The sequence below is a fragment of the Paraeggerthella sp. LCP19S3_G8 genome (assembly GCF_052119225.1).
GTDB classification, from domain to species: Bacteria; Actinomycetota; Coriobacteriia; order Coriobacteriales; family Eggerthellaceae; genus Paraeggerthella; species Paraeggerthella hominis.
The window spans coordinates 113,382-156,715 of sequence record NZ_JBQKFQ010000007.1 but is presented as its reverse complement, the minus strand read 5'-3'; the positions used below and the strand labels follow the sequence as shown (position 1 = coordinate 156,715).

The window sequence follows — 43,334 nt, the reverse complement described above, 5'->3', positions numbered from 1 at the left end:
TCCGGCCGGCCGAGACGGAGGTCCGCACGGACGACGGCGTGTGGGCGTTCAAGGGCTACGACGCCGACTCGAAGGTGGCCGCCGGCGCGGTGGGCTTCACGGGCACGTGGGTCTTTAATCCCAACGCCAGCGTCCTGAACCGCGTCCCGGCCATATCCGCCTCCGACAGGGTGATCGCCGTGGGCGACGCCTTCGACCCGCTGGAGGGCGTGAGCGCCAGCGACGAGGAGGACGGCGACCTCACGGACAAGGTCGAGGTGCTGAGCAGCACCGTGGACGCCTCCAAGCCCGGCGTGTACGAGGTGGTCTACAAGGCGGCGGACGGCGACGGCGCCTCGGCGGTTAAAACAATCAAGGTTACTGTGCAGGCTCGCATGCAGGAGCTGCCCGGGAATTCGGATGGCGACTCGAACGCGGGTTCGCAGACGCCTGGGAATAAGTTGGTCAAGACCGGTGACGCATGGGCTTTAGGAGCCAGCGCCCTTGTCGGTGCAGTTGTTCTTGCCGGCGCCGTCCTTTTGAGCGCACGCCGTCTCATGAAAAACGAATCGGGACGCATTAAATAGCAAGTAGTGCGGAAAGGAAGGAAAAGAAAAGAAACGAGTCGCGGCGAGGAAACCCTGCTCCGTTATGCTCGAGCGTAAGGCGTGTGCTCTTGCATACCCGGAAAACGCTACGAGCGTCTAGACAGGGTCTCCCTGCCTCTCGTATCGAGGTTTGGGAAAGAGCTTAGGTTTGAGCTGCGATCGGGTGCGACGTGCGCGCATGCTGCTGCAGGAGGAGGGGCTATCGGGATGGGCCCCGGTTCTTGCGAAGTGGCATCCAGGTTGAGAATGAGCATCGGGCAATTCCGCTGAGACGGCAGGAGGTTCTTGCGCCACGCTCCCGGTGGCTTTCCGACGACCTCGTCCGGTATCCCATGCATCGTGTTTTGGCGGCGGGGAGGCGATGCCTTCTCGCCGCCGCTTTGATATGGAGGCGTGTCGCGTTCGACGTAGCCATAGTGAGCATCCTCTACGAAACGCTGGCGGGCAAGCACGCCGGCGATCGTTGGTCGTGATGCGGACGGTGGCGTCGTTTCGATGGAAAGCCGCCCTGGGTGCGCGCTGCCATGCCGCGCAGTGCGTCTTGGAGCGCAAAGACGATTGGGGGAGCTTTGATCATCGTGTCTTCTGTAGCGCGCTATTTTTCATAAATTTAGTATATATTTTGTACAAAATTATTCATCAATAGTAAAATGGCATCATCGAAAACACGACGGAGGGAGTTTGCCATGACTACCATGACCGTGTCCTCGTCCGAGTTCCGGCGCAATATGCCGAGCATTGTAGGCAAAGCTGAAGAATCCGGTGCGACGATTGTCGTCATCAAGAATTCGCGCCCTTGGTTCGAGATAAGGCCGTTGGCTCGTTCTCACGACGAAGTGCCAACGGAGGAAACCCTGGAGGCGCTTCGCGACCTCGAGGTCATGCGAAAAGACCCAAACGCCCCGGTATATCGCGACGTTAGCCAGTTCTTCGCTGATCTGGGAATCTAACGATGTACGGCATGCGTAAAGCTCCGGCCTTCGATCGGGATGTGAAACGATGCGTCAAGAAGCATCGGGATATGGGCGCCTTCAAAGAGGCAGTGGCTGCTGTGCTCATGAGCGATGAGGCGGTCATCCCTTTGAAGTACAAGGATCACGCTCTAGGCGGTGATCTGCAGGGAATGCGAGAGCTGCATGTCGGAGGGCGCAGCAGCGACTGGCTTATCCTGTACTCCATTGACGGCGATGTCGTGGAGTTCGTTCGTACAGGCACGCATGACGACCTGTTTAGATGATAGAAAAGGCCAGACAATCGTCTGGCCTTTAAAATTCATGGTGGGCGATGAGGGATTTGAACCCCCGGCCTTGTCCTTGTAAGGGACCTGCGCTCCCGCTGCGCCAATCGCCCGAAAAACGTTCCGCCTTTCGGCGGGTTCCCATTCTCCCATAGAAGTTGCCATTGCGCAAATCGTTTCGTGCATGTTTTGCCCGATCGGCACCTCTCTGCACAAGAATTCGATGTGAAGCCGTTCCTGCTCTGGTTCGGGCCGTCGTCCTGCGCGAGCAAGGCAGGTGGAAACAGCGCGGCGCGCGACGTCGGTTCGCGTCCCGCTGATTTCAACCTGTCGAAGCGGCGCGCGGATTCGTCTTGCATGGATCGACCGTGCCTGTTTCGGCGTCGCGTTGACCTGCGACGTTGGTTTTGCGCTAGATCCGTGCTAGATCTGCGCTTGATTCGAGGGGCAACCCTGCTGGAATGCCGTGGCAATCCCGCTTGAAACAGTTGTCCATAGTGCTGGAAGCGCTGTAGATCTGGACGGTTTTTCAAGGAGAACTGCGTCATGTATCTGCTAGATGAGCTGGTCATACTGGTAGCAAGGAACCGGATGGCAAGGGGGTCTCATGAAGCGGGGCAAGACGATGGCGGTAGGCGTGGCGTGCGGTTTGGCATGCGCGGCGTGCGTGCTTGCCTATACGCAAGGCGTGCGCGGCGAGGCGGACGCCGCCCGCTCCGAAGCGTTGGCGCGCTACGGAGGGGAGCAGCTGGAAGTATGCGTGGCGAAGCGCGATATCGCGGCGGGCGAGGTTGTTGACGCCGGACTGATCGAAACTCGCTTATGGGTTGCGGACCTTCTTCCCAGCGAATCCATTCAAGACGCCGAAAAGGCGGTTGGTCGCAAGGCGTCTTCGACCATTCTTGCCGGCGAGGTTCTTTCGGAGCGTCGTTTTCGCGATTCGGGCGCGCAGTTGGAAGTCCCCGAAGGCTTGACCGCGGTCAGCGTGCCGGCGAAGGACGTGCAGGCTGTCGGTGGCGCTGTCGCGTCCGGGTCGCGCGTCGACATGTACGCAACGGGAGGGGCTTCGACCGAAGCGATCGCCAAAGACGTGCTTGTGCTGGCTACGAGCGCAAGCGCTGCAAACGGTTCGTCGGAGGCCAAGATGTCGTGGATAACGGTGGCTGTCGAGCCGGAGTCGGTGCAGGAGCTGGTTGCCGCTTCGCAGAAAACGGAACTGTACTTCGCGTTGCCGGCGGAGGGGGTAACGACGTCTGTCGGCGATTCCGGTTCGAACGAAGGAAAAGGGGGCGAAGGGAAATGACGATGCCGTCGGTGGCGCTTTGCGCAGATGCCGCTTGCTTGCAGCATCCGGAAACCATGGGGCTTACGGGGGAGAACCTGCTGTCTCAGGCATGGCTGCGCCTGTTCTCCTCGGCTGAAGAGGCGCGCGCGTTCTTGCGCGAAGATCGCCTGGTCGATGAGGTGTGGGTGGTTTCAAGCGAGGATGTGGCGCCCGTCAACTTGGCGGCTACGCTGAAAAGCGATCGGCCGGACAGGGTTGTGTGCATGCTGGCCTTCCAGGAGTCGGGGTCGCTCAAGAGCCGCGTAAGCGCAACGGGGATCGATGCGTTCTTGACGCGGCAGGCGTTCTTGGGCCGTTACGCACAGCGCAAGCGCCGCGCGGCGGCGGAGGCCGTTTCTGTAGCAGGCTCGCGGGTCGAGGGGCCTGCTCGAGCGGGGGACCAGGCTTTTTCCGCAGCCTCGGCCGCAACTGCGTCCGCAACCTCAGCTGCGGCGTCGGCTCCCGCGTGCGCTCTCCAGGATTTCGCGGCGAGCCGAACCCGGTCGTTTCCCGGCGCCTCGGCCGCGCCTGCCGCTGCTGCGCGTTCCGGTTCGGCGTTTCTCATGCCGGTGGTAAGCGGAAGCGGAGGGGCGGGCAAAAGCAGTATTTCAACGATCGCCGCCTTGCTGTCGCAGGGGCTTGGATTCGATACGCTGCTGCTCGACTTCGATTTGCAGTTCGGCGACGTGCCCGCCTTGCTAGGCGTTCGAAGCCCGTTGCGCATAGAAGATGTTCTGTCCGCTCCCGCCCGTCTTTCCGGTTTGCGCCCGGAGGGCCGCATGCCCGCCTTGCTGGCTGCTCCCGAGCGTCTTGAAGATGCGGAGGCCGTGGTGCAAGCAGCGCCCCAGCTTCTCGACGAGCTTATGAAGCGGTTCGACGTGATCGTCTGCAACACCGGCGCCGCTTGGGCCGAGCAGCATGCCGTACTGCTCGAACGAAGCTCGAAGGCGCTCTTCCTTGTTGATCAGAGGCCATCTTCGCTGCGCGCCTGCCAGCATGCGCTTGATTTGTGCGTACGGTGCGGCATTGCCACCAGCCCGTTTCTCTTCGCGCTGAATCGTTGCGCCAAGAACGCTCCGCTCACGTCCATCGACGTGTCGTGCGCGCTGCAGGGCGCTCATGTTGCGGAGGTGAAAAACGGCGGGCGGGACGTCGAGGAGCTGCTGGGCGCGGGCATGCCGCTTGACCTGCTTGAATCGAAGAATGACCTGTGCACGAGCCTTGAGCGGCTGCTGCTCGAAGTGCTTCCCAATGCAAGCGCCGCTGCGAGCGAGAGCTTGTTCGGCACGCGTGGTTCGGGGCTGCGGCTACTGAAGGGAAGGCGTTCGCGGGGAGGAAAGCGAGGGTCGTCATGTCTTTGAGGGGGCGCGTGCTTGCCGTAGATGGAGGATGCTCTCGAAAGGACCGCGTTCGTCCGTTTGGCCTGGAAGATTTGAGAAGCCAGATCCAGCGGTACGTTTCGATAGACGACATCGCTTCGATGATGGCTGAAAACCCCGGCCGAGCTCGCAACGAGTTGAAGTGCGCTTGCCGTCAATCGTTCGAGGACTCGTCGTGGGCATCGCTTTCCGAGGATCGTCGCCGCACCTTGGTCGAGCAACTGGTTGACGAGGTGTTCGGGTTCGGTCCGCTTCAGCCGCTGCTTGCTGACGACAAGGTCACTGAGATCATGGTGAACGGGCCCGACAGCGTGTATTTCGAGCGCGACGGCAAGCTGCACCGCAGCGATCAGCGCTTTGCGAGCGTCGATCAGCTGCGGGCGTTGATCGATCGCATCTTGGGTCCGCTCGGGCGGCGCGTCGACGAAGCGTCGCCGCTGGTGAACGCGCGCTTGCCCGAGGGGCATCGCGTGCATGTGGTGATACCTCCGCTTGCGCTCGACGGACCCGTTATGACCGTGCGCAAGTTCACCAAGCGCGTCATGAAGCTTGAGGACATGGTTGCGCAAGGGTCTTTCGATCAGGTTATGCGGCAATGCTTGGTGTGGGCCGTTTGCGCGCGCAAGAGCATCGCCGTGTCTGGGGGCACCGGCAGCGGCAAGACCACGTTGCTCAACGCGCTTTCGTGCGCGCTTCCGCAAAGCGAGCGCATCATAACCATCGAGGATTCTGCGGAGCTTCGGTTCCTCGAGCATCCGCACGTGGTTCGCTTGGAAGCTCGTCCCCGTTCTGCGGAGGGCACGGGCGAGGTGCCCATTCGCGAACTGGTCATCAACGCGCTGCGAATGAGGCCCGACCGGATTGTGGTAGGCGAATGCCGCGGGGCGGAAGCGATCGACATGCTGCAGGCCATGAACACGGGTCATTCCGGGTCGCTAACCACCCTGCATGCGAATTCCCCGGCCGACGTCGTGTCGCGGCTGACCACGATGGTTCGCTACGCGGTGGACCTTCCGGTTGACGTGATCGAGTCGAACGTGGCAAGCGCCTTCGACGTCATTGTGCAGACGACGCGCTCCTTGGATGGGCGTCGATTCGTTTCAGAGGTGGCTGAACTTGAGTTCGACCAGGAACGGCGTCGTTGCGAGGTGCATACGTTGTTCAAGCGCGAAGCCTCGTCAGACGCGGGCGTGTGGGCGGCTCCTCCTCGGTGGCTTGAGCAGCTGCCGCGCATGGGCGTTGCCGATTGGAAGGAGGTTGAGCGGTGGAGGTCTATGGCGTGCTTGGCGGCGTAGGGGCGCTTGCGGCATTCGGGTTCGGGCTTTCCACGGTGCTCGCGGCCGGCGCCCGCCCGCTTGCTCCAGCCTTCGGATCCGCTTCGGTTGCGCTTCGGGGGAGAACGGGTCGTTTGGCGTGGCGGTTGAGAAACGGGGTTCGGTGGGCGCGTCCCGCTTCCCGGTGGCTGTTACGGCGTCCCGGCTTGGAGGATTTGGCCAAGGAGGCGGTTTGGGTTGCTCGGGCTCGTGGTTTTTCGGCCTCCGAGGAATCCTTGCTTTCCGTGTTCGTGGTATGGGCGGGCGCGTTTGCGGCGGCTTTGAGCTTGGCGACGTCTTCTTGGGTGTGCGGCGCGGCGGTTTTGGCGTGTTCGTGCGCAGTTATTGCTGCTCGGTTGAGGGCTGTGCGGGACAAAAGGCGCGAGGCTTTGCGGGAATCCGTTCCCGACGCTTTGCGGTCGATGGGCACGTGCTTTCAGTCGGGACTGTCTCTTATGCAGACGTTTCAGCAGGTGGCCAACGAGTCGAAGGGCCCTTTGAAAGAGCTGTTCGAACGTGCGGCCGGTCGTATGGAGGCGGGGCGCGGGGCTCATGAAGCGCTTGAAACGCTGCGAAGCGGCGCGTCGGTGCCCGAGCTGGCGTTCGTCGCGGTTGCGTTGGATGTGCAGCACCAGGCGGGCGGCAGCATGCGGCAGGTGCTCGATGCTGCGCGGGACATGGTGGAAGGCGAGCTGGATTTGAAAAGGTCGTTGCGCGTTCAAACGGCGCAGGCCAAGCTGTCGGCCCGCGTGGTAAGCGTCATGCCTTTTGCCTTGATAGCGGTTTTCTCGCTTGTCAGCGAGGGGTTTCTCGAACCGTTTTTCGAAAGCTCTCTGGGTGTGGCGCTTTTGGCGCTTGCGCTTGGGATGCAGGCGGCGGGCGTGCTCGCCGTGCGGCGCATGCTGGCTGTGGAGGTGGACTGATGCTGCTCGCGGAGCTTTCGTTCGCGTTAGCCGCCGGTGCTGCTTTGACGGCCGGAATCGGCGGGTGGTGCTTTGCCGCGACGTGGGCCGATGCGCGAGCCGCAGCGTGTCGGCGCAGGCGTGCGCGCGCCTCGCTGGAGACGGAGCCAATGCGCGCGGGGCGCGGGGTCGTTGGCTATCTGCAGCGATTGACCCGGCTGCTTGCCTTGGGCGCCACCAGGCCGCTTTCGGGCGGCATGCGTTCGGCCGGTGCGCAAGCCTGGTTGTCCGAGCATGCGAGGAAGGCGGGTTTGAAGGACGGCGTTTCCGCGCAGGGGTTCGTCGAGGCGTCCGCGCGCCTTGCAGGTGCGGGCATGCTGGTTGGCGTGGCGGCAGGATTGCTGTTCTCGGTGGAGCTGGCGGCGATCGGGGCGCTGGCTGGGGCAACGGCGGGGGCGACGTTGCCCGCGCGGGCGGTTCGCAGGGCCGAGCGACAGCGCGTCGAGGCGCTTGGTAGAAGCCTGTCGGAAATGCTCGAAGTGGTGTCTTTGGGATTGAGAAGCGGGCTTTCGTTCGACAGGAGCTTTCAGCTGTACGGAACCCATTTCAACACGCCCTTCGCTCAGGAGTGCGCCGCAGCGCAGAGAGCTTGGACGTCCGGGCTCTCCACCAGGGAGGACGCGCTTCGCAGCTTGGCTGCCTCGTACGATGCGCCCGCGCTTGGGCGGGTGGTGGAGAACGTGGTCAGATCGCTGCGCTTCGGGACGTCCCTTGCGGAGATCCTGGAGGCGGCTTCGGTGGAAGCGCGCGCGGAGCATCGCGCTTACGTGGAGGAACGCGTGGCGAAAGCGCCCGTGAAGATGATGGTGCCTACGGGGACGCTCATCCTGCCAGCTATGCTGCTGCTGGTTTTGGGCCCCGTGCTGCTTGAACTGATGGAGGGGTTTTGAAATGGCCCCCGGAGCAAGGAGGAACGCTCATGGACGAATACCGCAGGTTGTTGGCGAAGGCGACGTGTCAAGCGGGCCGTTTGCGACGTCGGGAGGAGGGGCAGGGAACCACGGAGTATGCGATTTTGGTCGGCGTGCTGGTGGTCATTGCGATTATCGCCATCACGGTGTTCAGGCCCAAGCTCCAAGAGCTTTGGAACGCCATCGCGGAGGGCATCAACGGGCTGTAGCTTGGCTTGATGGGCGGATTCCCTGGAAATGTGCAGGTCAGAGCACGGTGGAGTTCGCCATTGTTGCGGCGGCGTTCATCTCGGTCCTTGTGGCGTTGGGGGCGTTGTGGCGCTCATTGAAGAGCGGCTTGTTCGTGGATCACGCCTTGGCTTCGGCTTCCCATCATGTTCAAGGGGTGCTGGCGGGCGGTATCGCGGACGTGTTCTTGTACTGAAGGCCGGAAGGCGCGAAGGAGGTGGCATCGGGAATGGCAAGAGAGGCGGCTATGGCGCTGCGCGCACGCGAGCCTGTTGGGCAGGCGACGGTGGAGGCGGCTGCTTTGATACCGGTTCTGCTGGTCGGGCTTCTGCTGCTGATACAGCCGGCGATCGTGCTGTACGACCGCATGGTCATGCACGCGGCCGCTTCCGAGGCGTGCCGTCTTCTGGCAACCAAGACCGATGCCGCAGGCCCGATGGACGAAAGCTGCGAAGCGTTCGTGAGGCATCGCTTGGGATCCGTGCCTTCGATCTCGTGCTTTCACGTGCACGAAGGAGGTTGCAGCTGGGGCATTGTCCTCGAGGGCGACGAGCAATCCGACGCGGTGAGCGCGACCATCTCCAACGAGCTGCGGCCGTTACCGCTGCTGGATGCCGGAGCGGCTTTGCTGGGCCTCGTGAACGAACGGGGGAATCTTGAAGTGCAGGTGAGCTGCCGGCAGCCCGTGCAGCCCGATTGGGCGAGCCGCATGGAGGCGGGCCGAAGCCCGAAGGATTGGATAGGGGCGTGGTTGCAATGAGGTGGCGCGATCCGTTTCGCGACGAAACGGGGCTGACTTCGGCGGGGATGGTCCTGGCGCTGCTGCTCACCTTGTCCCTCGTGTTCTCGGCTGGGCAGGTGTGCCGGGTGAACGCTGCGGCTTCGGAGGTGCAGAACGTGGCCGACGCCGCCGCTTTGGCAGCTGAAAACGAAGTGGCCGAGTTCATGGTGGTCGTGCGCGTGTGCGATGCGGTGGTGCTCTCGCTTTCGCTTACGAGCCTTGTGGCGACGGGCTTGGGCGTGGTCGCCCTGTGCGTGCCGACGATGGCGTCGGCGTCCGAAACGCTGCTCAAGGCGGGCCGCGACGTGTCCCATGCGCGCGATTCGTTTGCTGAGAAAGCGGCTTCGGGCTTGAACCGCTTGCAGCGCCTTTTGCCGTTCTTCTCAGGGGCGAGCGCCGCTTCGGTGGCTGCGGCGAACAATGCGGGCGCGTCGAATTACGTGGCGTTGGCGGTTCTGGCTCCTTTCGAAGGGAAGGACATCGCCGTTGGAGCGCATGAGGGTGCGTCGACCGTGCAGGACGAGGTCGACCGCGACGCTTCCGACGTGAAGCGTGCGGCTGAAGAGGCGGAACGTGCTGCTGAGCAGGCGAGCGAGGCGAAGAGGGCCGCTTTCGAGCGCGATTGCGGCGCGAATCCCGAAGCCTGCATGTACGAGCGCGCGTCTGCGCTCGCGGGAATGTCGGGGTTGGAGAACCCGTTGTACAAAAGCGTTGACGCATGGTCGTTCTCGGTTGCCCTCAAGCGAGCCCAGGCCTACTACCCGCGGCGCCTTGCGATGGAGGTTCCCGAGGGGTCGTCCGTCGGGGATCGCGCTCGATCGGCGCTTCGCTCGAGGTTCTACGCGTTCGCTTCGGAAGAGGTTGCGCGCGGGTACGTGCGGGAGACGGAGGATTCTTTCGATGCGCTGTTCCCGCGCTTGCCGAAAAACACCGCGGAGATGAGGGCTACCAGCCTGTATACCGAAGCCGTCTACCCATGCACGACGGATTCCGAGGGGCGGACGACGATGCATGCTTGGCCGGGGTGCCCGGGCGCCAGCGGAGCGGACGGCTTCGGCTCCATTGCGCACATGGAAGCCGGGTCGTACCCGACGTGCGCCCAATGCGAATTCTCGGCTTCCAGCATGGGCAAGGTTGCCGCCGCATCAAGCTCGATCGAGAACGGCTTCGAGTACCACTACGAGGCGGTGGCGGTTGCGGCGGAGCGCTACGAGAAGGCACGCGCGGAGCTCGATCCTTTGTCGAGCGAGGTCAAAAGCCGCGTTTCCGGCCTGCTTGACCGTATTCGCGAAGCGGTGGGCCATGCTGGCGACATGCGCATAAGCGCCGAGCCGCCCGGAAGGTTCGGCGTGGTGGTCCTTGCGGCGAACACGGGAAGGGAGGCGGCGTCGAGCGGGTTCGCGAGCTCGTTTGTGCAGGGGTCGCAGGCGTTGGGGGCTCGCGCGGCCGTTTCGGCAGCCACGCTCGGATCCGATCCGTCGGGCGAGGGGGCGAACGTGATCTCGTCGGTGTTGGACGGATTGCCGGACGCGGGCGTTGCCATGGGCGCTTTGAGCGCGGTGCTCGATTGTTGGTCGGCATTGCTCGAATCGTACGCGCGCGGGCAAGAGGCGCTTGACGACGCCGTTTCGACGGCTCTCGACGGCATGCCTTTGGCGGGGAACAGCGGTTTGGGTCCCTGGGCGGCGCGGGCCCTGCGGGATGCCATCGCGGCCGTGGGGCTTCAACCTGCAAACCTCGATGCCTTGAAGCCCGTGCTTGTGAACTCGGCGCATGTTGCGCGGGCCGACGGGAGCGCTTTCTCCGCGCGCCTGTTGACCTTGAAAGAGCAGGCGATCGCGCATCCTGCGCAATCGAACGACGTGTTCACGTCGATGGTGGGCGCGGTGGAACAAGGGGCGATCGAGGAGATCGCATCGTTCGACGGGAAGGTGCAGATAGCCGTTGTGGAGCTGTTGGGCGAGGGAGGCCCGTCCGTTCCGATCGAGATCACCTTGCCGCCCGTTGTGAAAGATGCGGCGATCGACGTGGTCGAGCGCGCAGCCGACGAGGTGAGGGCCGTGTACGCGCACGTGACGGGGGTGAGGGTATGGGAGTAAGGCGAAAGCTTCGAGAATCGGGCCAGATGACCGTTGAGCTTGCGGTGGCGTTTCCGGTGCTTATCGTTGTGGCCGTGGTGGCGACGAACGCGCTCCTGTTCTTTTCGGAGTGCGCGGCGTTCGACAATGCGTTTCGCGACGCCGTTCGGATACATGCGACCTCCCCTGCTTACGGGCAGGGCGTCGAGCAAAGCCGAGCGCAGGTGGCGTCCGACCTTGCTGCATCGTTCGATCGCCCCTTCGAGGCGACGCAGGTTTCGGTCGAGGGCGCAGCGGCGAGGCATACGCGCTTCACGGCTACGCTTGAGTTTTCGCCCACCTTGTTCGGACTTGGTTTGAAATCGTCGGTGTTCGGGGTTGCGCTTCCTTCCTTGAACCATACGGCGTCGTTCGTGGTGAGCTGCTACAAGCCGGGGGTGATCGTATGAGCACGATGAAGGGCAAGGATCGGGCGCGAGCGTTTGGCGGGGAGGATGGTTCGCTCCGGAAAACGATGGCGCGCCGTGCGAAGCGAGCGGGTCTGGCGGTGGTTGCGATCATATCCGCAGCCTCGTTGCTCGACCTGGCTTTTCAGCTTGCACGGCCGGGCCCTCTCCAAGAGGCCGCGGTCGAGGCTTTGCGGGGAGCGGGAATAATCGGGGAGCCTTTCGATTCGGCTGCTCGCTCGACTGAATCCTTCGGGTTGCAGCGGCTTCCCGAGGGCTTTGAGGACGAGGTCGGCCTGCCCGATGGCGCCGACGACGTGCGGGTGGACGCTCGCGCGGGCGGCGGGGTGGTGGGGTTCGTGGTTTCCGGGGAATCGGGGCGCGCGTTCGATTCGTTTCGGGACCTGCTGCTGCAAAGGGGCTGGACCGCAATGGAGGGAGGGCGGATCGACTGCGGGTCGTTCGTGAAGGGCTCGGGGGCGTATCGCTGGCTGTTCGTCGTCTGCACGCGCGTGGGCGATGCGACGAGCGTGACCGTGCATTACACGATGGAAGGAGGGGCGTCTTGATGTGCGTGCAAGATGAGGAAGAGGGAAGGGCTGCTTCGGGGGGCGTCGGCGGCGAGGGTCGGGGCATCGACGCCGATCGCCGCGCCTCGTTGGATTGCGCCTCAGCGAGCGTCGTGCCGTTGGATGTGGCGACCGGGTTCTTGCGCAGGGCTCGAGGCCTGTTGTTGGCCAAGCCGACGGACAAGGCGTTGCTTTTGCTGCCGTGCAGCGACGTGCACACGGTGGGCATGTGGCATCGCCTGGACATTGCATTCGTTGATGCGGAAGGGGTTGTGATGCGGTCGTGCCGGGACGTCGGTCCTTTTCGCAGGCTGCGCGAGCGGGGCGCCGCCGCCGTGATCGAGCGGTTCTCGTCGTGCGCTGCGCCCTGGTTCGAAGAAGGGGACCGCATAGGGTTGGAACGGGTGAAAGGAGAAAGATCGTGAAGACGTGTCCAGTGTGCGGTTCGGGGGCGTTCGACGACGCCGAGGTTTGCTACGGGTGCTTGCACCGGTACGGAAGCGATTCCGTTCAGGGAGGGCTGTCGTTGCCTCGGCCCGCTGCGCCTGTTGCGCGGCAGTCCGGCGGTGTGCGCGACGATGCGGTTGGCTCGGGGTTTGCCGCTCAGCCGAAAGGCGGGGCGGTCGCGACGCCGGGTGCGGCGGGCGAATCGGCTGAAGAAGGGGCAGGGCCCGCTCGGACGGGCGGATTCACCGGCGAGGCTGCCTGCGATGCTGCAAGGGAGCTTGGGGTTGTCGAGGGTGCAAGCTGGACGCTTCGCTTCGAGTTTCCCGGCTTCGCCCCGGTTTCCTGCTCGGCTGGCCGGCATGAAGGCGCCGCAGCTGGTTGTGCTGGCGGTTCGTCAGGCGGTGGGGCTGCGGCGGTATCGTCCGAGCCGAAGAACGATGCGTGCGGGTTTATCGTTCGGTTCCAGCCCGATGCCCCGCGCGACGAGGGCGCTCGCCGCCGTCCTTCGCACGGCAGCCACGTGCGCGCCTCGATGATCGATTCGCGCATGCTGTCCCCGACGATGGAGAAAGCATGACCGGGCACGCTGCGCTCGGCCTGGTACTTGCCGCTCTTGTCGGCGCAGCGCTGGGGTGGCGTTCGGTTCCCTGGGGGGCGGATGCGCTGTTGAAGCGGGCGTACGACCGTGCGACAACCTGGTGGTGGCAATCCCTCGAAGGATACCGGTCGTTCAAGCGGGCTTTTCCCGATCGGCCGTTGTCGGTGTCGGCGCGGGGCGAGGAGGGGGCCGTGGCTTTGTGGCTCGAAGACGCCCTGAGGGCTGCCCGGTCGGGATGCCTTGCGCAGGAGCGGGTTCAAGCGTTGAAGGAAGCAGGCTTGGAGGTGTCGCCCGCGAGCGCGGCGCGCACGGAGCGCGAGCAGGAAAAGCGGTGCTCCTTTCCGGCAACCCCGCGCAAAAGGGCGGCGCTTGCGCTGGCTGGAGCTGCATCGGGCGTCGCGATCGTTCTTACGGGCTTGCCTGCGGTGCCGTCGGCATGCCTGGCGGTGTGCGCGTTCTTCATGCTGGCGGCCGTTGCGTGCGATCTTCGCGCTCGCATGCTGCCGCTCGAATGCTGCATTGCGCTGGCTGTTGCGGGGGCGGCGTTTCAGGCGTCGTGGGCGGGCGTTGCAAGCATGGGCGCCGGATGCGCGTTCGGGGCGGTCGTGGTTGCGGTGTGCTTCGCCGTGAACCGTTGGTGGGGTGCGCGCGGGGCGGCCCCGATCGGGCACGGCGACGTGCGGTGCATGGCGTCGCTTTCCCTGGCTACCGGGGCGGCGGCGCCGGTGGGGCTGGCAGCGTGCTACGCAAGCGCCGGCGTGGTTGCGGCAGTGGGCTTGGCAACGCGCAAGCTCTCGCTTCGCGACGGTATCCCCATGGCACCGTTTTTAGCATTGTGGCTGATCGGCGGCGTATACGTTGCCGTATGCATGTAAAGGAGCCGGCGCTGTCGGGCGTTGGCGAAGCCGAATCAAGGAGGAGTTATGGAAAAGCAGGAGAACGTATGGTCGAAGCAGAGCAAGGTCAAGGCGCTTTTGGTTCGCGGGGAGGAAGACGGCGGTTCGGAAATCGTTCAAACGGTCATCGTGCTGGGGTTCGCGGTCGGCTTGGGCGCGGCGTTGATTCTGCTGCAGGGCAACATCCAAAGCGCCATCACCAAGGCGGGCACGTCGGTGACCGATATGTTCTCGAAGGTCACTTCGGGCGCGGCGTGAGGTTTTGCGGCCTGTGCGTTCCGCTGCGCAAAGGGCGCGCGCAGATTTGCGCCGAACAGGGAGGAAGCGTCGTCGCGTTCGTGGTGTCGCTTCCGATCCTGTTGGTGTTCCTGTGCGGGATTCTCGATGTCGGGCGCGCGGTGTTCTTGCGGGTTGCAGTGGACGATGCGGCTCATGCGGCATGCGCGGCTGTCTCGACGGCGCCTGCCGGAGGTGCGACGCCGATTGCGTACGATGCGGCGCTCAGGGCCGCGCCCGCCTTGGGCGCCGAAGGGCTTGCCATGCGCGTTGTCGTGGAATACGAAGCCGAAGAGGTCGTCTCTTACGATCATCACGTTTACGTGGATGCGGGCGAGTCGTTCAAGACGCGTCCGGTGCGGCTTCTGCGCCAACCCGTCGAGGTTGCCGTGCGCCTTGAAGGGCGGTATCTCACGCCGATAGGAAATGCGTTGGCTGCGGTAGCGGGCAATGCCGAGGGGCGGTTTTCGTACGAATCCCATTCGGCCGGAGCTGTCGTCGAAGGGCAGGGAAGGGGGTTTTGATGGTTCGCTCGGATAGAGGGAGCGAGACGGTGCAGTTCGCGATTGCGGCGCCGTTGCTGCTGCTGGTGGTGTTCTCGACCATGCAGGTGGGCGGCATGATGCTTGCGACAACCCAGCTGTCGTCCGATATCGTTCGGGCGTGCCGTCAGCTCGACGTGGCCGGGCTGCGGCATGCCGCCGACAAAGAAGCTTTCGTCAAGGCGGGCATCTTGGGCTCGGCTACGCAGTTGAATCCTGAGAACTTGAGCGTCGATCGGGTCCTATCCCGCTCCGAGGAGGTTGAGGCGGCGGGCTTCTCGGCTTCCGGCGAGCCTGTCGATCGCCGCTCGAAGGTGACGTCTCTTTCCTATGAGGTGCGCTACGACGTTCCCTCGATCCTGGATGTGCCCGGCTTGAGCGGTCGCTCGTTCGCTCGCCAAGTCGATTGCCGCTACGTCGAAGGCTGCGCGGTCGAGATCCAACTGGGGAGGGCGTCGTGAGCCGCCGGTTACGCTGCAACGAGGCGGCGAACATGCTGCCCCTTGCGGTGATCGCGCTGTTCTTCCTTTTCTCGGTCTTGTCGTTCGCTATCGACCAGGGGATTGCGTACGCCGCGAAAGCAAGGCAGGAGAACGCGCTGGATGCGGTTCGCTCGGCCTGTATGGATCCGACGTTCGCCTTGTACGCAAAAAACGTCGAGGATCCGGGACGGGAGGTTGCCGAGCTTGTTGTTCGCACGGCCCGGGAGGAAGGGTTCGCCGGTTCTGCAACGGTGTGGTTCTACGAGGCGGCGGAATCCTTGCTGCCGTCGTCCGAACGGCTTTGGGGGATAGGGGTTCAGCTTGAAGAGGATGCTCCTACGGTGTTCGCGCGCGGCTTCGGGGTGCCGAGCCTGCCCGTCGCCTCGCATAAGGTGATGGTGGCCGTGCCCTACGCGAGCGAGCGCGCATGGCGGCCGGATGAACGACGGTGCGGCAGGTACGGGGCGGATGCGGGATCGAACGGCGTTTCGTTCGTTCCCATGGGGTCGTTGGAGGAGTATCCCGCTCCCTTGGTGGAGGCGTTGCGTTCGGCGCTGCCGGAGCGGCAGGCCGCGTAAAGGGAAGGAGCGTTGAAATGACGATGGACGGTTTGCGACCCTCGACTCGAAAAGGAGGGTTCGCGCAGCGAGCGTCGAAGGCTGCCGATGCGCAAGCGGACGGCGCGTCTGCACGGACGTCCCGATACGGAGGCTTCGATCGAGGCGGGCCGGTTGCGCAGGCGCCGGATTCCCCTTCGGTCGAGCCTCGCCCTTCCGGCGCTCGGTTGCCGGATGGTTCGCAGCGAACGTACCGGCGCGTGCGGATGCTTGCCGCGCTGGTCGCCGTGTCGGTCGCCGTGTCGTTTGCAGCGATCGTCTACGGTTTGTGGGCGCGGGCGGCTTCGGCATCGGCGGTCGAGGAGGCGACGGCCGGAGCGGCCCCCGTGTTAGTGGCCGCCACCGACATTCGCGCGGGCGACGTGCTGACGTCGGAGTCGTTCGTGGAGAAGGACATACCCGCCGCGTATCGCGCGTCCGAGGCTATCGGGCTTGCGCAGATGGGCCAGGAGGGTTTCGAGGGCAGATGCGCGCTCGTGGACATGGCTGCTGGAACGCAGGTGCTGCCTTCGTTCGTCGCAGGTTCCGCCGATGGCGGTCGCTTGTCGGCTCGCCTTCATGCCGGGATGGAAGCGGTTACCGTGGGGGTGGATGCGGAAACGGGCCTTGCCGGTCGTATCGGCGTGCATGACACGGTGCGCGTGGTTTCAGCCGAAGGCTCTTCTTCGGGAGCCTCCGTTCTTTCCACGTTGTGCGCGCAGGCGCGGGTGCTTGCGGTAGGCGACGCCGCCGCGTCCAGCGACGGCTCGTACGCTTCGGTTACGGTGGAGGTGAAGCCCGAGGAGGCCGATGCGATTCGCGAGGCCCAGTACGCCGGGCGGGTGAGTTTGGTGATGATTTCCTCGGAAGACGCCCTGCTTGGAGGCGATGATCGTGGATAGGGCGATCGAGCGTTCGCTGAAGGGCGCCGTGCGCGACGAGGTGGCCCTTCAGCTGCGAGGCGGGCAGTTCGACGAGGCGGCGGTCGAATCTTTGATCAGGAGCGCGGTGGGCGCGGCTGCTCGGGATTGGGGGCTTTTCCTGTCACCTTTGGAATCCGAAGCGCTTGCGCAGGCCATGATAGACGACTTCCTCCATTACGGGCCGCTGCAGCCGCTTCTCGAAGATGCCTCCATCACCGAGATCATGGTGAACGGAGGGGGCGTCGACGCGTCCGATCCCGCGCTGCCTTTTCGGGACCCCGTGGTGTACGTCGAGCGGGCTGGGATGATCGAGCGCAGGCCCGACGTGGTGTTCGACGACGCGCAGCACGTTCGGCGCATCATCAACAGGATTGCCGAGCAGGCGGGCATGCGCTGCGACGAATCCCATGCCATGGGATGCGCTATGCTGCCGGGAGGCCGTGCCCGCGCAACCTACGTGGTTCCTCCCGTGGCGCCGGACGGGCCGGCGCTCAACGTGAGAACGTTCTCGGCCGATGCGCTGGGGATCGGCGATTTGATCAGCGTCGGGACCCTTTCGGAGGTCATGGCCGAGTTCTTGTGCTCGGCGGTGCAATCTCGCTGCCCCATGGTCATATCAGGGGGGACGGGGTCGGGCAAGACCACTTTGCTCGGCGCGCTTTCGGGGTTCATTCCGCCTGACGAGCGCGTTATCACCATAGAGGACACCCCGGAGCTGAGGTTACTGTCGCCTCATGTGGAGCGCATGCAGACGCGCGAGGCGAACGCGGAGGGCGAGGGCGCGGTGAGCATGCGCGATCTGGTGACGCTTGCTTTGCGACGTCGTCCTGATCGCATCGTCATCGGCGAATGCCGTGGGGCCGAGGCGTACGACATGCTGCAGGCTATGCAGACGGACCATCCCGGGTCCATGACCACCGTGCATGCGAACGACCCGGCGAACGCTATCAGCCGCTTGCGAACCATGGTCGGGTACGCCGACGGGGATTTGAGCCGCGAGGTCATCGTTCAGCAGATCGCCGAATCTTTGCAAGGCGGCTTGATCGTGCATGTCGAGCGCTTGCGCGATGGCAGGAGGAAGGTGACAAGCATCGTCGCAGTGGATTCTTTGCCCGAGGGAAGTTCGGTGATACTGCGTTCCGAGCTGTTCTCGTTCGAGGTGGAAGGCGTTGATGCGGCGGGCGCGATTGCGGGGGCATGGCGTGCGCGGGGCGTGCAGCCGCAGCGCATCAAGGAGCGTATGCGAACGGCGGGGGCGTGGTACGACCCTGCGTGGTTCTTCTCGGCGTGACAGGGGGCTTTCATGATTGGTCTCGCACTACCGGCGGTTTTGCTATGCGCTTGCTCTGCCTTGTCGTTGATCGCGTTCTCCTCGTATCGACGGCAACGCGCCGAGCTGCGATCGCGCAGCTTGGGCGAAACCGAGCTGTACGCAGCCGGGAAGGCTGCTGCGGCTGCACGCGCAAAGGTTTCGCGCAGCCCGCTTGCGACGATGCTGCACGAGGCGGGTATCGAAACCGTTCCCTCGATGTGGGTTGCGCAGGCTCTGTGCGCGGTGTTCCTTGCAGGGTGCTTGGCGGCGGCGCTTTCGGGAAGCTGTCCCGTTGGCTTTTTCACGGGCGGTGCGGCGGCCGCTGCGATTTGGCTGCGGGTGGGCGTGCTGCGAGCACGCAGGAGCGCGCTTCTGGACAGGCAATTCTGTCGGGCCTTGCCTCAGATTGCGGGCGGCGTCCGCAGCTCGCTAACGCTTGAGCGCGCGATACGCGCGGTTGCGGCGCATGTGGACGACCCGCTTCGCGAGGAACTTACCCGCGTGCTTGCCGACGCTGCATACGGGACGTCGTTGAACGTGTCGCTTGAGGAGATGGCTCGCAGGACGGCCAGCCCTGACGTGCAGGCGTTGGCCGCCGCCGTTCGCGTGCAGCAACGTTTCGGAGGGGCGATCGCTCCTGTGCTCGACATGATCGCTGCGCACGCGAACGTGCGCTTGAAGATGAGCCGCGAACTGCGTACGGAGCTCGCGGGCACGCGGTTGGCGAAGTGGTTTGTTGCGGCGGCCATGCCGGCCATCTTTCTGCTCATGTTCGTCGCCAATCCTGATTTCGCGCGCTTTTACGCAGAGGAGCCGCTCGGGTGGGCGGTGGCGGGGGTGGCTGCGTTGTGCGAGGTCGGCGGCTTGCTGGCGTGTCGGCGCATAACGAGCGTATCGAATAGTGGTCGGTGACGGGTCCGAGGGCGAATTTTGGGATTCTCATTCGTTTGAAAGGGGGCGATCGTGTTGGACGTTGTGGTTATGGGATCGCTGCTTATGTTGGGGGCGTTGCTCGGGCTTGCATCGTACGAGATCTTGGTTCGTTCATGCGCGCCGCAACCGCGCGGCTTCGCCGTGCCGGCGCGACGCGCGCGCGCGGTTGAACCTGCCCGCGCCGAAGGAGCTTTACGTCGCTGCGCGCGCGAGGCGCTGTCCGCTTTGTCCTGCGGCCTTGACCGCTTGGCTCCGGTTGCCCGCGCGGATATCGATGTGCGTCGCGACCGTTTGGCGCGGGCGGGCGTTCGCCTTGAACCGGAAACCTGGCGTAGCCTGCGTGTTGTCTGTGCTGTTGCGGCGGGTCTTTTGGCGACGCTTGCGGCAGCGTTTGCACCCGGTGCGCACGCTGCCGTGCGGATGCTTGCCTTTTGCATAGGGGTTGTTGCGGGATGGATGCTCCCCGCTCTGATCGTTTCAAGCAAGGAAAAAAGTCGGCGTCGTGACATCGAGGCCGCCCTGCCCGAAGCCATGGAGCTTTTAAGCGTGGCGCTTGCCGCCGGATCCCCGGTCGAGCAGTGCTTCAGGGAGGTTGCGGAAAGCCTGAGCGGGCCTATTTCCGAGGAACTTTTCATTGTTGACCAGGAGGTGAACTTTCTGGGTCACTCGCGCGAGGCTGCACTTGAGCATCTTGCAGCGCGTTGCCGCAGCCAAGACGTATCCGCGTTCGCGGCGCACGTGACGCAGGCCATCACCCAAGGGTCGTCCATTGCCGAAGGGCTTGCGTCCCAGGCGGCCGTGGCGCGTGAAACGGCGCAGGCTGACGTGCTCGAGCGCATTCGCACGATGCCGACGAAGCTCGACATCGTGCTGTCGATGTGCTTTCTGCCGCCGACGGTTGCGTTGGTGGTGGTGCCAACCGTGGTCAGCTTGCTGGAGTTCTTGAACGACACGATGGCGTAGGGAGGACGGGTATGCAGTATGGGAAATGCGGGTCGCGTTCGTTTGCGAGCAGGGTTCGACGTGCGATCAAGTCGGCTTCGCGAAGGCCCGTCCCGATTGCCACCGCCGTGCTCGGGGCTGCGGTTGCGGCCTGGGCCGCCTTTGCGCTCGGTGGGTTTGCGGCCGGCTTCGAACGCGAGGGGCAAGCCGAAGCGCCCGCTCCTCTTCGGTGTCTCGAGGCGACGGTTTCCTGCGAAGGATGGTCGATCGGCAACGTTGCTTTAGGGGCTTTCGTCTCGGGGTTCTCGGTCGACGGCGAAAAAATCGACAAGCAGATGCTGTTCGAAGGGCCGGGCACGTGCGTCGTCGACGTTCCCGAAGGATTTTACGAGCTGTCGCTGCAACTGCCCGTGATTATGGTGGAGGACGGGTCGATGCGCGCTGCGGGGGATCCGGTCCCGATCCGATTCGGTGAGTCGGGTTCGCCTGCTCGGGCGGCCGTTGCTTACCGGGATATCGAATCAGCCGCGTTGCCCGATCAAGATCTGTCCGAAATCGCAAGGTCGAGCTTTCGCGATCAAAACGATGCCGAAAAAGCGCTTGCGCAGGCAAGAGCGAAGCGCGACGAAGGAAGGGGGTAGGGTATGCGCAGAGTTTACGCGAAAGCCGTTTCGCTGCTGCTCTCGGTGCTTTTGCTGGCGGTTGGGTTCGCAGCGTGCCTCCCGCGCGAGGCGTTCGGATACGAGTACCTGCATTCCGACACGACCAGCATCTACAATCGTGCTTGGATATCCGCGAGCCCTTCGGGCTATCTTGAGCTGATCGGCTCGGATCCGAACGGCCCCAGACCGGGCATGCCGAACTGGGAGCTTCCGGGCGGGACGAACGCTTACGTGGTGGCCTACCAGTTCGCGATTTGGGGAGACGCCGGCGGGCAGGACGACCTTGTCTGGTACACGGCGGGCAACGGAAGCTGGTCTAGGGGCGGCGCGAACATGGGCACCGGGGATTTGACCGGCAGCAAGAACGGCACGGGGTTCGGCTGCATCGCTACGTACGGGTACGGATGGGGCGGCACCGTCCTTTCGAGCCACGGCGGCCTGGACGAGCTCATGCACAACCATATCTACATTCACAGCACGATTGCCGGGGTGGGCGATACCGAGGGGACGGGCCTGCGCAATTACGGCAGCGTCGACTTCTGGCCGCGCGTCAGCATCCGCTACGATGCGAACGGCGGCTCGGGCGCGCCCGGCTCCCAGTACAAGTACATCGGCAGCGTTGGCGCGGTGTCTTCGAAGCTGCCCGTTCGCGTGGGGTATACGTTCGAGGGATGGTCGACCGAAAGACAGGGCCCTGTGAACGTTCGTCCTGGTCAGAAGATTGGCTATCAGGATTGGAACCTTCAGGTGGAAAGCCTTGTGCCGCACGGATGGAACAACGGGCCCTCTGACTTCTGGCGCGATCCGAGCGCGGGGCGTCCTTCGCCGAGCGGTTCGAACACCATCACGCTGTATGCCCAGTGGAAGCCTGTATCCTACGTTGTCTCGTACGAAGGAAACGGCGCGACCGGGGGATCGACGAGCGATTCCGTGCACGTGTACGACGCTCCCAAAGCCTTGACGATGAACGGGTACGAGCGCTCGTACCGGTTGACGTGCGACGCGCAAGGCGGGTCGATGGGCGTCGCCTCGCTGGCATGCGTTTGGCCGTGGGCGTCGTGGAACGCGCGTCCTGACGGCTCGGGCGAGTCCTACGGCGACGGCTCCCTGGTCAAGAACATGCGATCCACGAAGGGAAAGGCAACGCTGTACGCCCAATGGCGTCCCGGCGCCGTTGTTCTTCCTGATCCCGGGGAAAAGCCCGGGCACGTGTTCGAAGGCTGGTACTCGGCTGCGTCGGGAGGCGACTTCGTGGGCAGTGCCGGCGCGTCGATTTCGATAGCGGCCGATACGACGTGCTACGCGCGTTGGCAAGTGCTCGCCGAGGTGACGTACTATGCGGATGGACAGGTTCTTTCGGGGTTCGGGGACCTGCTGCCCGCGGGAGTGGCGTACCGAACGAGCACAGAGGCTGCCGCAGCGGCCGTCAAGCAGGATTGCGCGGGGTTCGAGGGGTGGTTCGTGGACGCTTCGTGCACGAAGCGCTACGCGGAAGGATCCCCGCTGCCAAGCGAAGGCCTTCGCTTGTACGGCCGCAACAAGGTTTCCGTGAGCTATGCGCAAACCGATCGCAGTACGGCGCTGTTCGCCGACCGCACGCTCTACGCCGATAAAGATGCAGGCTCGCTGCTTGATCGGGACGCGCTTCTGCCGCCGGGCGAAACGCTTTTCTACGGCGATCGGATCACGTTCGACCGCGGGCCTTCCGTGTGGTTCGAAGATCGCGATCGCCTGCGCGAAGCGTCGTGCGAGCCGGGCGCCTACGCTACGGCCGCAGCCGAAGGGCTGCCTGCGCGCACCGTGGTGCTCACGTGCAACACGATTGCGTACCTCAACTGGCGCATTCCCCTCTACGACGGCGTAGCCGTGTCGTAGAGGCCGTGTGGTAGAGGGGCTCCTGCGGGGTTGCTTTTTAGAGGGGGCCGACGGTGCTGCGTCGGCCCCCCGGCGGCTTCCCTTACGCTCGCGCGGCCGCCGCGTTGCCGCCGGCCCTCGAGCTTGACGCTCGCAGCTTTCCGGCAACCAGGCCGGACGCGATCAAAACGGAGGCGAACAGCAGCACGATACCGATATCGCCCAGAATGGGGCTGATCGCATCCCAGGACACGGCGTCAAGGCGAAGCGCTCGGCTCACGGCGTCGTTGAACCAGGACGCAGGCGTGAAGTACGCGGCCACTTGCACTTCGGGGGCGAGCAAATCCAGGCTGACCCATGCACCGCCCAAAAACGCCATGAGCAAGCCCAGCACGTTGCCCGCTGCGTTTGCGATGGGCTCGCTCGTTCCTATCTGTCCGAGCAAGAACCCGATGCCCAACGGAACAAGCGAGAACGCCAGCGAAGCGCCCAGCATCAAGGCTATTCCAGCGGGCGGCACGCTTCCTAGCGACGATCCGAACACCGCGATGCCCAAGCCGATGCTGAACCCTCCTATCATCAAAGTTACGGACAGGCAGCCCAAGGTCATCTGCAGCCCGTACGAAAGCGGGCTAACCGGCGACGAGACGTTGCGCCGGGATACGTCGGTGCGGTTGAACGAGTTCATAAGCAGGCTTACGCATACGATGATGGCCACCGTGAGCGTGTACGTGCTCCATTGCAGGTAGAACGCCAGCTGATCGGTAGGGGCTGCGGCGTCTGCCGAGGTGACGGCGTCCACGCTCGCCGTATGCGCGGCCGCCTCGTTCGCCTGCTTCACCAAGCTGTCTGCTTCGGCTGCTTCGTCAAGAGCGGCAGCGGCGGCCACCAGGGAAAGGTACCGATTGACATCTTGATCGAACAGCGATCCTGACATCGACTGGTAGCTGTAAACCGATTCCACAACAGGTGCGTCTCCGCCCGTCCTGGCTGCGTTCACGTACGCTTCCCCGAAGCCGTCGGGAACAATGAACAAGCATTCGACCAGGCCCGTTGCTATGGCGTCTTGCAAAGCGAGCGTGTTGTCCTCCACTTCGACCAGCGTCGCCCGTTCGGCAAGGTGATCTTCCAGGCCGCGCGACAGGTCCGACCCGTCCCGGTCGATCACGGCGATATTGGCCGTGTAGCTTTCGAATTCGTCTTGACCGGTGTCCGCGGCAACGCCGCTGGTGACGAACACGCCCATGGCACTCAGCCATACGGCGTACACCAGCAGGTACACAGGGTGGCTGAGTGCAACGCGAAGGGCTGCCTTAAAGATGCTCATAGCGTTGCCTCCTAATGAAAAGAGCGGACAGAGCGAACAGGACCGCGCCGAATGCAAGCAGAACGAGCATCTTCTCGAAGAACGGCCCCAGCGCGTCGTAGTAGTACAGGCTGTAGAACAGATCGGTCGTTAGCTTTGCGGGGTTCAACGTGGCGGTTATCGGAAATGCGCGGGCGATGCTGTCGGCAAGCTGCATGCACGGTTCGCCGTACAGGCCCGCGAACAGCGACAGGAAGCAGGTCGCGCCCGTCAGGATGCCCGATTTCGCGGGAAGGCTCATTTTCGGCAGCGCGCCGATAAGGGTGCCGAGCGCCGTGGCCAGCAGCGCGGCGGCCGCCAGTCCCACCATGCACAGCCCTTCTCTTCCTCCGAAGTCCACCCCTACGACGAAGCGAATGTAGGCGAACGCCGCCAAAAGGCATGCAAGGGCCAGCGACCAGCTTGCCGCCAACGTGGCTGCCAGCGCTTTCGTGCGGCTGATCGCCCCTACCGTGCGTCGCGCTCCCAAAATCGAGAGATTGGGTTGCATCTGGCATAGGGCGAACATGGAAACCTGGCTGGTGAACAGGGCCGCCATGCCTAAAAGCGCGTAGTAGAACCGAACGCTTTGGGAAGGCGAGCTGTGCGTGAGCGATACCTGTTCGGTTGCCGCCGGGGCGTCGAGGGCCTGCCGCACGGCGTCGGCGTCGGCCAGTGCAAGCGGGTTGGTGCGGGCGATCTGCGTCAAAAGCTCCGCGTTCTGCGCGTAGGAATCGGCGATGGTCTGCAGGATGGTGGCATTGATGCGGCTCAGGCTGCTGTTAAGGCTTTGCGTTCCCGCTGCCGCGATGAGCACGGGATTGCCCTCGTCGTCGACGGAGAACCCTCCGGCCACCTCGCCGCTTCGGACCAAGTCGCGTGCAGCGTCCTCGCTTGCCACCTGCCGAACGTCCAGCAGTCGGTCGTTGCCGGTGCTCAGCTGGTCGATCATCTGCGCAAACGCAGAGCCTTCATACGCGGCGTCCGCAACCACGACGCTCGGCACGGGACTGATCGACTCCTGTGCGTCAAGCCCTGAGAACATGAACATGAACAGCGTCGAAAGCAAAATGGGGAAGGCGAAGGCCCAGACGAATAACGACGGCGTTCGCGTGAGCATCTTCGCGGTGTATTTGAACGTGGTCCACATGGCCCCTCCTAGGAATCCCGCAGTTCGGTTCCGGTGATCTCCAGGAACACATCGTTGAGGGTGGGCGGTTCCGCCCAAATGCGACCGGGGGCCGCGCCGTGGGATTTCAGCACGTCCAGCACGTCGGCCACGTTGTGCGTGCCGTTGTCGCAAACGGCTTCCAGCGCCTCGCCGTCGAACGATGCGCGCAGTACGTGCGGCAGCTCCCGCACGTCGGCCACAAGCGCTTCGGGAGCTTCGTCCAGCTCGATGCGGATGCGTTCGCCGGTTCTTATCATGGCTTTGAGCTCGTCGTTCGTTCCCGCGGCTATCGTGCGGCCGCGATCCATGATCATGATGCGGCTGCATATATCCTCCACCTCTTCCATGTAGTGGCTCGTGTACACCACGGTGGAGCCTTCGGCGTTCAGGCGCTTGATGCCTTCCAGAATGGAGTTGCGGCTTTGCGGGTCCACGGCTACGGTGGGTTCGTCGAAGAAGATGAGCTCGGGCTTGTGCGCGATGCCGCAGGCGATGTTCAGGCGTCGCAAAAGGCCGCCCGACAGCTTGCGGGGGCGGTGCTTGACGAACTCCTCCAGGCCCACGAACGCGATCGCTTCGTCTACGAGCGCGCGCCGGCGCAGCCGGTCGGACACGTACAGCGAGCAGAAGTAGTCGATGTTCTCGCGCACCGTCATCTCCTCGAACACCGCAACGTTTTGCGGAACCACGCCGATGCGCCGCTTCAGGTCGTAGCGCGTCGGCGCCATGGGCTCTCCGAACAGGTTGATGGTTCCCTTGTCGAAGGTGAGCAGCTGCAAGATGCAGTTGATGGCGGTGGTTTTGCCCGATCCGTTCGGACCGAGCAGCCCGAATATCTCGCCGGGTGCGATATGCAGGCTGAAATGGTCGAGCGCGATGGCGCTGCCGTAGCGTTTGACCAGGTTGTCGACGGCTATGATGTCCATGGGAGTTCCTTTCTCGGACGCTTCGCGGCGCGTTTTTTCGCAAGCCCGCAAGCGTTGTCACCATAATCGCCCGTTTGACCGGAGTTCGCCAGTGAGCGCGGTCATCCCCTTGGCCGCAAGGCCATGACATCTGTCACGAAAGCGTCGGCGCGCCCATGCCTTTTCCGCAAAGCTTGCGTTGACCTGCTACCATGGGCGCATGGAGAGAATCGTCGACAAGGTTGCCGTGCTTGCCTGCACGGCGTTGGGCGTCGCCGTTGTCGCGTGGAACGGTGCGTACGTGGCCGCGATGCTGATCGCAGTGCTGTTCTCGGCGCTTGCAGAGGTGCTTCCGCGTCGTTGGGCGCGGTGGCTGCCGTGCTCTTATGCGCTCGCGTGCCTGGTCGATCCGGTGCTCGGCACGTTTCTGCCGCTTGCGGTGTACGATCTGGCGCGCGGCTCCTGCCGGGTTCTTCGGTTTGGATGGCTGCTTCCCGCGTTCGTGTGCGTTCTGCGCATGGAGTCGCTTGCGGCCGTTGTCATGCTGTTCGGATGCGTGCTCGCCTACGCGCTCGCACGTCGCACCGCCGTCAGCTTGCGCGAGAAGGAAGAGGCCCGTCATTTGCGCGATGACCTGCGGGAAGGGACGTTGGCGCTCGAGGAGAAAAACGCCCAGCTGCGCGAGCGGCAAGACCTCGAGGTCCGTTTGGCCACGCTGGCCGAGCGCGGCCGCATCGCTCGCGAGATACACGACAACGTGGGTCATCTTCTGACGCGCGCCATCATGCAAACCGAGGCGCTGCAGGTGGTCCATCGAGACGACGAGCGCGTGCGCTCGGAGCTTGCCCAGGTGGGCGAGACGCTGCACGAGGCCATGGGCACCGTGCGTGCGAGCGTCCATGACCTGCACGACGACGCGTTCGACCTGGAAACGCAGGTGCGCGCTGCGGCCGAGGCGTGCGCGCTGCCGGTTCGCATTGAGTTTCGGGCGGACCACGTGCCCGCGGAGGTCGGCTACGGCTTCATTGCTATTGTGCGCGAGGCGCTTTCCAACGCGGTGCGTCATAGCAACGCCGGCATGGTAGAGGTTTCGGTGGTGGAGCATCCGGGATTCTATCGGCTCGTCGTGCATGACGACGGCACGCGTCCGCCCGCGATGGGCGAAGACGGGCGCGGCATCGGCCTGACCACGATGGAAGATCGGGCCCGTGCGCTGGGCGGCGTGTTCCGTGTGTCGTTCGAAAAGGGATGCAAGGTGTTCGCGTCCGTGCCGAAAGGCGCGGGGGAGGAGCGGGTATGATCGACGGTTCCAAGGCAAATGGACGATCCATTCGCGTGGTCGTCGTGGACGACGATGCGTTTGTTGCCGCATCTCTTGCAACCATTCTGTCGGCCGAGCCCGACGTGGACGTGGCCGCCTGCGGCGAAAACGGGGAAGATGCGGTACGGCTCTACGATGCGCACGAGCCCGACGTGCTGCTCATGGATATCCAGATGCCGGGCATAGACGGCTTGGCCGCGGCCGAGCGCATCTTGACCGCCCGTCCCTCTGCGCGCATCGTGTTTCTGACCACATTCTCCGATGACGAGTACATCGTTCGCGCACTCCGCCTGGGCGCGCGCGGCTACCTGATCAAGCAGGAGGTTGCCACCATTGCGCCGGCGCTGCGCAGCGTTATGTCCGGCCAGAACGTGCTGGGGGAGGAGGTGGTGGGCCGCGTGGGCAAGCTCATGGGAAGCCACGCTGCTTCGACGGGCCAACGCGGTGCTCAAAGCGACGGCCTGCTCACCGAACGCGAGCAGGCCGTCGTGTCGCTGGTGGCCGAAGGCCTCGACAACAAGGAAATCGCCGCGCAGCTGTACTTGAGCGACGGAACCGTGCGCAATCACATCAGCACGATCCTGCAGAAGCTGGGATGCAAGAACCGCACCCAGCTTGCCGTTTGGTACTATCGGGGCGCATGAGTCTTCGCGCCCCGGCGCTACACCAAAATGTCGGCGAACGCTTTCTCGGCTTCTTCTTGAAGCTTCTCCTCGATGGACAGGTACGCGTCAAGCAGCTTGTTGCACGAATCGGTCAGGCTGCTGCCGTGCGCCCCGTCGCGATGCAGCAGCTGCATGTCCAGCGCCGACTCGGTGTCTTTGATGATGCGCCAAGCCTTGCTGTACGCCATGCCCATGCTCTTCGCGGCTGCGTTGAGCGATCCCGTTTCTCGTACGCCCAAGCACAGGCTGGCGATGCCCCGCCCGAACAGCGATCCGCTGTCGGAGTCGGGGTTCATGATGGAAAGTCGAATGGTCGGCTTCAGGTTCGCAAGCTCGCTCATGGTCTCGTCCTTTTCTCGTACGGCGCTCGTGGCCGGTTCGTCTATCGTTTGCTCAGGTTGTCAAGGAACCGCAGCGCTGCGGTTTCGATGTCGCCGGTTCCCGCGTCGATCACGTCGGTGAAGCGAATGGGCAGCTCGTCCAGCTCGGCAAGCCCGCGAGGGATGTCGTGCTTGCCCGTTTCGCGCGCGATCAGCTCGTTGAGCGCGCACCCGGTAAGGGCAGCTACGTCGTCCGGCAGCGGCGCGCCCGGTTCGATGTCGTGCAGGGCGCGGTACACGTTGTCGCCGAATTTCGCCCAATGGGCGGTGCTGGCAATGAGCACCGGGTTCTGCCTGCGCAGGTTCTCGGCCACCTGGTAGGCTACGGCCGTATGCGGATCCAGCAGGTAATCGTGCTCGTCCAGCACGGCCTTGATGGTTTCCAGGCACGCGGCGTTGTCGATGGAGTCGGATGCGAACGTCTCGCGCACGCGGGCGAACGTGCTCTCGTCAATGCGGAAGCGGCCCTGTTCGCGCAGGTCGGCCATCCAGCCGGCGATGGCCTCGGCATTGCGGTCGGTCAGCTCGAACAGCTGGCGCTCCAGGTTCGACGATACCAGAATGTCCATGGACGGCGACGGCGTCAGCACGAAGTCGCGATCGGAAATATCGTACGTGCCCGTGTTGATGAAGTCCGTCAGCACGCGGTTCTCGTTGCTGGCGCACAGGAGCATGCCAAGGGGCACGCCCATGCGCTTGGCGTAGTACGCGGCCAGGATGTTGCCGAAGTTGCCGGTGGGAACGCATACGTCCAGCTCGTCGCCGGCGCCCAACTTGCCATCCGCCACCAGCTGCGCGTAGGCCGATACGTAGTACACCACCTGCGGCAGCAGTCGTCCCCAGTTGATGGAGTTCGCGCTGGAAAGCGCCACGCCCTGCTTGTCAAGCAGCTTCTGCGCGAACGCGTCGTCGTTGAACACGTTCTTCGCGCCCGTTTGGCAGTCGTCGAAGTTCCCGCGCACGCCCCATACCTGCACGTTGCGGCCCTGCTGCGTGGCCATCTGCTTGAACTGGATGTCGCTCACGCCTCCGTCGGGGTACATGACGGCAATGGACACGCCGTCCTGGTCGCGGAACCCTTCGAGCGCCGCTTTGCCCGTGTCGCCGGAGGTGGCTACCAGAATGAGGAATTCGTGGTCAAGTTTTCCCTGGTCGCGCAGCTGGCTGGCGCTGGCGGAGAAGAACCGCGGCAGGCACTGCAGCGCCATGTCCTTGAACGCGCTCGTGGGGCCGTGCCACAGCTCCAGCACGTGCGTGTTCGCGTTGAGCGACGAAATAGGGCAGACGGCCTGGCTATCGAAGTTGTCGCCGTAAGCCTGAGCCATAAGCGCGTCTACGGTTTCGGCCGGCAGGTCAACGTCGAAGGCGCGGTAAACGTAGGATGCGCGCTGCGCGTACGGCATCTGGGCCAACGCGGTTATGCCCTCAAGGGAAAGCTGCGGAATGCTCTGGGGAACGTACAGCCCGCCGCCTGCGGCCAGACCGTCGACGACGGCTTCCGTGAACGTAACCGGGCGTTCGGTCCGCCCGCGCGTATCGATATAGAGGTTTTCAGCCATGTTCTGCGCTTTCTGCCCGAAGTCCTGCAGTTCATTATCCATTTTCAGTATACTATGCGGCCCTCGTCGGCAAGCAGGAGAATCGGCAAGGGAATTACGCTCTTCGCCGAAGGCCGCGCCCATCGTTCGCTCCGAAACCGCAATCGGCTTGCGGTCCCGCCTTCGCGTCCGTCTGTAGAAAATGTTAACTATGGCTTCCATTTGCAAAATGTTTGCTATAAGATACTTTGTGTTATACAAAGCTAACTCGATGGGAGTCGACATGGACAACGCAGTGGCTGCCAGCACGCAGGGAGCTATTTCTCAAGCCTCGGTGCCGAGCGCGACGGTTCATCAAATGCCGCTATCGTTTTTGAGAAGCGGGGAGGTGGCCGTGATCGCGAAGGTGCGAGGCAAAGGCGAGCTGCGCCATCATCTGGAAACCCTGGGATTCGTCGAGGGCGTCCAAGTGCAGGTCGTCGCGCATGCGGCTGGCGACTTGATCGTGGAGATCAAGGGTTCCCAAGTTGCGTTGAGCCAGCAGGTGGCGTCGCGCATCATCACTGCAGCTTAAAAAGCGGCTTCTGCGCGGAAGCACGGTTTTTCACCGTGCGCTTTCGTGCGTGCTTCGCCCCACGCCGTGCCGAACGGTTTCGCAATCAGCGACCAAGGTGCCGCGCGCGGGGCGTTTCTGTCGGGCGAGCAAAGCGGAAATAGAGTTAAGGAAGGAGAACGTGCATGACTGAAGGTCAGAACAGAACGCTGCGCGACGTGGCAATTGGGGAGGTGGCTACCGTCCGCCGTCTAACGGGGGAGGGCGCCCTTAAGCGCCACATCATGGACATGGGCATCACGAAGGGCACGGACGTGTTCGTTCGCAAGGTTGCGCCGCTTGGCGATCCGCTCGAGGTCACGGTGCGCGGCTACGAGCTGTCGCTGCGCAAAAGCGAAGCGGAAAGCATCCTCGTCGGCTGACGCTCTCGCGCGTGCGCGAAGCATGCGTCAGATGACGAGGATCGGCGCGAAAGCGCTTCTTTTTTGGGAATGAGTTAGCAGAAGTTAACTTGCTGGAAAGGCAGACAATGACAATTCGAATAGCGCTTGCCGGAAACCCTAACTGCGGCAAGACCACGATGTTCAACGACCTGACCGGTGCAAGCCAATACGTTGGCAACTGGCCGGGCGTGACCGTCGAAAAGAAAGAGGGTAAGTACACCCGCAACAAAGACATCGTCATCACGGACCTTCCGGGCGTGTACTCGTTGTCCCCGTACTCTCCTGAAGAGATCGTGACGCGCGACTACCTGCTGAAGGGCGGGCCGGACGCCGTCATCAACTTGGTTGACGCTACGAACCTCGAGCGCAACCTGTACCTGACCACGCAAATCCTCGATCTGGGCGTGCCGGTGGTCGTTGCGCTCAACATGATGGACCTGGTGAAGAAAAACGGCGACAAGATCGACGTCCCCGGCTTGTCCGCACGGCTGGGCTGCCCGGTCATCGAGACTTCGGCGCTCAAAGGCCATGGCATGGAGCAGCTTTTGGACGCCGCCGTGAAAGCGGCGAAGGAAGGCGCGGCTCCGAAGCCTCGGCTGCCGTTCGATGCGGTCGTCGAAGACGCCGTTGTCAAGATCGAGGGCATTCTGGGCAGGCGCGTTTCTCCCGCTACGGCGCGCTGGTTCGCCATCAAGCTGTTCGAGGGCGAGGACATGACCGTTGCCAGCTTGGACCTTCCCGCAAAAGATCTCAGCGCCATCGATGCCTTGCGCAAAGAGGTCGAAGACGCGCTTGACGACGACGCCGAGAGCATTATCACAACCGAACGCTACGATGCCGTCACGCAGGTGGTTGCCGACACGGTGAAGCGCTCGAGCAAGGGCATGACCTCGACGCAGAAGATCGACCGCGTGGTGACCAACCGCTGGCTGGGCCTGCCCATCTTCGTGGTGATCATGGCGCTTGTGTACTATCTGGCCATTTCCGTGGGAACGGGCGTCGTTACCGACTGGGCGAACGACGGCATTTCCGGCGACGGATGGCTCTACACCGGCAACGAGCAGTACGAAGAAGCCGTCGGCGCCTGGGAAGAGAGCGTGGCCGAGGCCGAGGAGGCCGGGGCCAGCGAAGAGGAAATCGCGTCCCTTAAAGAGGAGGAGCCCGATCCCTCCGAGTTTGGCCTGTGGATTCCCGGCTTGGGCACGGTGCTGGGAGACGCCCTTGAATCGGCCGACGTCGCCCCGTGGCTCCAAAGCCTTATCATGGACGGCATCGTCGCGGGCGTGGGAGCCGTTATCGGGTTCGTTCCGCAGATGATCATCTTGTTCTTGCTGCTCGCGTTCTTGGAGGGCTGCGGGTATTTGGCGCGCGTCGCCTTCATCATGGACCGCATCTTCCGCCGGTTCGGCCTGTCGGGCAAGAGCTTTATCCCCATGTTGGTGGCTTCCGGTTGCGGCGTGCCCGCCGTCATGGCCACGAAGACCATCGAGAACGAGCGGGATCGCCGCATGACCATCATGACGACCACCATGATTCCCTGCGGCGCGAAAATGCCCATCATCGCGCTGGTGTTCGGCGCCATTGCGGGCGGCAATACCGCGGAAACCTGGTGGGTCGCGCCGTTGTTCTACTTCTTGGGCGTCATCGCCATCATCATTTCCGGCATCATGTTGAAAAAGACCCGCATGTTCGCGGGCGAGGTGTCCCCGTTCGTCATGGAACTGCCGTCCTATCACCTGCCTACGGTGAAGTCCATTTTGCTGGCTACGTGGGAGCGCATTCGAAGCTACATCGTGAAGGCCGGTACCATCATCTTCCTGTCCACCATCGTCATCTGGTTCCTCATGAACTTTGGCGACACGGGCGCGGGCTTCGGCTTGCTTGATTCCGAGGCCGAAGGCTACATCCAGAAAAGCCTTATGGCTGGCTTGGGCAATGCGATCGGCTGGGTGTTCGCGCCGCTTGGCTTCGGCGACTGGCAGGCTACGGTCACGTCCGTCACCGGATTGGTGGCGAAGGAGAACGTCGTGGCCACCGTTGGCATCATCACCAGCTTGGGCGATGCGGGCGAGGCCGACCCCACCATGTGGGCCGCGTTCGCCGGCATGATGGCGGGTTCCGTTCCGGCGATCTTGGCCTTCTGCGCCTTCAACCTGCTGTGCGCGCCGTGCTTCGCTGCTATCGGCACTATTCGCCGCCAGATGGAAAGCGCGAAGTGGACATGGTTCGCCATCGGGTACATGACCGTGTTCGCATGGTGCGTGGGGCTTATGTTCTACCAGTTCGGCGGCTTGTTGTCCGGCGAGGTGGAGTTCAACGTGTGGACGGTTGTGGCCATCGTGATTCTGGGCGGCATGTTGTTCCAGATGTTTCGCCCCATGCCGTCGTACGAGAAGAAAAACGCTGTCGAGGGCTTGAAGGCCGAAGGCGGCGCTGCGTAGGCTCGTGAAGCTGGATCGCGAACGAGAATCTTGCTGAAGGGGTTGGGCGGCGCGCCAAGACGGGGCGCCGCCCGCCCGCATTTGCAGCGTATTGGAAAGGAGCTGGACATGTTCGGTTTGGAATTCACCCCCGCTACGGTGATCGTGGGGCTGCTGGTTGCGGCGTTGGCGTTTCTGGCCGTGCGCCGCATGTGGCGCAACGGCATGTGCGATTGCCACAAGGGCGACGACGCCCACGGAGGATCGTGCTCGGGAGGTTGCGGAGGCTGCGCCGGCTGCGGAGCCGTCGACCAGATGATGGCCGATATGAAGAAGGCGGCGGACGCCCGTCGCTGAGCGAGCATCGAAGGGGATTGCCCCGGGTTCGCGATATATGGAGGAATTGTATGCCAAAGCAAACTTTCCTCAAAGGTAGTTGACGTGCAGATCAAAGTTAACCTATACTAACAAATGTCAACAGGGACGCGAAAGCAAACCTGAAGGACACCTCCTCTTTTTGCTGACCCGGTGGTGGAGACTCCCTCGTCTGGTCGTCCACCACACAGCAGCCGGCGAGGGATCTTCCCCCTCTTCCCTCGCCGGCACTCTCCTCGTACTGCTTCCATTCTGTTCGGGCTTCCCCTGCTCTTGCGATGCCGTGTGGTACCATAGCACGGTGATCGAAGGAGGATTCAGTGGAAAAGATGTCCATGTCGCACGAAGACTACCTTGAGGCGATCGTCATGCTGGGGGGTACGACGGAAGCGTCCGTGAGGTCGGTTGATATTGCGACGAAGCTTGGCGTTTCCAAGGCTTCGGTGAATAAAGCCGTTTCGCTGCTCAAGGAAAAGGGCCTGGCCGAGCAGCCTTACTACGGGGATATCACGTTGACCGACGAGGGGTACGAATACGGCGTGTCGGTGCTCGATCGGCATCACATGCTGTTTACGTTCTTGACCAAGGCTCTCGGAGTGCCGGACGAGCAAGCCGAGAAGGAGGCGTGCCTCATGGAGCATGCTATCAGCGACGATTCGTACAAAAAATGGAGTTCTTATATTAAGAAACTCGATTTGTAAGGGTGTTCGGGCCGCGTTCGCGCGGCCCTTTTTTCGCGGCTATCAAGGCGTTCAACAAATTGGAGACAGGCCGTTTCGAGCCGTTGCCTTCGGTGGCAGCTCGGGTTGCGGTGTGGTATCCTTGCAGCAGCTCTCGCATTAAACAAACCATTCAACGAAACACGATGCAAAAGGGGCGCAATCCAGGTGTCAAGGCAGGCGAATATTCTCTCGTTCGACGAGGCAAAACGCGACGTGGGCGCATACCGCTCATCGAGGGTCGTGCCATCGATGCCCCCTCGGTTCTCCGATGATCTTTCCACCTTCGAATCGCCGTTTCGGCAGGCTTCCGCCCGCGGCTCTTCGTCGCGCGCTTCGGCGTCGACGGTGCGGGCCGTTGCGTCTTCTCGTTTCGAGCAGCCCCGCGCTTCCGCGCGCAGCGGAAGGAATGCCGTGCGCGTCGAGCCGTCTCGCCCGGCTTCGGTCGGCCGTCATGCCCGCTTGTCCGACGATCCGTTCGGCGCTTCGAGCCGTTCGGCAGCGGCGGATCGTCCGGTTTCGCGCCGCAGCGACGAAGCGGATCGAGACGATGGCGATCGCGCCGAGAACCGCGGCGGCGAACGCGTGTCCCGGATGGTCGCTTTCAAGAAGAAGCGCGCCAAGGACAAGGCGGGTCGGGCGTTCGCCAAGCAGTTCGGGGACGCGCGTCAGGGGTCGGACGGGGAAGCGTCGGGCTCTCGCGCTGCCGTGTACAAAGGCGAGATGGGCGCGAAGCATCGGCAGGCTGCGCGCATGCAGAACGAGTCGAGCCCCCGTGCGTCCAAGAAGCGCGGCTTCTCGTTCGGTTCCGTTGCGGCGTTGAAATCGTCTCCGAAGTTCATAGCCACGGCCGCGGTTGCCGCGTGCTTGGCTCTTTCGTGCGTGTTCCTGTATCCGGCCGCCCAGCAGTACTATCACGCGGTTCGTGAAAACGATCGCTTGCAGGCGGAGTATGCTGCCCTCGAAGAGCGCAACGAGGCCCTGCAAAGCGACGTGTCGTCCCTTCAGACCGATTCGGGCGTGGAGGCGCGCGCTCATGAGCAGTTCGGATGGGTGAAAGATGGCGAAGAAACGGCTACCGTGCGCGGTCTTGAAATCGAGAAAGAGGACGCCAGCACGTTTCGCGCCAACATAACCCCCGGCAGCATCGAGGCTCCCGATACCTGGTACTCGCCGTTTTTCGATGCGCTGTTCGGTGTCGAGTAGGAGGCCTTTCGTGGAAAAAGACGTCGACGGCTCGCGCGTGCTGCATGCTGGCCGATACGCGGCAATCGATATCGGAACCGTGACGTGCCGCATGTTGGTTGCGGACGTGGACGAGCAAGGACGGCTGCACGAGCTGGATCGCGAATACCAGATCACGAACCTTGGCGAAGGGGTGGATGCTTCGGGCGTGCTGAAGCCTGAGGCCATGGAGCGCGTGGCGTCTGCCGTGAAGGGTTATCGCGAGGTGTTGGATTCCTTCGTCTCGCCCGATCATCCGCTGGTGCACGTGACCGCTATGGCCACGTCGGCTGCGCGCGACGCGCGCAACGCCGCGGAATTCGCAGGCATGCTGTCTGCGCTGGGCGTTTCCCTGTCGGTTATTCCGGGGCAGAAGGAAGCGTCGCTCTCGTTCAAAGGGGCTTCGTGCGATTTTCCCGGCGAGCAGCTTGTGGTCGTCGACATCGGCGGGGGCTCTACCGAGGTCGTAGCAGGTCCTTCCGGCGGCGATCCCGTGAAATCCCATTCGTTCAACATCGGGTGTCGTCGCGTGACGGAAAAGTTCCTGGCCTCCGATCCTCCAAGCTGCGCCGAGCTGCAGGCCGCTCGTGCGTGGATTTCTTCGGGCATGTCCTTGTTTTTCGAGGAGTTGAGGGCGTCGGGCTTTCGCGCTGATCGGCTGGTCGCGGTGGCGGGAACGGCTACAACGGTGGTTTCCATCCGCGAGCGCATGAGCGTTTACGACACCGCTCGCGTTCACAAGGCGCTGGTCGACCGTCCTGCGCTCGATCAGGTGTACGACCAGCTTCGCAGCGTTGTGCTTGCCGATCGCGAGCAGATCGTGGGGCTGGATCCTGGACGCGCTCCCGTGATCGTGGCGGGGATGATCATCCTGCAAAGCGTGCTTGATTCGGCGGGCATGGATTCTTTCACGGTAAGCGAGTCGGATATCTTGCACGGCATTATTCTGGATGCGGCGACGCGCTAGTTCATCCGGTCATACGGCTCAAAATTTGCTACCATATACCGCGTCGAAAAAAGCCTTGCGCGTTTGGGGTTGATCGACGATGCGCGGCAACGGGGGAGCGTGGCGGAATTGGCATACGCAGCGGACTTAAAATCCGCCGGCTTCGGTCTTGTGGGTTCGAGTCCCACCGCTCCTACCATACTATGCGCGCGTGCGGCAGCCGCGTGAGGGCTGCGACCGTTCGGTCGTTCCGCGTTCCTCGTGCATGGTGCTGCCCCGTTCGGCGAGGTTTCGCGCTTTCGATTATGTTCCATTTCGCATAATCTTTGGCGGATATGCGGAGAAAGCGAAAAAATGAACCGCTGGGGAACCGTCGAGAAACCATATTCAATTCTTGTGATACCATGAGGTTTCCGGAATTTGTCAAAGCTTACAGAGAAAGCGCTATGGACAACATCAACGAGATCATCGCCGCAGTGGAAGAGCCCCCCGAGTCGTTCGAAGAGTATTTGACGGTGTACGCCGACCGCGTCGGCGGCTTAGTCAATGCGTATATTCCGAAGGGCTCGCATGCCGATATGGATCGCTACCTGTACGATCCTCTTATCGAGTACAGCAAAAACGGGGGAAAGCGCCACCGTCCGCTCATTTGCTTCGCCGCATGTCGCGCCGTTGGCGGGGACATGTCGCGCGCTACGAGCGCTGCGGCCGCCATCGAGCATTTCCATACAGCTGCGCTTATTCACGACGACATCGCCGACGAGGCCGAGCTTCGTCGCGGTGAGCCGTGCATGCACCTGACGGAAGGGTACGGCCTTGCCATTAACGCCGGTGACCTGGCTCTTTCCCTGGTGAACGGGACCGTGATCTCCGACCCGAACCTGGATGACTCCATGAAGGTTCGCGTGATCTCCGAGCTTATCGAGATGACGCGCCGAACCATCGAGGGCCAGGCGCTTGACATTGGCTGGGCGCGCGACGGTCGCTACGACATCACGCCCGAGGACTACTTGGTCATGGCCACGCACAAGACCGCGCATTACTCGGGTGCGGTGCCCCTGGCAATCGGCGCCATCATCGGCGGCGGTACCGAGGTTGAAATCGAGGCCCTGCGCAATTACGGTTTGGACACGGGTCTTGCATTCCAGATCCAGGACGACCTTTTGAACCTTGTGGGGTCCGAGGAAAGCACGAAGAAGGATTTCCGCAACGATATTACCGAGGGCAAGCGCACGCTCGTGGTGGTTCACGCGTTGCAGAATTCCCCGAAGCGCGATCGCTTGATCGAGATTCTTTCGTCGAAGGAGAAAGATCCGAAGGTGTTGGCCGAGGCTGTGGCCATCATGGAGGAGTCCGGCAGCATAGATTATGCGCGCAACTACGCCGAAAACCTGACCGACATCGCCAAGAATCGCCTGATCGATTTAGTGAGGCCGTCGACGGCGCTCGACTTGCTGGTCGGTATGGCGGACTGGTTCGTCAACCGCCTGAAATAAAGCAAGGAAACGGAACGGGGCCGGTGCCTCGCTTCGATGAACGAAGCAAGCGGGGCGGCCACACGGCCGCCCTTTTTGGATGGATTGAGGCGAATCTGCTAGCTGCGTAAGCGACCGGCGAAGCGAAGGGCCGACCTTCTTCGCCCTGCAGGGCTCTTGCTCTGTTCCTCTTGTGGAACCTCGCTTGGATCCGAGGCTGGCTCGGCGGGGTACGCTACCATGGCAGGCATGGATACCATTAAGCGACATGACACCGGTCCGGCCGTCGAAGACGTGCAGCAGCGTTTGGCGACGATCGGCTTGCTGGCTCCTGCGGGCGTTGACGGAACGTTCGGCGAGGCGACCGCCGCCGCCGTTCGCGCGTTCTGCGGGCAGCGAAACATTCCCGTGACCGACGAGGTCGATGATCGCGTGTGGGCGGCTTTGGTTGACGCCTCGTTCACGCTGGGCGATCGTACGCTGTATCTGCGCATGCCTCATTTTCACGGGCATGACGTTTTGGAGCTTCAGCGGGCGCTGGGTGCGCTCGGGTTCGCCTGCGGCGCGACCGACGGGATTTTCGGCGCGTTCACGGAGCTGGCCCTTCGCAAGTTCCAGCTGAACATGGGGTTGCCTTCCGACGGAATCGCCGGGGCGTACACGTACGCCGCCATTCGCAACCTCCATCACTCGTGGGAGGGCAAGGAAGCAGTTCATGGCTCCAATCACCTGGGCTTCGCGCGCGCTGCCGACGTGCTGGAGCACAACGCGCTTTGCCTGTTCGGAACGCAGGAGTTCACGCGCAGCGTGGCTTCGCGCATGTCGAACTTGGCGTTGGCGACCAATCCTGCGTCCAAGATCATGAGCGCTGATTCGCTGCTGGTTGCCCCTGATGGCAACATGCTGCTCGTTCATATTGTTTTGCCTGATGAGGCTACCGAGAACGTTCCTCGCGTGAGCTTTGACGACGAAGGCACTTTGTCGCTTCGTTTGGAGACGGCCATCGGGGTTGCCGACTCGTCCGCTCCTTCGCGCATCGCCATTGAGCTGCCCGGCACCATGTGGGAGGATGCCGGCGTTGGCCGTTCCGCCCAGCATTTTGCCATCGCCTTGCTCGACGCGCTGTGCACGGCGCTTTCGTAAACGCGATTGCTTCCTGGGCTTTCCTTGCTTTCGAAAGGCTCTCAAAGACCCTCGGCGGAGGGTCTTTTGCTTGTGTGCGGAGTATGGAGCGCCCGCTCCGTCTGCTTCTTTCAGGCTACACCATCCGATGTATTTGGGTTTCGATTCGTTGACGGTGCTCCTTTGCGGTGCGCGCGCCCTTTATACTGGGGATAGGCGGCATTGACGTGCCGCGCGTTTCGTCCATGCGAGACGCCTGAGAAAGCCGCATCGCATGGACGAAAACGAAGTATACCGATGGAAAGCAGGTTCATTATGAGCGAAGAGAACAAGAACGATCAGGTTGCTCCCGAGGCCCCGCAGGCTTCCGAGCAGCAGGCGGCTCCTCAGCCCCCGGCGACAGCTCCGGTCCCTCCGCAGCAGCCTCCGATGGGCCAGCCCCAGCCTCAGGCTCAGCCCCCTTACGTCCCGCAGCCCGTCTATCCGCCCGCGCCGCTCATGCAGCTGACCGGCGGCATGAAGTTTGGCTGGCTGGTAGTGGGCGCTCTCCTGGGCATTCCGGGCATCATCATCGCCTGGCTGGCGAACGCCGACAAGGTCGCGCAGGTGAAAAGCGATGCGCTCAAGTTCTCGATCATCGGCTTCGTCATCTGGATCGTGCTCGGCCTCCTGTTGAGCTTGATGATCGGCGGCATGGTTACGGCACTTGTCGCGGGAGCGATGGGTTCTGCTGGCTACTATGGTTACGACTACCACGGATCTTGGTAGTTGGCCGGTTTTATCTGGAAATCGCTTCACATCGAAGGGCCCTTCGGGGCTCTTCTTTTTTACCGGTAAATCCCAGTGGTACAATGGGCGACGATTTCCTATCTGCTCGCGGCTCGAACGCGAGTCCAGACGAGACCACCGCATACAAAGGAGTGAAACATGGCACGTCCCATGACCATGGCGGAGAAGATTCTTGCCGCCCATGCGGGGCTCGACGAAGTGGAGCCAGGTCAACTGATCGAATGCGATCTCGACCTCGTGCTATCTAACGACGTTACAGCCCCCATCGCTGTCAAGGAATTCCGCAAGATCGGCGTCGAGAAGGTGTTCGATCCTACGAAGATCGCCCTGGTGCCCGACCACTATGTTCCCAACAAGGACATCAAAAGCGCCGAACAGGCCAAGATCGTTCGCGACTTTGCGCGCGAGCAGGGCATTACCCATTACTACGAAGTGGGCTGCATGGGCGTCGAGCATGCGCTGCTGCCCGAGCAGGGCGTTGTGGGCGCGGGCGATCTCATCATCGGCGCGGACAGCCATACCTGCACGTACGGTGCGCTCGGCGCGTTCGCTACGGGCGTAGGCTCAACCGACGCGGGCGTGGGCTACGCCACCGGCAAGGCATGGTTCAAGGTGCCCGAAAGCCTGCTGTTCAGGATCGACGGCGAGCTTGCTCCTGGCGTGACCGGCAAGGACGTCATCCTGCATATCATCGGCATGATCGGCGTAGACGGAGCCTTGTACCAAGCTATGGAGTTCACGGGCAGCGCCATTTCCAACATGGGCATGGACGAGCGCATGTCCATTTCCAACATGGCTATCGAAGCGGGCGGCAAAGCGGGCCTCATCGAGGTTGACGACGTGACGCGCGCCTACATGGACGGCCGCGTGGAGCGTCCTTACACCGAATACCATCCCGACCCGGATGCGCAGTACGCGAAGGTCTACCAGATTGACGCAGCATCCATTCAGCCGACGGTCGCGTTCCCGCATTTGCCGTCGAATACGCGCCCGGTTGCCGAAGCGCGCGACGTGCGCATCGACCAGGCTGTTATTGGAAGCTGCACGAACGGTCGCATCGTGGACATGCGCCAAGCTGCCGACGTGCTGCGCGGTCGGAAGGTTCATCCCAACGTGCGTTGCATCGTGATCCCGGCCACGCAAGCGGTGTACCGTCAGTGCATGGAAGAGGGCCTGATGGACGTGTTCCTCGACGCGAACTGCGCCGTGTCCACTCCTACGTGCGGTCCGTGCCTGGGCGGTTACATGGGCATTCTTGCCGCTGGCGAGCGTGCTATCGCCACCACCAACCGCAACTTCGTCGGCCGCATGGGCGACCCCACCAGCGAGGTGTACCTGTCCTCGCCGGCCGTTGCCGCGGCAAGCGCCGTGCTGGGTCGTATCGGCCTGCCGGAAGACCTGGACTAGGAAAGGGAAGCTGCCATGCATTTCAAGGGAACCGCGCACCGTTACGGGCGCGATATCGATACCGACGTTATCATTCCGGCTCGCCATCTGACCACGTCTGATCCGGCTGAGCTGGCGAAACATTGCCTGGAGGATCTGGACGCCTCGTTCGTCGAGCGCGTGCAGCCGGGCGACATCATCGTGGCCGACGAGAACTTTGGTTGCGGAAGCTCGCGCGAGCATGCGCCCATCGCCATCAAGGCGGCGGGCGTCGACGTGGTCATCGCCAAGAGCTTCGCGCGCATCTTCTACCGCAATTCCATCAACACGGGGCTGGCCATCATGGAGTGCCCCGAAGCGGTGGATGCCATTTCCCAGGGCGACATGGTGAACGTGGACGCCGATGCGGGCATCATCACGAACGAGACGACGGGCGACGTGTTCCAGGCTCAGCCGTTCCCGCCGTTCATTCGCGAGATCATCGAAGCGGGCGGCTTGATCAACCGGACTAAGTCGAAACTGGAAAAGTAAGCCGTTCCGTCGTTTTGCGAACGGCGGAGCAGTTCGGCGCTGCCGCAGAAAGCCTCGTTGACTTTATCGGACCCGCAACGTAAGGAAACCCATGACCAAAACCTACAATATCTGCCTGCTTCCGGGCGACGGCATCGGTCCGGAGATCATCGCCGAGGGCGTCAAGGTGCTCGATGCCGTGGGCGCGAAGTACGGCACGACGTTCTCCTATACCGAAGCGCTTATCGGAGGCTGTGCTATCGATGCGTGCGGCACTGCGCTTCCCGACGAGACGCTGCGTGCGGCCGAAGCTTCCGACGCCGTGTTGCTGGCGGCTGTCGGCGGTCCGAAGTGGGACACGACCGATCCTGAGAAACCGCGCCCCGAACAGGGACTTTTGGGTATTCGCAAGGCGCTTGGCCTGTACACGAACCTGCGTCCCGTACAGATTTTCGACGCGCTTTCCGAGGCGTCCACGCTCAAACCGGAAATCGTAGAGGGCGTGGACATGATGATCGTGCGCGAATTGACGGGCGGTTTGTACTTTGGCAAGCGCGAGCGATTCTACAACGAGGAAGGCTGCGGAGCGCAGGGCGCTCCCGGCCAGCGCGCCTACGATACGCTGGAGTACCGCGAGTACGAAGTGGAGCGCATCGCTCGCCAGGCGTTCGAAGCTGCGCGAAGGCGCCGCAACAAGGTGACGAGCGTCGACAAGGCGAACGTGCTGGAAACGAGCCGCATGTGGCGCGAAATCGTGCATCGCATCGGCGCCGACGAGTATCCGGACGTGGAGCTCGAGGACCTGCTGGTGGACAATACGGCCATGCAGCTGATCAGCCGCCCGGTTGATTTCGACGTAGTGGTGACCGAGAACATGTTCGGCGACATCCTGTCCGACGAGGCGGCGCAGATTACGGGTTCTTTGGGGATGCTTGCCAGTGCAAGCCTTGGCGACGGTACGGCGCTCTACGAGCCCAGCCACGGCAGCGCGCCGGATATCGCAGGTCGGGGTGTTGCGAACCCGCTTGCGCAGATCCTTTCGGTGGAAATGATGCTGCGCTACAGCTTCGGCATGCAGGAAGCAGCCGACGATATCCATCGTGGCGTGACATCCGTTCTTGACGAGGGGTGGCGCACGGGCGATATCAGGCAGCTTGACACGCCTGCCAACAAGGTTGTCGGCACGGGTGCGATGGGCGATCTGGTGGTTGCTCGCATGTGAATCGGCCCTTTTGCGCGGCGGTCTTGACGGCTGCATCTGCAATTGCGGCCGCAGCGAGGGCTGCGTGCGTTGCCGGATCCGGGCATGCCGGGGAACAAGAGGTTGCGGGGATGCGCAGACCCCGCAACCTCTTTTGCGTTTTTGAGGTTCGAAGAGCTCCTTTCGCACGTTTCCCTTGGCTTCTCTACGAACTTCCGACGAATACGCAACAAGTGCCAATCGCTTGACTGAGAGCGGGCGTCGCGCGTGGCTTTGTGCCATGGTGAAGGGGCCGGCCGTTCTCCGAACGGAAAGGAGACCAGTTGTGGTGATGTACGGGTATGCAAGAGTTTCCAGCAAGGATCAGAATTTGGATAGGCAACTTGACGCGTTGGCGGAGTTCTCCGTTCCCATCGCCAACGTGTATACCGATCGCATGAGCGGCAAGAACTTCGATCGGCCTGGTTATCAGGCTTTGACGGGCGTTCTTGCGCCGGGCGATACGCTGGTGATCAAGAGCATCGATCGCCTGGGTCGAAACTATGACGAGATCATCGAGCAATGGCGA

The 43,334-nt window shown here is 63.0% G+C and carries 48 protein-coding genes and 2 tRNA genes (1 of these 50 only partly in view); 44 read left to right on the top strand and 6 right to left on the bottom strand.

Translation table 11 applies throughout. From position 1 onward, the window contains the following. The 3 genes from ACTQZK_RS09575 to ACTQZK_RS09565 all read left to right on the top strand — a co-directional run. Positions 1–566, top strand: a 566-nt coding sequence (locus tag ACTQZK_RS09575; RefSeq protein ID WP_441899502.1) for an immunoglobulin-like domain-containing protein, incomplete at its 5' end; no start/stop codon positions are given. A gap of 707 nt (positions 567–1,273) precedes the next feature. Further along, entirely contained in the window at positions 1,274–1,537 is a 264-nt protein-coding gene (locus ACTQZK_RS09570) for a type II toxin-antitoxin system Phd/YefM family antitoxin (protein ID WP_225749848.1), read from the top strand. 2 nt (positions 1,538–1,539) lie between these two features. Continuing rightward, the gene (locus tag ACTQZK_RS09565) at positions 1,540–1,824 is read left to right on the top strand and encodes a type II toxin-antitoxin system RelE/ParE family toxin (RefSeq protein ID WP_114566223.1); all 285 of its coding nucleotides are present in this window, start codon (positions 1,540–1,542) and stop codon (positions 1,822–1,824) included. A 38-nt stretch (positions 1,825–1,862) separates the two neighbouring features. On the opposite strand, the gene ACTQZK_RS09560 is transcribed toward ACTQZK_RS09565, so the two are convergent. After that, a tRNA-Val gene (locus ACTQZK_RS09560) sits at positions 1,863–1,937 on the bottom strand. Positions 1,938–2,431: 494 nt separating this feature from the next. On the opposite strand from ACTQZK_RS09560, the gene cpaB (ACTQZK_RS09555) reads away from it, so the two are divergent. The 24 genes from cpaB (ACTQZK_RS09555) to ACTQZK_RS09440 are packed head-to-tail and all read left to right on the top strand — an operon-like array spanning position 2,432 to position 22,299. After that, positions 2,432–3,127, top strand: a complete 696-nt coding sequence (gene cpaB, locus ACTQZK_RS09555; RefSeq protein ID WP_114566224.1) for a Flp pilus assembly protein CpaB — start codon at positions 2,432–2,434, stop codon at positions 3,125–3,127. After that, positions 3,124–4,509, top strand: coding sequence for an AAA family ATPase (locus ACTQZK_RS09550; protein ID WP_428422073.1), 1,386 nt, complete (start codon positions 3,124–3,126; stop codon positions 4,507–4,509). The genes cpaB (ACTQZK_RS09555) and ACTQZK_RS09550 overlap by 4 nt, the downstream gene beginning before the upstream one ends. Positions 4,510–4,517: 8 nt before the next feature. Continuing rightward, complete coding sequence (locus ACTQZK_RS09545; protein ID WP_428422071.1) at positions 4,518–5,822, top strand: CpaF family protein; 1,305 nt, start codon at positions 4,518–4,520, stop codon at positions 5,820–5,822. Further along, positions 5,792–6,763 carry a type II secretion system F family protein gene (locus tag ACTQZK_RS09540; protein WP_441899498.1) on the top strand — a complete coding sequence of 324 codons (972 nt, stop codon included), beginning with the start codon at positions 5,792–5,794 and terminating at the stop codon, positions 6,761–6,763. Before ACTQZK_RS09545 ends, ACTQZK_RS09540 begins: the two co-directional genes overlap by 31 nt. Then, positions 6,763–7,692 (top strand): type II secretion system F family protein, encoded by a 930-nt coding sequence (locus ACTQZK_RS09535; protein WP_441899497.1) that lies wholly within the window; start codon positions 6,763–6,765, stop codon positions 7,690–7,692. Before ACTQZK_RS09540 ends, ACTQZK_RS09535 begins: the two co-directional genes overlap by 1 nt. A gap of 29 nt (positions 7,693–7,721) precedes the next feature. Then, on the top strand, positions 7,722–7,922 hold the full coding sequence (locus tag ACTQZK_RS09530; RefSeq protein ID WP_114566229.1) for a Flp family type IVb pilin: 201 nt from the start codon (positions 7,722–7,724) through the stop codon (positions 7,920–7,922). A 47-nt stretch (positions 7,923–7,969) separates the two neighbouring features. After that, positions 7,970–8,137, top strand: coding sequence for a hypothetical protein (locus ACTQZK_RS09525; RefSeq protein ID WP_225749854.1), 168 nt, complete (start codon positions 7,970–7,972; stop codon positions 8,135–8,137). A gap of 33 nt (positions 8,138–8,170) precedes the next feature. Next, positions 8,171–8,701, top strand: a complete 531-nt coding sequence (locus ACTQZK_RS09520) for a TadE/TadG family type IV pilus assembly protein (RefSeq protein ID WP_428420876.1) — start codon at positions 8,171–8,173, stop codon at positions 8,699–8,701. Beyond that, entirely contained in the window at positions 8,698–10,821 is a 2,124-nt protein-coding gene (locus ACTQZK_RS09515) for a molybdenum cofactor biosynthesis enzyme (RefSeq protein WP_428420881.1), read from the top strand. The genes ACTQZK_RS09520 and ACTQZK_RS09515 overlap by 4 nt, the downstream gene beginning before the upstream one ends. Further along, on the top strand, positions 10,812–11,249 hold the full coding sequence (locus ACTQZK_RS09510; RefSeq protein ID WP_258552570.1) for a hypothetical protein: 438 nt from the start codon (positions 10,812–10,814) through the stop codon (positions 11,247–11,249). Before ACTQZK_RS09515 ends, ACTQZK_RS09510 begins: the two co-directional genes overlap by 10 nt. Further along, positions 11,246–11,815, top strand: coding sequence for a hypothetical protein (locus tag ACTQZK_RS09505; RefSeq protein WP_114566232.1), 570 nt, complete (start codon positions 11,246–11,248; stop codon positions 11,813–11,815). Before ACTQZK_RS09510 ends, ACTQZK_RS09505 begins: the two co-directional genes overlap by 4 nt. Next, entirely contained in the window at positions 11,815–12,240 is a 426-nt protein-coding gene (locus tag ACTQZK_RS09500) for a DUF192 domain-containing protein (protein WP_114566233.1), read from the top strand. Before ACTQZK_RS09505 ends, ACTQZK_RS09500 begins: the two co-directional genes overlap by 1 nt. Next, positions 12,237–12,839, top strand: a complete 603-nt coding sequence (locus tag ACTQZK_RS09495) for a hypothetical protein (protein WP_114566234.1) — start codon at positions 12,237–12,239, stop codon at positions 12,837–12,839. The genes ACTQZK_RS09500 and ACTQZK_RS09495 overlap by 4 nt, the downstream gene beginning before the upstream one ends. Then, complete coding sequence (locus ACTQZK_RS09490) at positions 12,836–13,735, top strand: prepilin peptidase (RefSeq protein ID WP_114566235.1); 900 nt, start codon at positions 12,836–12,838, stop codon at positions 13,733–13,735. The genes ACTQZK_RS09495 and ACTQZK_RS09490 overlap by 4 nt, the downstream gene beginning before the upstream one ends. Positions 13,736–13,783: 48 nt before the next feature. After that, a complete protein-coding gene (locus ACTQZK_RS09485; RefSeq protein ID WP_114566236.1) occupies positions 13,784–14,014 on the top strand; it encodes a hypothetical protein in 231 nt (76 codons plus the stop codon). Continuing rightward, complete coding sequence (locus ACTQZK_RS09480) at positions 14,011–14,556, top strand: TadE/TadG family type IV pilus assembly protein (RefSeq protein WP_114566237.1); 546 nt, start codon at positions 14,011–14,013, stop codon at positions 14,554–14,556. Before ACTQZK_RS09485 ends, ACTQZK_RS09480 begins: the two co-directional genes overlap by 4 nt. Further along, positions 14,556–15,035, top strand: coding sequence for a TadE/TadG family type IV pilus assembly protein (locus ACTQZK_RS09475; protein ID WP_114566238.1), 480 nt, complete (start codon positions 14,556–14,558; stop codon positions 15,033–15,035). The genes ACTQZK_RS09480 and ACTQZK_RS09475 overlap by 1 nt, the downstream gene beginning before the upstream one ends. Next, complete coding sequence (locus tag ACTQZK_RS09470) at positions 15,032–15,634, top strand: hypothetical protein (protein ID WP_441899492.1); 603 nt, start codon at positions 15,032–15,034, stop codon at positions 15,632–15,634. The genes ACTQZK_RS09475 and ACTQZK_RS09470 overlap by 4 nt, the downstream gene beginning before the upstream one ends. 17 nt (positions 15,635–15,651) lie before the next feature. Then, positions 15,652–16,554 (top strand): Flp pilus assembly protein CpaB, encoded by a 903-nt coding sequence (gene cpaB / locus ACTQZK_RS09465; protein ID WP_216528768.1) that lies wholly within the window; start codon positions 15,652–15,654, stop codon positions 16,552–16,554. Continuing rightward, positions 16,547–17,866 (top strand): CpaF family protein, encoded by a 1,320-nt coding sequence (locus ACTQZK_RS09460; protein ID WP_216528769.1) that lies wholly within the window; start codon positions 16,547–16,549, stop codon positions 17,864–17,866. The genes cpaB (ACTQZK_RS09465) and ACTQZK_RS09460 overlap by 8 nt, the downstream gene beginning before the upstream one ends. Positions 17,867–17,878: 12 nt before the next feature. Further along, positions 17,879–18,799 carry a type II secretion system F family protein gene (locus ACTQZK_RS09455; RefSeq protein WP_216528770.1) on the top strand — a complete coding sequence of 307 codons (921 nt, stop codon included), beginning with the start codon at positions 17,879–17,881 and terminating at the stop codon, positions 18,797–18,799. 51 nt (positions 18,800–18,850) lie between these two features. Then, positions 18,851–19,783: a type II secretion system F family protein gene (locus tag ACTQZK_RS09450; RefSeq protein WP_441899489.1), complete on the top strand. Its 933-nt coding sequence runs from the start codon at positions 18,851–18,853 to the stop codon at positions 19,781–19,783. Between the two features lie 11 nt (positions 19,784–19,794). Next, complete coding sequence (locus ACTQZK_RS09445; protein WP_216528771.1) at positions 19,795–20,403, top strand: hypothetical protein; 609 nt, start codon at positions 19,795–19,797, stop codon at positions 20,401–20,403. Between the two features lie 3 nt (positions 20,404–20,406). After that, positions 20,407–22,299 (top strand): InlB B-repeat-containing protein, encoded by a 1,893-nt coding sequence (locus ACTQZK_RS09440; RefSeq protein ID WP_216528772.1) that lies wholly within the window; start codon positions 20,407–20,409, stop codon positions 22,297–22,299. An 82-nt stretch (positions 22,300–22,381) separates the two neighbouring features. Here the strand turns inward: ACTQZK_RS09440 and ACTQZK_RS09435 are convergent, their stop codons facing one another. Genes ACTQZK_RS09435 through ACTQZK_RS09425 form a run of 3 tightly spaced genes read right to left on the bottom strand, consistent with a single transcriptional unit; the run spans position 22,382 to position 25,720 of the window. After that, positions 22,382–23,605 (bottom strand): ABC transporter permease, encoded by a 1,224-nt coding sequence (locus ACTQZK_RS09435; protein ID WP_441899487.1) that lies wholly within the window; start codon positions 23,603–23,605, stop codon positions 22,382–22,384. Continuing rightward, positions 23,592–24,773, bottom strand: coding sequence for an ABC transporter permease (locus ACTQZK_RS09430; RefSeq protein ID WP_441899485.1), 1,182 nt, complete (start codon positions 24,771–24,773; stop codon positions 23,592–23,594). Before ACTQZK_RS09430 ends, ACTQZK_RS09435 begins: the two co-directional genes overlap by 14 nt. Before the next feature lie 8 nt (positions 24,774–24,781). Then, the gene (locus ACTQZK_RS09425; RefSeq protein WP_114566246.1) at positions 24,782–25,720 is read right to left on the bottom strand and encodes an ABC transporter ATP-binding protein; all 939 of its coding nucleotides are present in this window, start codon (positions 25,718–25,720) and stop codon (positions 24,782–24,784) included. 199 nt (positions 25,721–25,919) lie between these two features. Here ACTQZK_RS09425 and ACTQZK_RS09420 point away from each other — a divergent pair, with 199 nt between their 5' ends. Together ACTQZK_RS09420 and ACTQZK_RS09415 are read left to right on the top strand one after the other, a co-directional pair. Then, a complete protein-coding gene (locus ACTQZK_RS09420) occupies positions 25,920–26,999 on the top strand; it encodes a sensor histidine kinase (RefSeq protein WP_441899483.1) in 1,080 nt (359 codons plus the stop codon). Continuing rightward, entirely contained in the window at positions 26,996–27,664 is a 669-nt protein-coding gene (locus ACTQZK_RS09415; protein ID WP_441899481.1) for a response regulator, read from the top strand. The genes ACTQZK_RS09420 and ACTQZK_RS09415 overlap by 4 nt, the downstream gene beginning before the upstream one ends. A 17-nt stretch (positions 27,665–27,681) precedes the next feature. On the opposite strand, the gene ACTQZK_RS09410 is transcribed toward ACTQZK_RS09415, so the two are convergent. After that, entirely contained in the window at positions 27,682–28,026 is a 345-nt protein-coding gene (locus ACTQZK_RS09410) for a winged helix-turn-helix domain-containing protein (RefSeq protein ID WP_114566249.1), read from the bottom strand. Positions 28,027–28,067: 41 nt separating this feature from the next. After that, positions 28,068–29,666, bottom strand: coding sequence for a threonine synthase (gene thrC, locus ACTQZK_RS09405; protein WP_441899479.1), 1,599 nt, complete (start codon positions 29,664–29,666; stop codon positions 28,068–28,070). 220 nt (positions 29,667–29,886) lie between these two features. Between thrC and ACTQZK_RS09400 the strand changes: the two genes are divergently transcribed. From ACTQZK_RS09400 to ACTQZK_RS09330, 15 genes are all read left to right on the top strand, one after another. Beyond that, a complete protein-coding gene (locus ACTQZK_RS09400; RefSeq protein ID WP_225749863.1) occupies positions 29,887–30,177 on the top strand; it encodes a FeoA family protein in 291 nt (96 codons plus the stop codon). Between the two features lie 164 nt (positions 30,178–30,341). After that, positions 30,342–30,578 (top strand): FeoA family protein, encoded by a 237-nt coding sequence (locus tag ACTQZK_RS09395; protein ID WP_114566251.1) that lies wholly within the window; start codon positions 30,342–30,344, stop codon positions 30,576–30,578. Positions 30,579–30,685: 107 nt separating this feature from the next. Beyond that, positions 30,686–33,040 carry a ferrous iron transporter B gene (gene feoB / locus ACTQZK_RS09390; RefSeq protein ID WP_441899477.1) on the top strand — a complete coding sequence of 785 codons (2,355 nt, stop codon included), beginning with the start codon at positions 30,686–30,688 and terminating at the stop codon, positions 33,038–33,040. A gap of 108 nt (positions 33,041–33,148) precedes the next feature. Beyond that, positions 33,149–33,376 carry a hypothetical protein gene (locus ACTQZK_RS09385; protein ID WP_114566253.1) on the top strand — a complete coding sequence of 76 codons (228 nt, stop codon included), beginning with the start codon at positions 33,149–33,151 and terminating at the stop codon, positions 33,374–33,376. Positions 33,377–33,714: 338 nt separating this feature from the next. Then, positions 33,715–34,095 carry a metal-dependent transcriptional regulator gene (locus ACTQZK_RS09380; RefSeq protein ID WP_114566254.1) on the top strand — a complete coding sequence of 127 codons (381 nt, stop codon included), beginning with the start codon at positions 33,715–33,717 and terminating at the stop codon, positions 34,093–34,095. A 432-nt stretch (positions 34,096–34,527) separates the two neighbouring features. After that, entirely contained in the window at positions 34,528–35,319 is a 792-nt protein-coding gene (locus tag ACTQZK_RS09375; protein WP_441899474.1) for an FtsB family cell division protein, read from the top strand. 10 nt (positions 35,320–35,329) lie between these two features. Then, positions 35,330–36,304 carry a Ppx/GppA phosphatase family protein gene (locus ACTQZK_RS09370; RefSeq protein ID WP_441899472.1) on the top strand — a complete coding sequence of 325 codons (975 nt, stop codon included), beginning with the start codon at positions 35,330–35,332 and terminating at the stop codon, positions 36,302–36,304. A gap of 93 nt (positions 36,305–36,397) precedes the next feature. Continuing rightward, a tRNA-Leu gene (locus ACTQZK_RS09365) sits at positions 36,398–36,482 on the top strand. Positions 36,483–36,729: 247 nt separating this feature from the next. Next, positions 36,730–37,779 carry a polyprenyl synthetase family protein gene (locus ACTQZK_RS09360; RefSeq protein WP_216528778.1) on the top strand — a complete coding sequence of 350 codons (1,050 nt, stop codon included), beginning with the start codon at positions 36,730–36,732 and terminating at the stop codon, positions 37,777–37,779. Positions 37,780–37,998: 219 nt separating this feature from the next. Further along, positions 37,999–38,901, top strand: coding sequence for a peptidoglycan-binding domain-containing protein (locus ACTQZK_RS09355; protein WP_114566257.1), 903 nt, complete (start codon positions 37,999–38,001; stop codon positions 38,899–38,901). 294 nt (positions 38,902–39,195) lie between these two features. After that, positions 39,196–39,648 (top strand): spore coat protein SP96, encoded by a 453-nt coding sequence (locus ACTQZK_RS09350; RefSeq protein WP_216528779.1) that lies wholly within the window; start codon positions 39,196–39,198, stop codon positions 39,646–39,648. A 159-nt stretch (positions 39,649–39,807) separates the two neighbouring features. Beyond that, complete coding sequence (gene leuC, locus ACTQZK_RS09345; RefSeq protein ID WP_216528780.1) at positions 39,808–41,076, top strand: 3-isopropylmalate dehydratase large subunit; 1,269 nt, start codon at positions 39,808–39,810, stop codon at positions 41,074–41,076. Positions 41,077–41,091: 15 nt separating this feature from the next. Next, the gene (locus ACTQZK_RS09340) at positions 41,092–41,586 is read left to right on the top strand and encodes a 3-isopropylmalate dehydratase small subunit (protein WP_216528781.1); all 495 of its coding nucleotides are present in this window, start codon (positions 41,092–41,094) and stop codon (positions 41,584–41,586) included. Between the two features lie 91 nt (positions 41,587–41,677). Beyond that, on the top strand, positions 41,678–42,787 hold the full coding sequence (gene leuB, locus ACTQZK_RS09335) for a 3-isopropylmalate dehydrogenase (RefSeq protein WP_428420447.1): 1,110 nt from the start codon (positions 41,678–41,680) through the stop codon (positions 42,785–42,787). Positions 42,788–43,046: 259 nt separating this feature from the next. Continuing rightward, a protein-coding gene (locus tag ACTQZK_RS09330; protein WP_216528861.1) for a recombinase family protein crosses the window boundary here: on the top strand, positions 43,047–43,334 show its 5' end (the start). Its footprint extends 360 nt past the window's final position; only the first 288 of its 648 coding nucleotides appear in the window; the start codon lies at positions 43,047–43,049; the stop codon falls past the right edge of the window.

What these genes read in the sequence shown, in the direction of transcription:
- ACTQZK_RS09420 (WP_441899483.1), top strand. Translation starts at nt 25,920, where the DNA reads ATGGAGAGAATCGTCGACAAGGTTGCCGTGCTTGCCTGCACGGCGTTG.
- ACTQZK_RS09350 (WP_216528779.1), top strand. Translation starts at nt 39,196, where the DNA reads ATGAGCGAAGAGAACAAGAACGATCAGGTTGCTCCCGAGGCCCCGCAG.
- ACTQZK_RS09510 (WP_258552570.1), top strand. Translation starts at nt 10,812, where the DNA reads ATGGGAGTAAGGCGAAAGCTTCGAGAATCGGGCCAGATGACCGTTGAG.
- ACTQZK_RS09415 (WP_441899481.1), top strand. Translation starts at nt 26,996, where the DNA reads ATGATCGACGGTTCCAAGGCAAATGGACGATCCATTCGCGTGGTCGTC.
- ACTQZK_RS09475 (WP_114566238.1), top strand. Translation starts at nt 14,556, where the DNA reads ATGGTTCGCTCGGATAGAGGGAGCGAGACGGTGCAGTTCGCGATTGCG.
- ACTQZK_RS09550 (WP_428422073.1), top strand. Translation starts at nt 3,124, where the DNA reads ATGACGATGCCGTCGGTGGCGCTTTGCGCAGATGCCGCTTGCTTGCAG.
- ACTQZK_RS09530 (WP_114566229.1), top strand. Translation starts at nt 7,722, where the DNA reads ATGGACGAATACCGCAGGTTGTTGGCGAAGGCGACGTGTCAAGCGGGC.
- ACTQZK_RS09340 (WP_216528781.1), top strand. Translation starts at nt 41,092, where the DNA reads ATGCATTTCAAGGGAACCGCGCACCGTTACGGGCGCGATATCGATACC.
- ACTQZK_RS09520 (WP_428420876.1), top strand. Translation starts at nt 8,171, where the DNA reads ATGGCAAGAGAGGCGGCTATGGCGCTGCGCGCACGCGAGCCTGTTGGG.
- thrC (WP_441899479.1), bottom strand. Translation starts at nt 29,666, where the DNA reads ATGGATAATGAACTGCAGGACTTCGGGCAGAAAGCGCAGAACATGGCT.
- ACTQZK_RS09435 (WP_441899487.1), bottom strand. Translation starts at nt 23,605, where the DNA reads ATGAGCATCTTTAAGGCAGCCCTTCGCGTTGCACTCAGCCACCCTGTG.
- ACTQZK_RS09490 (WP_114566235.1), top strand. Translation starts at nt 12,836, where the DNA reads ATGACCGGGCACGCTGCGCTCGGCCTGGTACTTGCCGCTCTTGTCGGC.
- feoB (WP_441899477.1), top strand. Translation starts at nt 30,686, where the DNA reads ATGACAATTCGAATAGCGCTTGCCGGAAACCCTAACTGCGGCAAGACC.
- ACTQZK_RS09440 (WP_216528772.1), top strand. Translation starts at nt 20,407, where the DNA reads ATGCGCAGAGTTTACGCGAAAGCCGTTTCGCTGCTGCTCTCGGTGCTT.
- ACTQZK_RS09500 (WP_114566233.1), top strand. Translation starts at nt 11,815, where the DNA reads ATGTGCGTGCAAGATGAGGAAGAGGGAAGGGCTGCTTCGGGGGGCGTC.
- leuB (WP_428420447.1), top strand. Translation starts at nt 41,678, where the DNA reads ATGACCAAAACCTACAATATCTGCCTGCTTCCGGGCGACGGCATCGGT.
- ACTQZK_RS09570 (WP_225749848.1), top strand. Translation starts at nt 1,274, where the DNA reads ATGACTACCATGACCGTGTCCTCGTCCGAGTTCCGGCGCAATATGCCG.
- ACTQZK_RS09400 (WP_225749863.1), top strand. Translation starts at nt 29,887, where the DNA reads ATGGACAACGCAGTGGCTGCCAGCACGCAGGGAGCTATTTCTCAAGCC.
- ACTQZK_RS09535 (WP_441899497.1), top strand. Translation starts at nt 6,763, where the DNA reads ATGCTGCTCGCGGAGCTTTCGTTCGCGTTAGCCGCCGGTGCTGCTTTG.
- ACTQZK_RS09425 (WP_114566246.1), bottom strand. Translation starts at nt 25,720, where the DNA reads ATGGACATCATAGCCGTCGACAACCTGGTCAAACGCTACGGCAGCGCC.
- ACTQZK_RS09515 (WP_428420881.1), top strand. Translation starts at nt 8,698, where the DNA reads ATGAGGTGGCGCGATCCGTTTCGCGACGAAACGGGGCTGACTTCGGCG.
- ACTQZK_RS09430 (WP_441899485.1), bottom strand. Translation starts at nt 24,773, where the DNA reads ATGTGGACCACGTTCAAATACACCGCGAAGATGCTCACGCGAACGCCG.
- ACTQZK_RS09505 (WP_114566232.1), top strand. Translation starts at nt 11,246, where the DNA reads ATGAGCACGATGAAGGGCAAGGATCGGGCGCGAGCGTTTGGCGGGGAG.
- ACTQZK_RS09455 (WP_216528770.1), top strand. Translation starts at nt 17,879, where the DNA reads ATGATTGGTCTCGCACTACCGGCGGTTTTGCTATGCGCTTGCTCTGCC.
- cpaB (WP_216528768.1), top strand. Translation starts at nt 15,652, where the DNA reads ATGACGATGGACGGTTTGCGACCCTCGACTCGAAAAGGAGGGTTCGCG.
- ACTQZK_RS09385 (WP_114566253.1), top strand. Translation starts at nt 33,149, where the DNA reads ATGTTCGGTTTGGAATTCACCCCCGCTACGGTGATCGTGGGGCTGCTG.
- ACTQZK_RS09360 (WP_216528778.1), top strand. Translation starts at nt 36,730, where the DNA reads ATGGACAACATCAACGAGATCATCGCCGCAGTGGAAGAGCCCCCCGAG.
- ACTQZK_RS09355 (WP_114566257.1), top strand. Translation starts at nt 37,999, where the DNA reads ATGGCAGGCATGGATACCATTAAGCGACATGACACCGGTCCGGCCGTC.
- ACTQZK_RS09565 (WP_114566223.1), top strand. Translation starts at nt 1,540, where the DNA reads ATGTACGGCATGCGTAAAGCTCCGGCCTTCGATCGGGATGTGAAACGA.
- ACTQZK_RS09395 (WP_114566251.1), top strand. Translation starts at nt 30,342, where the DNA reads ATGACTGAAGGTCAGAACAGAACGCTGCGCGACGTGGCAATTGGGGAG.
- ACTQZK_RS09485 (WP_114566236.1), top strand. Translation starts at nt 13,784, where the DNA reads ATGGAAAAGCAGGAGAACGTATGGTCGAAGCAGAGCAAGGTCAAGGCG.
- leuC (WP_216528780.1), top strand. Translation starts at nt 39,808, where the DNA reads ATGGCACGTCCCATGACCATGGCGGAGAAGATTCTTGCCGCCCATGCG.
- ACTQZK_RS09445 (WP_216528771.1), top strand. Translation starts at nt 19,795, where the DNA reads ATGCAGTATGGGAAATGCGGGTCGCGTTCGTTTGCGAGCAGGGTTCGA.
- cpaB (WP_114566224.1), top strand. Translation starts at nt 2,432, where the DNA reads ATGAAGCGGGGCAAGACGATGGCGGTAGGCGTGGCGTGCGGTTTGGCA.
- ACTQZK_RS09410 (WP_114566249.1), bottom strand. Translation starts at nt 28,026, where the DNA reads ATGAGCGAGCTTGCGAACCTGAAGCCGACCATTCGACTTTCCATCATG.